The organism is Staphylococcus sp. ZWU0021 (genome assembly GCF_000798895.1).
In the GTDB taxonomy this organism is placed as follows: Bacteria; Bacillota; Bacilli; order Staphylococcales; family Staphylococcaceae; genus Staphylococcus; species Staphylococcus saprophyticus.
On the sequence record NZ_JTLN01000030.1, the window covers coordinates 115,343 to 173,013 of the forward strand.

Sequence of the window (57,671 nt, forward strand, 5' to 3'; positions counted from 1 at the left end):
CAGTCCAAATTGGAACACCATTTTTCATAACTTTACCAAAGAATTTAGGTAACATGCCTTTTTGAGATAAGTTCAATGTCATACGACTAGCACTGAATATACCTGAGTTACAACCTGACATTGCTGCAGTCAATACAACAAAGTTAATTAAACCAGCTGCAAAGGTAATACCTACTTTCGCAAATGTTGCTACAAAAGGACTACCTATGTTTCCTAATTCATCCCATGGATAAACAGTAACAATCACAAAAATTGCACCAATATAGAAAATTAATATACGCCAGATAACACCATTAACCGCACTTTTAATATTTTTCTGCGGATCTTTCGTCTCACCAGCTGTAATACCAATTAATTCCACACCTTGATATGAACCAATAACAATTGATAGCGCAAAGAAGAATCCAATCCAACCATTAGGCATGAAACCACCATGTGACCATAAATTAGATAAGCCGATCGCTTCTCCACCATTACCAAGTCCAAAGAAAATTAATCCAAAGCCAGCAACAATCATTAATATAATTGTTACAACTTTAATCATTGCAAACCAGAATTCAAATTCACCGAACGCCTTAACAGATACAAGGTTTGCACCTGCTAATAGTGCAACCACAATAACACCAGGAATCCACTGTGGTAAATCTGGGAACCAGTAGTTCATATATTCTCCAACGGCAATGACCTCACTCATTCCTACAACAACCCATTGGAATATATTACTCCAAGCTGTTAAGTACCCTGCCACTGGATGTATGTAATCACTTGCAAAGTTAGCAAAAGAACCAGAAGTTGGATGTAAGTAAACCATTTCTCCCATTGCTCTCATTACTAAGAATAAAAAGATACCTGCAATTAAATATGCGAATATCACAGAAGGACCTGTCCATTTTATAGTGCTGGTTGCCCCCATAAACAATCCAACACCGATTGTTCCGCCAAGAGCGATCATACGCATTTGACGAGCACCTAATCCCCTTTGTAATTCATTATTTTCTTCCATCATTCAAACCCCATCTCTTTCAAATATAAGTAAATTTCATTTCACTTATTATGTCGCTATTATACTATAAATTCAAAAAATTTAAACAATTATTTTGAATTATGTAAGGGTTTACATTTTCCGTCATTAATTGTATGCGATTTTAGTAAAAAAAGCAAAGTCTTTTTTTATTATTTTATTACTTCAATCCTACATTTTTTAAATATAGGTTTTAAACATCTATATAAATAAGTTTTAAAGAAAGCACCATATCACTATCCATCAGTACTTTGCGCATGATATTCAATGATTTAGGCTCATAAGGAAAATTCATTTTATTCAAACATCACTTAAATACTTTATAGCTTATCAAAATATATTTTGTGAAAATATTCACAATTTAATCACTTCGTAGTATACTATGCTTAATTAAAGAAAGTGAGGATAATAAAGTGAACGAAAAAAATGTTAAATGGGATAAAGTCTTTTACGGTAAATCTTGGATAAATCATGTAGTAGATACAATAAGAACAAAGGATATACTTCAAAGTTTTTATTTCAAACGTTATTTACTTCGCGCCATCATGGCTGGATTTATATTAGGTGTCATCACAGTATTTGTATTACTTATTAAAGCTTCTCTTGATACACATGTTCCCACAGGTGTTATCAATTTAGTGGCTGCTGTCGCATTTAGTTTTGCGCTTGTTTTAATACTATTTACAAATTCAGAGCTACTGACAAGCAACTTTATGTATTTTACTGTTGGTTTATATTATCGCGTTATCAGTCCAACTCGTGTTTTAAAAATCTTCATGCTTTGCTTTATTGGGAATGCCTTAGGTGGCCTAGTTTTCTTTCTTATATTAAAAGGCTCTGATGTTATGACAGTTGATATGTTTACGCAATTAGAGGCAACCATTGAACATAAAACATTATCTTCAAGTTTGATAGCGATATTAATTAAAGGTATTTTTGCAAATTTCTTCATTAATATTTCTTTAGTCATTGCGATGCAAATAGATGATATTTTAGCTAAAATGTTTGTCATGATGTTTGGTGTGTCAATTTTTGCATTTATGGGTTATGAACATGTCGTATACAATACTGTCCTTTTCGCAGGCGGTCTCATTTATCATAGTAACGTATTAGCTTTAACTCCTGCAGTTATCAATCTGATTGGTGCAGGTATTGGGAATTATATCGGGGGTGGTTTAATTATAGGTTTATTCTATGCATATTTAAATGATCACCATCAATATGATCACAAAGTATCAACTAAACCAGTGAAACATTAACTTAAATACATTGTATGGTATACTCTTTATTAGATTTGATTACAAAGGAGTTTTATATGAATCAACACTTACTGAAACGTACAATTACGATTTCCATCATTTTTGGTGTGTTATTTTTCGTATTAAATTATTTTAGTGGTTCCGATAGTTCCATTGGGCAACTCATATTAAAAAGTATACTTGTCATCGTTGTCTTTGGCATTTTATATTTTGTGCTTTTCTCTATAGTAAATTCACCTGAAAGAAAATATAAATTTGGAATAACCATTCCAATCGCATTACTTATTGCAATACTCATTAGTGCGATATTCTCCGCTCTGAAAGTAGGTATTGTCATTGGCTTAATTCTCGGGATTATTGCTGGTTATGTATGGGAATTTATTGCAAAAAATAAAAATGGTGGTGACAAATCATGAGTATTATCTTAGGCGTCGTTGTTATGATTTTGTTAATCGTAAGTTTGATACCCAACCTTAAAGCTGTTAAAAAATCAAAAGAAACAGGTGAAAAGAATCCTCGTTTTGCCATTATGGTGGGAATCGATGCGATTCTACTTATTCTTGTTATCGTAACACTTCTATTTAAATTTTTATCATAGAAACATAAAATGGCTGCCGTGTTTTAACACGACAGCCTTTTTTAATATCAAAATTGATTTTGTAAGACAAAATAATAAAGTGCTGCTGCGCCTAATAAATAAACTAAAGTACCCACCATAAACGAACGGAAATGAATATGAAACGGTATCTTTTTATTAAAAATAGGTCCTAGTACTAAATTACCAATCGCTAATATGATAGGTCCACCTAAGAAAAACAATATCAAATAACCATTCATAGTATTAACCCCTATTATTTTCAAAACATAATTTTATAATTTCTTCTGCAGATAAATCTTTTCCTATATAAGCAACCTCATTAAAATCTTGTAATTCTGTCATCTCGTTTGTATTAACAATGACATCTAATCCTGCGGTAACAGCAGCCGTGGCACCATTAACAGAGTCTTCTAACGCAAGACAATTCGTAGGATTGTAATTTAGTTTTTGCACTGCTGTTAAATATGGATCTGGATTCGGTTTAATTGCTGCAACATCCTCACGTCCTACAATAATATCTATATAAGCATCTAAACCTAAGTTTTTAAATGTTGGCAGAATATCTTCTCGATAACTACTTGTTGCGATTGCCATTGGTATATGGTGTTGTTTACAATAATCCATTAACTTTTGTACAGATTCAATAATCGGTAAATCCACACTTGTTTCATGATGCTCTTCATAAATTTTATTTTTATTGTCAATACCAAGTACTTCCTCTAAATAATTATGTAATGCGGTTGCAGCACCACCAATCGATTGTCGATAATAGTCTAAGCTAATTTCATTTTGCTTATGCTGTTTTAAATGTTTATTGATGATTTCAAATAGATGTTTTTCTGTATCAATCATCGTACCATCAAAATCAAATACCACTGCTTTATACATGAATATGCCTCCAATAATTGCTTCACAATTCAATAATTTAATCGTTTCTATTTAGTAATAGCTTATCATAATTTCAAGTGTAATTAATCTTCTTTATCTTATCAATTTCACACCAAAAAAAGTGGGTACCTAAATTCACTACTTAAAGTCGTAGTGTCATTTGTGTACCCACTGTTGATTAAGATTTTAACGTTTATTCCAGTATTTTGCTAAAATTGGTCCTGTAATATTATGTACTAAACTAAATACTGCACCCGGAACAGCTGCTAGCGGACTAAAATGCACAGTCGCTAACGATACTGCCAGACCAGAATTTTGCATTCCAACTTCAATAGATACTGCTTTCTTGTCTGCTCTCTCTAGTTTAAATATACGTGCTAGCGTATAACCAAGTGTATAACCTACTATATTATGCAAGATAACAACAGCAAAGATTAATAAACCAGTTTCAAGAATCTGTGATTTACTCCCTCCAACGACTGATGCTAAAATTAATGAAATAGCAACTACAGATACAATTGGCAATGCCGTAGCAGATTTGGCCGCAAAATTTTTGAATACCTTTTGTAATATAAAACCAATCAATATCGGTATCAATATAACTTGAATGACTGACCAAAACATACTCATGAATGAAACTTGTAGCCATTCATGCGCAAATAAATATATTAATGCTGGTGTCATAATTGGCGCAAGTAAAGTTGAAACACTTGTGATGGCAACTGATAGCGCAACATTCGCATTAGCTAAGTAACTCATAACGTTACTTGATGTCCCTCCTGGACAACAGCCTACTAATATAACACCAATTGCAACTTCTGGTGGTAAATGAAATAATTTTGCTATTAAAAATGCCGTTAATGGCATAATCGTATATTGTAAAATGACGCCAATAATAACTGAACGTGGCGACTGAAATACAATTTTAAAGTCTTTGGGATCAATTGTTAACCCCATCCCCAACATCACAATACCCAATAAATATGGTACCCATCCGCTCAATGTAGCTAACTGTGCTGGAAAAATAAATCCAATAATTGCAGCAATTAACATCCATACTAAGAATGTGTTGGTGGCAAATCTACTAACTTTTGATAACATCTTAAACACTTCCCTCTATGTATTAACAAAGAAAAATGTATCATACTTTAAGCCCTCAAACAACTGAATTTTCTAAATATTCTAATTTTTTAAATACTAGTGTTTAAATTTTTTTCAACTTCATTCTATAGACCTAGTGCTTACTGTAAAAAAGAGTGGTACAATCTAATAGAAATATAAATATGTAAAAATTTAAGTGTAATAGAATATTATGATTAATAACGATAAAACACTTTATATAGATATTGGGGGTATAATATGTTTTTAGATAAAACTGAAACGTTTGTGTTAAATATTGAAGGTCTTGGTAAGCGCGCGACGAGAAAGCACTTAACAAAACTTTTAAAACAAATTCACTTTTGTAATTCTTTTAAATTCACTATTTTCAAGAAAAATAATTTATATGCTTTAGAGATAAATTTACCGAAACAACAGCTACCATATTTGATTAGCTTTTTAAGTTTTCATAATTATGCCATCTATCAAATACTAGAAAGTGCACATTCAGATGAACTGTTAGCATTAGATCACTTATTATTATCATCGAAACGTTTTGAATTAGTCGTAGATGGTCTACATGATGCATTTATAAAAGATAAAGTCATCGACATCATGAATTTAATCAATCAAACTGACTATATCTCTTATACCTTCAATAGAAACAAGATAAATGTTTCATGTTCACCTTCTATATTTGCAAAATTAATATATTTAGTTGCAACACATAATATAGATGTACTCGGAGCAGTATACCAACCAAGACTGATGCATAAAGTAAGAATTTCATAAACTTCACATAAATTTGGAATAAGCATGACATATCGTTTTTCCTAAAATAGCGTTGACATGAACTAATTCCAATATAACTAAGTAGAGTCTGAGACAAAAATAGATGTCTCAGACCCTTTTTCATTTAGGCAGTAGATGACTGAAGTGAAAATGCGCTTATATCAAGCTATTTTCAATCCTAGTCATCCTTGCCGGGGTGGGACCACGAAATCTCTATTAGAAAATTTGATTTCTGTCCCACTCCCTAAAATCCACTATACTTTACTGCGATTCATTCACTATATTTTCAAAAGCCTCTCTTACTTGTGGCACAGACATACCTACAACGACTTGTACGTTCTTACCACTCTTAACTAATCCATGCGACATTTGGTTATGCGTAAAATACCCACTATCTTCTACTTTCTCTGGATCATTAACAGTCAATCTCAAACGTGTCGTACAATTAGTAACATCTTTAATATTTTCCTTACCACCTAAGCCCTCTAAATAATAAATTGCTTTATCTTCATACTCATTTCCAGTAGATGCAGTTGTTTTTGTTTCTCCTTTTTTATCTTTATAATCATGTTTACTATACAATTTCACATCTTCTTCATCTTTTTTACGACCAGGAAGTGGAATATTGAATTTTAAAATTAAAAATCTAAATAAGAAGTAATATATTGCTGTAAATACAAGACCAATAATTATTTGGAATACGTATGTTAGCCAATGGTTTTGTGCTAAAGGAATCCAGTTTGTTGCGAAGAAGTCTAAAAGTCCCCCGCCAAAATTACCGACAAGACCAAATCCATACATTAATGTATCCATTGTAGCAGCTAATAATGCATGTAATACAAATAAATAAGGTGCAATAAATAAGAATGTAAATTCTAATGGTTCCGTAATACCTACAACGACTGCAGTTAATGTTGCTGGTATAAGTAATGCTGCAATTTTCTTTTTATTCTCTTTAGGTGTCGTAGAGTACATTGCTAAAGCAATACCAATAGCACCAAATACTTTACCATTACCTTGTAGCATAAAGCCATAAGGAAATTGTTCTTTTAATGGTTTCGTACTCTTAGCAAACTCATTGACATGTTCGAACCATTCGGCTTTCAAACCGTGATTAACTACTACTGGGCCGACTTCAATTGGTGCATAAATGAAATGATGTAGGCCAGTTGGAATGAGCACTCTCTCTAAGAAATGGTACAACCATACACCAATATAACCTGAACCTATGATAAATCCTTGTAATGATGAAATGCCTCCTTGTACAGTTGGCCAAATAATACAAGTAATTAATGCAACTGGCAACATAACAAAGAATGAAATCGTAACAACAAAGGTCAATCCTTGGAATACCCCTAACATTTCAGGAAGACGTTTACTGTAATAGCGATTATGTATCCAAGTTATGATACTGGAGATGATAATACCGCCTAATATGTTTGTATCGAGCGTTTCTATACCAGCAATCGCTTTAAGGCCTGTTACATTTTCAACGCCTTTTTCCAAATTTGCGCCAAATGTATGTGGCCATTGCGTAAGTATTGCATTGATAAATGTATTAAACATTAAGTAACCCATTAAGGCAGCTAAGGCAGCGTGTCCCGGTGCTTTCTTAGCTAATGATAAAGGTAAACCTACTACAAAGACGATTTCCATGTGATTAAATATCGTCCAACCACCTGATTCAATCACAGACCAAATCTTAAACCAATTCGTTCCTTCTTCTGCAATACTCCCCATAATTGATGGATTTTTAAATAGTGTTGCAAACCCAAGTACAATACCAAAGAAAGCAAACATTAATACAGGTACGATCATTGCACTACCAAACCTTTTAATTGCGTTCATAACTGTGTTCCCTCATTTCCTATCAGTTCAATTTTCAAAATTTTAAACATCTATACTTTTTTATTATATTCAATCGTATTCATTGCTTATGCTTAATATTAAAGGAAACGCTTACATAAAAACAATAGTTTGACGTCATTTGGAATAATTTTGTATAATCAGATTATATTTTCAAAAGTTGAAAATATTTCCATTAAGTGTGAGGTGATTACCATTGTTTTTAGATGAACGCGTCAATAATAACTTTAATAAATTAAACGAAAATGATTTACATATAGCACATTTTATTAATACACATATTAATCAATGTAAAACGATGAAAATACAAGAATTAGCTGCGAATACCCATGCATCCAATGCGACGATCCATCGTTTTACACGTAAGCTTGGGTTTGACGGATACAGTGATTTTAAATCTTATTTAAAATTTGAAACAGAACAATCACATCAGCTGCCTTCCGACTCTATTGAAGGATTTAAACAAGAAATTGAAAATACGTTCACTTATTTAGAGCGCATTGATTATGAACTGATTACCGATAAAATTAACCAAGCCGAAACGGTCTATCTATACGGTACAGGTTTAGCTCAGATGAATGTTGCTCAAGAAGCACAACGGATTTTATTAACAATTCATAAGAATATTATTGTCCTACATGATGTTCATGAATTTAAAATGGTCTTAAATAAAGCAACACCGAAAGATATCTTTTTTATCATTTCGCTTTCCGGAGAAACAACGCAACTTTCAGATATCACTAATTTACTGCAACTGCGTCAAAAATACTTTTTCTCAGTAACTACATTGAAAGATAACACGCTAGCACAAAAAGCAAATTATAATATCTATGTTTCGAGTAATACGTTTTATCTCGTAGATGGTATAGATTACTCTAGCTTTATCAGTTATCATATCTTTTTCGAAACATTGCTACGGAAATATAATGAACGCCAAGAAAAAGGCGAACTCAACACACACTAAAAAAAGGACTTACAAGCAATCAATTCATTTTGTACTGAACCCCAAAAGTTGTACTTTGGTTTAGTGTAATATTTCAAAGGTTTGTTTCCTAAAATTTTTAGGAGACAAGCCTTTTAATTTTGATTTAATTCTTTCATCATTATAAAAAATAATATAGTTTTGAATAGCTAGCTCCAATTGATAAAAATGATCAAATTTTTTTCCATAAAACATTTCTTGCTTCAATAATCCAAAAAAGTTTTCCATAACTGAATTATCGAGACAATTTCCCTTTCTTGACATACTTTGAAACACTTTATTTTCTTTTAAAATATTTACGTATTTCGCATTTTGATAATGCCAACCTTGATCTGAATGTATAGTTAATCGATAATTAACATTTGGACATTTATTTAAAAGTTCTTTTAGTGGATTGATAGCCATATCTAGTGTTGGGTGACTTGAAATACTATAGCTCATAATTTCTGAACTATATAAATCAATATATGCAGATAAATATAATTTTGATCCATTATTTAACTTAAATTCTGTAATATCAGTCACTACTTTTTGATAAGGGCGATTCGTATTAAAACGTCGTTTTAATAAATGTTTTGCTATTTTGCCTACATTTCCTTTGTAAGATTTATACTTACGTCCTCTATGTGTAAATTTTGTACAAGTGAGTTTTAATTCTTTCATTAACTTTCTTACCTTTTTATGATTCACTTTAATACCTTTATTTGATAAGGATTGAGTAACTCTTCTATAGCCATAGATATATCCACATTCTTCACATATCGCTTTAATAGTTTCAATTAATTCTTTATCTTTATTTGGTTGTTTAAAACGTTCTAGCCAATAGTAATAAACAGATTTAGCTACTTTTGAAACTTTAAATAATAGACTGAGCCCAAAATTTAATGTTTCATGTAATACTTTTATGATTTTTACTTTTTCGAATGTTTTGTTTCGTAATTTTGAGTCAAGGCTTGTAACTTTTTTTGATAAGCTATACCTGCTTTTAATATCTCATTTTCATTTCTTAGTCTTTCTAATTCCTCGCGTTCACTTTCTTTTAATTCGGTTGATTTAGACTTTACTTTCGAATGTTTTTTATCCATTTTATTTGGACGTCCTTTCCGATTGTTGTCTAGTCCGAGGATACCTTTCTCTTCAAATATACGTTGCCAAGCACATATCATGGCGCTATTACTTATTTTAAAATGGCTTGCTGTTTCTCGATAAGACAACATGTTTTCTTGTCTAAATCTTAAAACATATAGCTTAAATTCTCTAGTATAAACTTTATTTTCAATCGTTTACTTAACCCTTCGGGTCCAAATTCTTTATATTGTGTAACCCACCTTTCGATTAAACTTTTATTCGATATTTCATATTTCTTTGTTAATGCTCTATAACCTAATAAACTATTCAAATATTCTTGAACTACCTTTAATTTAAATTCATATTTGTAATGTTTGCCCATAAAAAATACACCCCTAAAAGTTAGATTTTTAGTCCAACTTTTGGGGTGCACATCATTCATTTAGCATGCTTGTAAGTCCTTTTTTTATTTGTATTAAAATGATATTTTGTCGTTTTTTATAATTATAATTCCGCTTCAAATGTTTCTAATGCAATTTGTAGTTTATCAAATAACATTTCAAAACCATGTGCAGTAGAATCATGGTATTCTTTTTTCTTTTGCTTATATTCTAATGTTGTAAGTCTACGTTCTCTAGGAACATACGCAGTATAATTGAAAATCATTTGTGTGATGCCAGGTTCTCTTTCGAATATTTCAACTTCTATCGTATCTTCAGAATCACTTAGCTCTGGCATACCTATGGTCATTACAATATATTCAAAAGGCGTTAACGTACGATATGATCCTTGAATTTTATTTTCTTTGCCTTTTCTTACATCAATAATCGTATAGTTTCCATTTTGTTCAGCATCTACTTGGATTGATTTATTTGTTCTTTCTGTTGTCATAAACCATTGTTTAAGAAAACGTTCATCTGTCCACGCTTGATATAACAATTCTGGTTCAACTTTAAATAATCGTTCAAGACGTATCTCAACATTTTCATTCTCTACATTATATTTAGCCACGATGGATTGTTCACCTACTTTCACTCTTATTTCTATTCTAACGCATTATACAAGACTTCTAAACTATAATCATGCGAAATATGAGTGGTTTGTATGATTTTATCAAACTTTCAACAACTTTATTTTATCGTTAATAGTCAGTAAACGTCAAAATTTTGCATTCTTAAATCTTTAACAATTAGGATTAAACTTAATAAAGCATCGTGTACTACGCCGTTAGTCTATACTTAAAAAAGAGAGTCAGAAATCAAATGATACATAAGATTCCGCACTCTCTCAATTTATATTAAACTTAACAATTTTGCATGACGACTGTTAATCATCCATACATATGAAATATTCACTTCACATGATTGTTAGGGTTTATTTCTTGTCCAATCTCGGCAATCTAAAGGCGATAGCAATCAGACCACAAATCCCTAATATCATCGGATAAATCGCATACGGTACCAATTCAAACGGTGATATAGATGCCACACCTGCTGCTGCAATAAGCTGTGGACTATACGGTAATAGTCCTTGGAAACAGCTTGCAAACATATCTAGAATACTTGCTGATTTACGCGGATCTACACCATATTCATCTGAAATGTCTTTAGCTAATGGCCCTGCCATTAATATAGAAATCGTATTATTAGCAGTTGAAATATCGGCCACACTCACTAAGCCAGCAATTCCTAGTTCTGCGCCACGCTTAGATTTCACTCTATTACGCACAAAATTAAGTAACCATGTAATACCACCATTGTGTTGTATCAATGCCACTAGACCACCAATTAATAGTGCAATAATGGCAATATCCTCCATGCCAATAATCCCTTTAGAAATAGAGCTTAATAACCCAATCCAATCAAAGGTACCATAAAATAAACCTATAATTGCTGAAAGTATAATACCGCCAATAAGTACAATAATAACGTTGACGCCGAATAATGCGAGTATGAGTACAAATAAATAAGGTACTACTTTTATAAGATCATAATCGTAGCTCTTAGATGCATCAATTTGTGCTCCATTTGTTAAAAACCAAAGTACAATGACAGTAAATATGGCACCAGGTAACACGATTTTGATATTCACCTTAAACTTATCACTCATTTTTGTTTTTTGAGTTCTTACCGCAGCTATCGTTGTATCTGAAATCATTGATAAATTATCACCAAACATCGCCCCACCTACGACCGTCGCCATAGTGATGGCTGCAGAGACATCCGCCTGTTGGCTTAGTCCAAAGCCAACAGGCGCTATAGCTGCTACAGTGCCCACGGATGTACCCATAGAAAGTGACACGAACATACATATCACGAATAAACCTACAATGATTAAATTCTCAGGAATCAAAGATAGTCCCAAATTCACTGTAGATTTTACGCCACCCATATCTTCAGTTGTTTGCGAAAACGCTCCTGCTAATAAGAAAATGAGCATCATTAGTATAATATTGGAATGTCCTGCACCCTTAGTAAAAATTTCAACTTTCTTTTGAAATGATTCTTTTCTATTTAATACAAGTCCCACAATTGTCGCTACTAGTATCGCAACATTTAGGGGCATTGTAGTGAAATCGCCGGTAATGATACCAACACCTAAAAACATACCCACAAAAATAATTAAAGGTATCAGTGCCCATGCATTACCTTTCTTTGTCTCCTCCATACAAAACCAACTTTCCTTTAAGTTCAAACAGAACATCAATTTTTCTACCATTAAATAAACTTACTCAAATAAAAAACTCTTTCCAATTGAAGAAAGAGTAAACTTTGTACATTTATTCTTATCTTCTAGCATAAATGATGCTACTGGAATTGGCACACGCATAATCATGTTGCCGAAGTATCCACAGGCCAGTCCCTCCACTTCTCTTGATAAGTTATTTAATTTATTTTTCACAGTACAATATTAAATTAGTTTCGTCAATTACTGTTTTAAATTCTTGCTTAAACTTTAACAAATCTTAACAATTAGCTGATGAGCTAATGACTTCAGTCTTATCATTTATAAATTACTCTGTTGGTCGATTAATCGTAAATGATTGTCCTAATGCAGCATAATCATTTCCAGCTAAACGTGCCACAGGCGCTAATGCTTGTGCATCTATTTTACTATCATCAAAGTAAACTGCCTCATCAATGTGATACATCACAACCTCACCAATGATTAAATCTGATCCTTCTTGAGCATCGCCTAATGTAACGATTTGATTTAGTTTGCATTCCATTCGAATTTTGGCTTGTTCCACACCTGGTACAGGCACGACTTCTGATTTCACACATGTCAACTGCGTTCTTTCTAATTCATTTAGTGTTCTGTCTATAGGTGCAGCCGTTTTATTTATTTGTTCTACAGTCATTTCATCTGTAATATGAACTACAAATGAGCCTGTTTCTTCAATATTTAACGATGTATCTTTGCGCTTTCCTTGTGAACGTGCAGTAGAAATCATAATCATAGGAGGTGCGCTGCATACAACATTAAAAAAACTGAACGGTGCAGCATTTAAATTCCCATCTTTATCCTGTGTTGTCACAAATGCAACTGGTCTTGGAATAACACTACCACTTAATAATTTATAATTCTGTTGTTTCGTTAATGTGTTTGCGTTATATTGTTTCATCCACATTTATACTCCTTTTAAAAATAATAAAAAAGCGAGACAGAAACCAAACATTGAATTTGATTTCTCAATCTCGCCCATATAACGTCGGCTATATGACTCATTGTAATATTCGCTTATCAATCTAGAAGTCACAGGGTTTAGATGATACAACTTTAATGTGATTGAATCATCTCCACATTAGCTGTGACGTTTCATATAACCTAGTCTAACTGAGTACCACCTGTCACACCATATACTTGACCTGTTGTATAACTGGATTCTTCAGCTGCCAAGTGTACATATGTGCCTGATAATTCTACAGGTTGACCTGCTCTGCCCAAGACTTCCTTTTGTCCAAAGCTCGGAATTTTAGATTGCGGTTGACCGCCAGAAATTTGTAATGGTGACCAAAATGGTCCTGGCGCAACACAATTCACACGAATGCCTTTCGCACCGAGTTCTTCGGATAGACTTTTCGTTAATGAAATAATCGCAGCTTTTGAAGCAGCATAATCATGTAAAATTGGGCTTGGATTGTAACCTTGAACTGAAGAGGTCAGCGTAATGGTTGCACCAGCTTGTAAATAATCTACTGCTTTTTGAACTGTCCAAAATATTGGATAAACATTCGTCTCAAATGTTTCTGAAAACGAAGCTGTGTCAAAACCTTTTATGCTTTCTCTATATTGTTGATGACCGGCGACGATGGTTACATTGTCTAACCCGCCAAGTTCGTTGTAAGCTGTTTCAACTAAATCGTAATTAAATTGTTCATCTCTAATGTCACCTGGAATTAAGACAGCTTTTCTTCCTGCTGCTTCAATGACTTGTTGTACTTCTTCTGCATCTTGTTGTTCTGCTGGAAGATAATTAATTGCTACATCAGCGCCTTCCTTAGCGTAAGCAATAGCTGCTGCTCTGCCTATAGCTGAGTCTCCACCAGTAACTAACATTTTATAATCATTTAAACGACCATAACCAGTATAGGATGTTTCACCGCAATCAGGCTTTGGATCTAACTTACTTTGTAAACCTGGAACTGGTTGTTCTTGTTTTGGAAAATCTTTATTTGAAAATTTAGTTCTTGGATCTTGACCTGCCATTATGAACACTCCTTAAATTATGAACTAGTTATTAAATACCCAACATTTCTATTGTCTAATACATAATTTAAGTATATTGCCTTAATTTTCATTCAATAATTTTTGTACAAAAGTAACAAAATAGTCAGGTACTTTTTCTAAAATACGTTCATCTGGGTCATATTTTGGATGGTGCAAATCATATTCACTATTAGAACCAATAAAGACAAATACACTTGGATACTTATTAGAAAAACCAGAAAAATCTTCGCCAATCGTCAACGGTTTATCCATAACACTGACATTGTATCCAACTTCTTTGGCAATTGCTATTGCATCATTTGTTAATTGCTCATCATTAACCACAGCACCAGGCAAGCGGTGATAAGACGTTTCAATGTCTACGCCAAATACTTCAGCAAGTCCGCTTCCAATGGCTCTTAATCTTTCTTCAATCAGTACACGTTTATCTTCATCAAAACTTCTCACAGTACCTTGCACATAGGCTTCGTCTGCAATAACATTCCATGTATTCCCACATGATACTTCTCCAATTGTAACAACTGCATTATCAAATGCTGATAAATTTCTACTCACAATAGACTGAACACTATTAATCAACTGTCCCAATACAATCATTGGGTCGTTACCTTGTTCTGGTTTAGCAGCATGCGCACCTTTACCATTAATTTTAAATTCGAAACGGTCTACAGAAGATGTGATAACCCCCGATTTAACCGCAAATTCTCCAATATCTAACGTTGGATAATTATGATAACCTAACACGGCTTTCGCACCGTCAATTGCACCTGTATTAGCAACTTTCACTGCGCCATAGCCCAATTCTTCTGCAGCTTGAAAAATAATGCGCACGCGTCCGTTGAGTTGATTTTCTATTTCTTTTAATCTCACTGCGACCCCTAGCACACTAGCCATGTGAATATCATGTCCACATGCATGCATCGCACCTTCATTGGTCGAAGTGAATTCATGTTTCACTTGCTCATCTATTGGTAGTGCATCAATATCTGTTCTAACTGCAACGAATTGATCACCTTGTCCAACCTCTGCAACTAGTCCTGTTTCTAATGGTAAATCTAAAACTTTAATATCATATGATGCTAAGATGCGTTTGATACGTTTTGTTGTTTCATATTCTGCATCTGATAGCTCTGGATATTGATGAAATGTTCTTCTCCAATTTATGTAGTCTTCGTATTGTGGCATTATATGTCACGTCCTTTCCTTTTATTAAACCCTTGAATCAAATAGTATAGTAAACTAACAAGCACAACCCCGGCCGCTAGGTTATTCGTACTTAAAATAATCAACATTGTAAGTACAACGATCGCCCCATGCTTTATTGGAGATACCTTAATAAATGAAATCGTTCTCCTATCAAATGTATTAAGGGAAATCGTTATTAATACAGTTGCTAGCACTGCCATTGGTATTTGACCGATAATATCTCCAAAAACGAATAAGCTAATGAGTAAAAAAGCACCCGTGATCAATGTTGATACCCTCGATGTAGCTCCCATCGTTGCATTAAATCGCGATTGACCCACAAGTGCGCTACCACCATAGCCACCAAATAAAGCGACAATTGTATTGGCAACACCTTGCCCTATCGTTTCTTTATTTTTATCACTTTTAGTGGCAGTAACTGCATCCATCATCCGCGCTGTTAATGTCGTTTGTACAACAGCAACAATTGCCATTGTCACTCCATACATGCTTGAAATACCAACGATATGCATATCATAAATTGCATCTGGAAATGACAGCATCGGTACATGAATATGCAATGATGCTAAATGGTGTACATAGACAATATCTGGTTTAAGCCACCATGCACATATCGTTAAAATAATAATCGCAATCAATGGTGCCGGCATAAATCTGATATATCTTTGTGCTAACCAAATAATTAAAAAAGATGCCACCGCTATGACATAGGTCGCATTTGAAATATTTAGTATATTTTTTAGTTGCGATGTAAATAACAATACACCTAATGCATTCATAAAACCTATAACAACACCTGTGGGAATATAATCTAATAATTTATTGATTCGGCAAATACCCATCAAAATTTGTATTATTCCCATAATTAACGTAGCCAATATTACAGCGGGCATACCGTGGCTAGACATAAGCGGTGCGACAACTAAAGAAACACCACTACTTGGTGCTGACACCATTAATGTTCGATTGCCGGTCAAACTTATAACTAACATCATAAGTCCAGTACTTAGCATACCTATGGTTGGACTTACACCTGCAATAAAGGAAAAAGCAATTGCACCGGGTAGTAACGCGAGTGCCAACAAAACACCTGCAAGCATATTGGTGACTAATGCCCCGTGCCACTGATTAAAATAACTTATGTGACGCACATTCATTGTCACCTCCAAATTGCTTTAACCATATGGTATCATAATTGTCGAAATATTTAATCAACTCTGCCTAAAATAATACAAAAAAAGCCAAGTCAATTTGACTCAGCTTTAACTATTCAAATTATTGTTCTAATTTGATACGATTATCAATCAACACTTTACCATCTTTAATGACTTTTTCAGCGTGGTTAATACCATAGTGATATGGAATATATTCATGGTTAGGCGCATCCCAAATAACAATATTAGCTTTATCTCCTTGATTAATGGTACCAGCATCAATGTCAATGGCTTTAGCCGCATTAACAGTCACTGCGTTCCAAATTTCATTTGGAGATAATTTCAATTTCAAGGCAGCAATCGACATCACAAGTTGTAAGTTGTTTGTGACACAACTACCTGGGTTAAAATCTGTCGCAATCGCGATTGCGCCATCATTGTCTAACATACCTCGCGCATCTGCATAAGATTCCTTGCCTAAATAGAAAGTCGTACCAGGCAATAACACCGCGACAGTGTCACTATTTTTTAGTTTTTCTTTACCTTCTGTACTTGATGCTACAAGATGATCTGCAGAGATTGCATTTTCGTCGATAGCTAACTCTAACCCCCCCAATGGATCAATTTCATCTGCATGGATTTTCACATCAAAACCTAATGCTTTTGCCGCTTCCATATATTTTTTCGATTCTTCAACCGTAAACACACCAGTTTCACAGAATATATCTGCAAAATCAGCATACGGCTTAACTTCTGGTAATAAATCAATCATCTCTTGAAGAAAAGCTTGATTAGACTCAGCATCTTTAGGTACGGCATGCGGACCAAGGAATGTGTGTTTCATGTCTAAGTTATATTTTTCAGCCAAACGATTAGATACACGTAATTGTTTTAGTTCATTTTCTTTATCTAGACCATAGCCACTTTTACTCTCAACAGCTAAAACGCCATGTTCCATCATCGTCAACAAATTCTTTTCTGCCTTTTTAAATAATGCTTCTTCAGTAGCTTTACGTGTAGCTTCAACTGTAGATAAAATGCCGCCACCTTGTTCAAGAATTTCTAAATAAGAAACACCTTGTCTTTTAAGTGACATTTCATGTTCACGTGAACCACCATGAACAAGATGTGTATGTGCTTCAACCAAAGCTGGTGAAACCACTTTATCTGTTGCATCAATTGTTTCAGTTGCTTCATAGGCATCTGAGTGCTCTCCTGCGTAGACAATTTTGCCGTTTTTAACGACAACCGTTCCATTTTCAATAATGTTAAGTTCGTCTAACTCTTTTCCTTTTAATGGACGTTCAGTAGATTTTGGTAAAATTAGTTCTTTAATGTTTTGAATAATTAAATCGTTCATTATTTGTCTCCTTTACCTGTAATCATTGGGATTTTGATACCTTTTTCTTTTGCAACTTTAATCGCAGATTCATATCCAGCATCCGCATGTCTCACAACACCCATACCCGGATCTGTCGTTAATACACGTCCTAATCTTCTATCAGCACGTTCTGATCCATCTGCTACAACAACCATACCTGCATGTAAAGAGTAACCCATACCAACGCCGCCGCCATGGTGGAATGAAATCCATGAACCGCCTGCTGCTGTATTAATTAATGCGTTTAAGATTGCCCAATCGCCAACAGCATCAGAACCATCTTTCATACCTTCAGTTTCACGGTTTGGACTAGCGACAGAACCAGAATCAAGATGATCACGACCAATGACAATTGGTGCAGAAATTTCACCATCTCTTACTAATTTATTCAATGCTAAGCCCATTTTCGCACGCTCTTCATAACCTAACCACGCAATACGTGACGGTAAACCTTGGAAGGCGATTTTTTCTTGCGCTAAATCTAACCAACGAATTAATTTTTCATTATCTGGGAAAATCTTTCTCATTTCTTCATCTGCACGCTCAATATCTTTCGGATTTCCACTTAATGCTGCAAAACGGAATGGGCCTTTACCTTCACAGAACAATGGACGAATATAAGCAGGCACAAATCCAGGGAAATCAAATGCATTTTCTAATCCATCATTAAATGCAACCTGTCTGATATTATTACCATAATCAAATGCAACAGCACCATTTTTTTGAAATTCAAGCATGAGTTCTACATGTTTTCTCATAGAAGTTTGTGCTTCTTTAACATATTGTTTCGGATCTTTTTGGCGTATTGCTTTCGCTTCTTCTAATGAATACCCTTGAGGTACATAACCATTTAGCGGATCATGTGCACTTGTTTGGTCTGTCACAATATCAATTTTAAAACCTTTATCTAAGATTGCTTTATGTGTGTCAACCGCATTACCGACTAAACCAATTGATAATGGTTCACCCTTTTCACGAGCTTCATCAGCTAAACGTAACGCTTCGTCTAAGTCGTGTGTTTTAACGTCACAATAACGCGTCTCAATACGTTTATCTATGCGTGTTTCATCGACGTCTACGCCGATAACAACGCCACCGTTCATTGTAACGGCTAGTGGTTGCGCACCACCCATACCGCCTAGACCAGCTGTCAAAGTGACCGTGCCATTTAATTTGCCATTAAAATGTTGATTCGCAAGTTCTCCAAATGTTTCATAAGTACCTTGAACAATACCTTGTGAACCAATATAGATCCAACTACCAGCTGTCATTTGACCATACATCATTAAACCTTTTTTATCTAATTCATTGAAATGATCCCAATTTGCCCATTCTGGAACTAATACTGAATTAGATATTAATACACGTGGCGCTTCTTCATGTGTTTTAAATACAGCAACGGGTTTACCAGACTGCACTAACATTGTTTCATCTGCTTCTAATGAACGTAATGTATCTTCAATGGCTTCAAATGCTTCCCAATTACGTGCAGCTTTACCTATACCTCCATAAACAACTAAGTCTTCAGGGCGTTCAGCTACTTCCGGGTCAAGGTTGTTATATAACATTCTCAGTACCGCTTCTTGTTCCCAACCTTTACATTCAATGTCTAACCCTCTTTTTGCTTCTATTTTTCTCATGAAAAATCACTCCTTGTTTTTAATAAACATATCCTTTGTTTAACAATAACTAAAAAAACCATAGTACAAATGGTATGGTAATAAGCAATGTAAGCACGATACTTACACAAAAGCACACCTTTCTCTATATGAACCAGTATAATGTGTTATTATATAGACTACCAATATAAATAAACTAATTATTGATAGCTTTAAACTATAAATAACTAATTAAAGGAGCTTTCCTTATGAAAATCATACAATTAGAATACTTTGTTGCTGTTGTTAAATATAATAGCTTTACTAAAGCCGCTAACTTTTTACATATTAGTCAACCTTCTCTGACGACAACAATTAAAAAAATGGAAGCTGATCTAGGTTATGATCTATTTATGCGTACGACTAAAGATATTAAAATTACTGAAAAAGGCATTCATTTTTACAATTACGCACGACAACTGATACATCAATATCATCAAACTATCGAAAAAATGTACGATCTCAATATGGGACATGTACCTAAAATTAAAATATCTATTTTAGAATCGACAAACCAATGGCTTTCTCAAGTATTATCGACACATGCTAAACAATTTCCAGATCAAACTTACCTTGTATCTGAAATTCATGATCAAAATAAAATTTTTGAATTGCTCGTTAACTTTGAGAATCATGTTGCTTTCACTAACGAACAAATGAAGCATGATGATATTGAATCTATACCGCTCTATGAGGAGTCCTATGTGTTGATCACTCCTAAAAATGCTTTTCCACATTCACATACTACTTCTATTGCATCCTTGCCATTAATATTGCCAACCAAAGGATCCCAAGTTCGTAAACATCTAGATGACTACTTTAACCGTATGAACTTGCATCCTAATATCATTATTGAAGCGGATCGATTTGAAGCTGCCACGAACTTTGTGCATAGAGGTTTGGGATATGCTGTGATACCTAGAGTTTATTATCAATCATTTAATGCTAAGGATTTAGATGTCTTAGATATTCAACCTAAGTTAGGTCGTTCTATATATATTAACTACCTAAAAAAAAGAAAGCACTCATCACGTGTGCTTTCTTTCATCGAACAATGTGTTAACTATTGGAATTTTAAAGAATAAAATGATATAAGAAATTAGCTGATAATTTTGCAGTTCTGTTATCTACATCATACTTAGGATTTGTTTCAGCAATGCTAATTGTTGGGACTTTTTCATTCGGAATGATGCGTTTAGCTAATTCAAGTACGATGTGTGGTGATAATCCAAGCACACCATTAGCACTCACACCTGGTGCAAACGCGCTGTCAATAACATCCATACATATTGTAAACATGATGACATCATGATCATGTACAAAACGTTCCACCTTATCTTTGATTGGAGGAGAAATTTGGTGAAGCAATTCTTCTGAATAAACATAACCGATGCCTTTAGTTTCTGCATAGTCAAAAAGTGCTCGAGTATTGCCACCCTGTTGTATACCTAATACAAGATAATCTGTGTTTTCATCTTCTTCTAGTATTTGTCTAAAACTCGTGCCAGATGTTGAACCTGATTCTTCTCGTGTATCAAAGTGTGCATCAATATTAATGACACCAATAGAAGCGTCAGGATATGCCTCTCTCGTGCCTAGATATTGTGCATATGCAATATCGTGACCACCACCAAGTAAGAATGTTTGATTATGTTTTTTTATAGATTTGGCAACGTAATGCGCAAATTCTTGTTGCGTTTCTTCTAATCTATCATGATTGTGTTCAACGTTGCCATAGTCATATACATTACATTGTCTAATAACTGGTAAATTGGCAAACGTTTTTTTAATTGCATTCGGGCCTTCTTTTGCACCAATACGCCCTTTATTCAATTCAACACCTTTATCTACCGCGTACCCTAGTATACCTACACCATGACGTGATTCATTGTCATCATCTTCAATATTGCGAAAATTTATAGTTTGAAAGTGCCTAAATTGTGATTCATCTGTTTCACTATCAATTCTTCCAGTCCAAAGATCACGTTGTGCTAATTTATACATAATTCTCCTCCTTTAAATACTTACGGTCATTTAAAAGTATACGCTTACATTTTCCTCAATTCAATTTATAATAATATTTACCCAATTCGCATCATTATAAATTTAAAAATTCGTAATAAATATTTCAATTTCATGTTAGATTAACTCAAACTATTACATTTCAATGATAAATCGGGAATTTAATTTATTTCTATCTCATAAATATGTATAATTAGGTACAAATGATTTTTTTGAACCCTATTGGAGGTTACATAAATGAATACAAAACGTATACCAGGTTTTCAATGGGCAATGATGATTTTTATCTTCTTTATTGTTGCTTATGCATTACCTATTATACTTAAAGATTTACAGAGTTCCGTTCCATTTAAAGATTTCGTCTTTGATATGAGTACACTTGCACCATTCATAGCAGCTTTTATCTGTATTGCTATATTTTCACACAGAGGTACTCAATTAGCTAGTTTAAAATTGACTATTAGCTTAAAAGTGATTGAGCGTGCAATTTTAGCGCTTATTTTACCATTAATTATTTTTATTATAGCTATGGTATGCTTTAATATTTTTTCTGATAGTTTTGTTCTTTTACAAACAAAAGATTTATCTGTTTCAATTTCATCTATTATTATAGGACAAATTGTCATGGCTTTTTTAGTAGAACTCGGTTTCCGTTCTTATCTACAACATATTGTTGAAACTAAGATGAACACGTTCTTCGCGTCTATTATTGTTGGTTTTATGTATGCAATATGGAATGTAAACATCGCCTTTAGTTTTGACTTTGCAATATATAGTTTCCTATATTCATTTGCTTTTTCAATGATTATTGGGGAATTAATACGTGTAACGAAAGGCCGTACAATATACATTGCAACTTTATTCCATTTCGCAATGTCATTTGGACTTGTATTCTTATTTAATGAAGAATTAGGCGAAGTATTTGCTATGAAAGTCATCGCCTTATCAACTGCAGCCGTTGCTATACTTTATATTTTAATTAGTTTAATTATTCGTACAATCCTTTATTTCTTTACAAAACGTAATTTAGACGAAGTAGAGGAAAATAATTATCTTGATCACGTTAATGACACCGATGAAGATCTTACTGATGTTGGTGATGAATATAACGTGTCAGAAACCGACGAAACGCATCATTCAGCGAATGTAAATGCCGCTACAGCTGAGACATCTTCAGAAGTTCAAGATAAGGAAGATCCAACTGATCGTCATCACGAATCAAATGCATCAGACCAAGATAATCAATACAATTCGACAGAAGATACTGCACATGAGGACGACAGTCGAGCGAATATAATCTCAGAGAATACACCAAGTCCCTCATCAAATGATTCAACGAAAGTGGACGCTAAACACTCAGATTCACGTGCGAATAGTGCAGTAGAAGCATCTACTGAGAAGGCACATCCAGAATCAGACCAAGATGAAGTGAAAGTAAATTCTCGCTATACTTCAAATCGACAGTCATCTGTCGTATCTGATGCACGTACAACAATCGATGAAGAAAGTGATGAATCTTCAAGACATTTGAGTTCAGAAAGTGACGATGTAACGCAACAAGATAATCAACCTTTAGATACAGCTGATTCATCTAATGCTGATTACGAACGCTCACCTTTTGATTTGAAAAGTAAACGTGGACACCGTAGCTAATCATACTCAATATAAAATGATTCAACTGATTTTATGAATTTTAAAAACCAATGCTAAGCTATGTTTCATGACTGATAGCTTTAGTATTTGTTTTTTGTTTAATTACTGTAGCATGTAGCGATATGATATTTTCAAACGATACAAAAAGACATTGTGCTCGAATGAATAAGCACAATGTCTTTTTTAATCTATCAATGATGCTTTATTTTTAATCTTTACTCCATTCGTTGTACCAATAATGGCTTGGTCTGCAACATTTAAAAAATAACCTGTTTCTAGTACACCGATAAGGTGAATCAAAAATTCATGCATACCTGCTGCGTTGATACCTTCATTTAATACAACATCTAAGATATAATTACCGTTATCTGTAATAAATGGCACATCATCAACCATTCTACGTGTTACTTTTAATTCATCATATGCTTTAATTCGTTTAGCTACAAGTAACCAATTAAATTTGTCCACTTCAACAGGCAACTTAAACGTTTGTCCAAGATAGTCTACACATTTACTATCGTCAGCTAAGACAACAAATCTTTCGGCCATGGCATCTATTACTTTTTCTCTAAATAGCGCGCCTCCACCGCCTTTAATTAAGTTTAAGTCGTTATCAATTTCATCTGCGCCATCTATTGCAATATCGATATGATCCACATCATTCACATCAATGATATGGATACCTAACTCTTTGGCTATAAATGCCGTTTTATTAGAGGTACAGACACCTGTGATTTTTATTTGTTCTTGTTCCAGTTTCTCTGCTATTTTTGGGACAAGCAATTCAATCGTTGATCCAGAGCCAATACCAACAATCATACCATCTTTAATCTGGTCTAATGCATCATTAAATGTACTCATTTTTAACTGTTTCTTATCCATCATGCTTCCCCTTTTATACTGTACTTTTATCTTTATTGTACATGAGATTTATTAAAATACCTAGACAGAAAACTGATTTTCAAAATAAATTTATACATATACTTGCATAATTAACACATTGTTTTAAAATAATAATCAATCTATTGTTGGAGGTACAAAAATATGATTTATAAATTAGAAGCCATTTCTACTGGCAAAATACAAGATTTACCATATAGTACCAAAAGACCTATGCGTTCTGCATTAAATAAAGAAAAATATTCAGGAAAAATGTGGCTTACACATACTGGATTTGCTGAAGATGAACAAGAATATAAAGGACATGGCGGGCCAAATAAAGCCGTTTGCCTGTACAGTAAGAAAAATTATGAACTTTGGAAACATGACCTACCAGCGTTACCACCCTATGCGATGTTTGGTGAAAATTTAACAGCAACTGATTTAGATGAAGCGCATGTCTATTTTGGTGATCAATTCCAGCTTGGTGAAGCTATTTTAGAAGTTTCAGAAATCAGAGAACCTTGTTGGAAAATACAAGAAAAGTATAAAATCCCTGATTTGATTAAGAGAATGTCATCTTCTTGTAAAACTGGCTTCTATTTTCGTGTGTTACAAGAAGGCTACGTACACGACTCCGATCATTTAAAACTTATCAAATCTGCGGATGCATCAACACGTCTTTCTGTGTATGAGCTCAATGACATCTATTACAATGATAATAAAAATATTAATCGCTTAACCTATGTTTTAAAAAATCCATATTTAACAAGCGACAGGATTAGCAAATTTGAACGCTTCTTAAAACGTGCTCAAAAATAATAGCGTTTGCTGTAATTAAATTAAAATGAAATGAAAGGCGGGTATCTCATTTAAGATACCCGCCTTTCATATAGTCTATACTTAATGATTAACCACTCTCCCAAATGGTGTCATAAGTATTGACTCGTTCATTTTTATAGTTGCTTTTCAGAAATTTTATATGACGTTTTAGAGTAAAAAGGCTCATTAGCTTCTAAAATGGATGGTGCTTGATCGCCTAATAAATTAATATCGTTTGGAATACATTGCGTTTCTAGTGTAAAACCTGAGTGCGCTTTATAAATATTAAAATCACTATTCCAACCAGTTGTATCATTAAATGTGTAAATGACAATGTTTGGCATATCTGTGTTTACTTTTAATATAAAATGTTTATTTTCCACAGTCATTTCATTACCACCAATATCAAATGGATGATCAATACCACCAAAGCGTTGCATTTGTTCTTTAACAATTGCGTCTTCACTATCAAAAATATCTTTGAACTGGATATTTTGTTCTTGGAAGGTATTTACCAAACTTAAAGGTTCCATACTTTTCACGATATTGTCTTCCCCTAATAAATACATATCCAATTTTGAACTTGAAATGCTGTGATTATCAATCACATTGTTGTCTCTGTTCAAGTTAAAATATACATGATTCATCGGATTAAACAATGTTTTTTCAGTTGATTTCGCTTTATATTCTATCGTCCACTTATGGTCGACATTATAAGTGTGAATCACTTCTAAATCAATATCACCTGGAAAGTGATCATCTGCACTTTGAATTGTAGTAGTAAAAATAACCTTCACTTGTCCGACTTGTTCTTCAATTTTATAATCAAAGAAACGTTTGTCTATACCATTGGGTCCACCATGAATATTATGTACACCATTATTGGCATCTAACTCATATTTTTTACTATCTAACTCAAATGTTGCATTTGCAATTCTTCCGCCATATCGACCTACGGTTGCACCAAAATTATAAGGATTCGATTCATAAAACTCATCTGCTTCAACGACATTACCCAGTACAATATTATTATCGTCGTATTTCCACGATACAATTCTCGCACCATAATTTGTAAAAACAATTTTTGTTTCTTCATTATCAATTTTAATCAAATCGATACCATTGCTTTGACTTTCTACTTTTGCAAACATCATTAATGACTCCCTTTCAAACCTACACTTTAATAATAGGTTTTTCCATGAATAAAATTCAATCATAAATGTCGCCTTCGTTATACTTGATTCAAGGGGTTTTGAACAAGTATGAAGGCAATTATCTAATATAGATTTCGTTTACGAATATAAGATAATCATAATTTCATCATTAAAACACTGAATTGGTGCACACAAATGATCTCTAAAACATATATTTATGGTCCCTCAATCATAAAATATGCTTAGATGTTTAATTAAAAATAATTATGTAACATTTGAATACATTCAATCATTTTTTATATCTTCATATTACTCACTTATATTGTAACAATTTATTCAAATATTTATCTATACTAATCATAAATTCTATCAAACTATATAGAAAATTGTTATACATTTTTCTATTTTTACCTAATTCCCAACAAATTCATCATCTTCCAATCAATAATTATATGAATTAATAACAAAAAAACGAGCTAAGACGTCTATCATGCCTCAGCCCATTTCACAATCTAGTCATGTTATCTAGAGATCACGCAACGCCATTTGCTTAGAAAAAATAATTTTCTATCTCACTCTATTAGGTATTCATGCGTTTAACTTCTTTTAAAAATACGTTTCATTGCATTCATAAAGCCTTTATCAAAACTCAAAATCGTATTTTTGTAACTTCTTACAGCAATCCATAATAAAATAAAAATGGTAATAATGGATAAAATAACACTCACAACAATCTCCCAAACTGCAACATCAGGTGACGCTGAACGTACAAACATTACGAACGGAGACAATAGCGGGATAAAACTAGTGATTTTTGTAAGCATTGTATCTGGATTCATCACACTGAATAACGAGATATAAAATGCAATCATACTGAATAGTGTCATCGGCATCAACGCTTGGTTGATATCTTCAATACGTGCCGTAATGGATCCCAAAATAGCTGCTAATATAATATATGAAAGGATACCAATAATTAGTGAAACGATACCTACAATAGATATTTGCATCGTTAACTCGTTTGGTTCAATTTTAAATCCTTTCAACATATCACTTATATCAAATACGAAGAAACATATTAAGCCTGCCGCTACAAATATGATAATCTGTGTAAATGCCACAGCAATCACACCGGAAATCTTAGCTAAAATATGTGTGACTGGACTCACACTCGTAATAATCATTTCGATAACGCGTGACGTTTTTTCTGTAGCAATTTCCATCGCTACTTGACTTGCATAATTAAAGACAATAAAGAATATCAACATCAGTCCTGCGTATACCATTATTGTGTTAAAGCCTTTTTGCGCTTCACTTAAATTTGAATTGCTTGCTTTATCAGCAATGACTTCTGACGTAACTTTACTTTGTGATTGCAATTGTTTCAGTTCCCCTTGGGACAAATTCAAGTTCGCTGCGACGAGTTGTGTTTGAATTGTTGATAAAGAAGCTTTTAATTTTTGTTTTTGTTGTTCTGAAACTGTATCTTTACTTAAAATTTTTCCAGAAAGTTTATTATCATCTGTCATTTTGATAATGTATGCTTTATCTAATTTTTCGTTTTGAACTTGCGTTTTAGCTTGCTTCTCTGAAACTTTTTTAAATGTAGCCCCCTCGTCCAGTTGATCACCTTGACTTTTTATTACTTTATAAATTTCATTGTCAGATGAAACAACACCGACTTTATCAGGACCATCATCAAACAAATCAATAATCTTATTCATATTAGATGCTAAGAGCATTAAGACAATAACCAATCCAGTAAAAATCATAAATGATTTCGTCTTGACTTTGTTCTTGTACGTCAGTGAAAATGTTGCTAAAAATTTATCCATTAACGTCACCTACTTTGTCTATAAATATTTCATTTAGTGAAGGTTCTACTACCTGGAATCGTTTCACAAAGCCATATTGTTTCACTATGTCATAAATTTGTTCTGCGACGGATTCTGTCTCTATCATTACTTTAATCTCTCTCTTATTTCTGTCTACCTCTAGGACGCCATCTACTTTATCAATTTCTGGCATTTCGTGATCTGTTTCAATGACTACACGTTTGTTGCCATGATTCGTTTTCACTTCATCAATTGGACCCGATACAACAAGCTCTCCCTTATTTAAAATACATACGTTATCGCATAGTTCCTCAACATGTTCCATTCTATGAGAGCTATATATAATTGTCGTACCTGCATTGTTTAAGTCTTGAACCGCCGACTTTAGCAATTCAACATTCACTGGATCCAAACCACTAAATGGTTCATCAAGAATAAGCAACTCAGGATCATGTAGCATACTTGCTAGTAATTGAATTTTCTGTTGATTCCCTTTAGAAAGTGATTCGATTTTCTTTTCTCTATTTTCTGTAATATCAAATCGTTTTAACCAGTAATCAATTGCTTTTGTAATATCTTTAGATGCCATGCCTTTTAATGTAGCTAAATAACGTAATTCGTCTTCTACTTTCATCTTAGGATGTAAGCCACGTTCTTCTGGTAAATAACCAATACGATTATATAACGAGCGATCGATTACTTTATCATTATATGTGATGCTTCCCTTTGTAATGGGTGTCAATCCTAATATCATTCTAAATGTGGTTGTTTTCCCAGCGCCATTTCTTCCTAAAAATCCTAGCATCTTTCCTTTTTCTAAGGAAAGTGACATATCGTTTACAGCAGTAAAATTTTTATACTTTTTTGTTACATGGTCAATTATTAATGACATACGATTTCGCCACCCTTCTTATATAAATCCTCTACTCTGATGATACCATTTGTCTTTTGAAATATACATTTTTAAATAAATCACACATATTTATATTAATAAGACTGTATTTCTCAATAATCCAATATCACAATGATCTTAACTTTACATTATAATATGTAAGCACTATCATAAAGATAAATGAAGTCTCTAGGCTTATTCCACAAACTGATTAGGGGGCAATGCAATCATGACATATAGTATCGGCATCGACTATGGTACCGCTTCAGGGCGCGTATTTTTAGTAGATACAACAAATGGTGAAATTATTTCTACATATATAAAAGAATATCCACATGGCACCATTTCAGAATCATTAAATGGTACCGAATTACCGCACAATTATTTTTTACAACATGCAGCAGACTACACTTCTATATTGGAGGAAGGCGTTCAGTACGTCTTAAAAGATAGTCAAGTTGATCCTAAGTCCATCATTGGCATTGGTATAGATTTCACCAGTTGTACCATCGTGTTCTTAGATGATGACTTCAAACCTTTACATTTACATCCAGATTTAGAAGATCAACCGCATGCTTATGTGAAACTGTGGAAGCATCATGGCGCTCAAGATGAAGCAACCTACATGAAACAAGTAAGTGATAAGGTAAACCCATCCTGGTTAAATTTTTATGGTCATAACGTAAACAGTGAATGGATGATTCCTAAAATATTAGAAGTTAAAAACAAAGCACCAGAAGTTTTAGAACGTAGTGCCTATATCATGGAAGCTGGAGATTATTTAGTCAGTTTATTAACTGATAAAAATATTCGCTCTAATTGTGGCATTGGATTTAAAGGCTTTTATAACGAAACAGATGGCTTCAATTATTCCTTTTTTGAAGCTATCGATCAGGAATTACCAGAAATTGTTAAAACAAAATGCGAAGCACCCGTAGTCAATATCGGTGAAAGCGCTGGTAGTTTGAGCCCATATTATCAAAATCTATGGGGCCTTACAGAACAAGTACAAATTTCTCCGTATATCATTGATGCGCACTCCGGTGTACTCGGTGTCGGCGCAATTGAACAAGGTGAATTCACGCCTGTTATCGGTACAAGTACATGCCATCTGATGCTCGATCCAAAACAAGAACCCATACCTGCAATTACTGGTTCAGTTAAAGATGCTATCATTCCAGGTCTTTATGCATATGAAGCTGGACAAGCTGCTGTTGGTGATTTATTTAATTATTCTGCCAGCCTCGCACCAAAATCTTATGTAGACCAAGCTGAAAAACAAGGCCTTTCTATCCTTGGATACTTAGAGAAACTGGCTGCTGATATATCAATAGATAAACAGCATGTAACCGTACTCGATTGGCATAATGGTAACCGTAGTATCTTAAGTGATAGTAAGCTAACAGGTAGTATCTTTGGTTTAACACTGCAAACACCATTTGAAATGATACACAAAGCTTATTTAGAGTCTACAGCGTTCGGAACAAAAATGATTATGCAACAATTTGAAAACAACCACATTCCCGTAGAAACAGTATATGCTGCCGGTGGTATTCCTATAAAAAGTGAACTTTTAGTTGATATTTATGCTAATGTGCTAAATAAAGAAGTGGTCGTTATTGATTCAAGTAACGCTACAGCGCTTGGTGCAGCTATGTTGGGTGCAAATGTTGGTGGCGCTTATCCAACCTTAAAAGAAACTGTCAAACATATGAAGCAACCTGTTTATTATCGTAAACAACCAGAAGCTAAAAAAGTTAAACAGTATGCGCTTTTATTTGATCGTTATAAAGCCTTGCATGATTTGCTTGGTAAAGAATATCCACAATTATCTTATATTAATTAAATTATAAAGAGGGCTGTTTCAATTATATGAAACAACCCTCTTTATAATTTATGGCATTTAATATTTAAAATTATCGTCTTTTTTAGTAGCGTTCTCATCACTAGTGTTAACTTCTTCACTGAAAGCATTCTCTTCACTATTCACGTGTTTCACATTTGTGTCTTCGTGTATAGGTGCGTCTTGATTTGCATATGTGTTAGTAGATGATTTAATATGATTGCCATATTTATGACTAGCACCATATTTATTCGTTTTTCTTTCACTATCAAGACAACAAATCACTAGCATGTAGATGCCAAGTGCTATATAGACAAGGAAAATAATAGCAAAAAATATGATATATACTGGATTATTATATTCAGGATCTTGAATATTCACTACAAATAGCACCGGATAACTTATAACAATAACACCTAGATATATTAATGGCATGAGCATGGTTCTTCCCGTATCATGAAATCTTCTGATTAAAAGTGCCCATCCTGGAATTAATGTTGCCAAACTGTATATTAATGCGTAACAAATCGATAAGAATAATAATATAACTCCTATAGCAACCAATTCTTCAGAACTTGATGCTGCGCCTGATACAGTCATTATTAAACCGATGATATACAAAATCAATGCTGGCATCATAAAGATGATGTTCCATAATGCCATGAACCAGTACTCGCTACGACGTGAACGGCCTTTGAAATTAACATAGTTTTTCCAAAATAATTTGAGTGCCTGACCAAATCCAATGCTTCGTTCCATACTTTCCCCTCATTTCATATTCATTTTGTTTTCAATAAGTTTTGTCATATACTAGACTTTAACCAAAAGCATATGCTAATTCCTATTAATCTTATAATAATTAGTGTAACAAATAATCATGTACATAGTAACACAATTTTACAAATATTTTAAAAACATCTAAAAAAATTTAATTTCATATAATTAAAAGTGGAGGGCATCTAATGGATTTTTTACAACGCGATACCGTAACAATTGCTAAAGACTTACTCGGCGTAAGAATCATCTACCACGATGAACTACAAACCTTTACAGGTTATATTGTAGAAACAGAGGCATATATAGGAACAAAAGATCGTGCTGCCCATGGTTATAACGGAAAGAGAACACCTAAAGTTGAATCATTGTATAAACAAGGCGGCACTATTTATGCCCATGTCATGCATACACATCTACTCATTAATTTCGTTACCCAATTGGAAGGCCAACCTGAAGGGGTATTAATTAGGGCAATAGAACCCGAAGAAGGTATAGAGTTAATGGCTATTAATCGAGGAAAGAACGGTTTCGAACTGACTAATGGCCCAGGTAAATGGACTAAGGCGTTTAACATACCTAGACATTTAGACGGATCCAAATTGAATGAAGGTCGGCTAAAAATTGATACAAAAAATCGTAAGTATCCTAAAGAAATTGAAGCAAGTGGCCGTATTGGCATACCTAACAAAGGGGAATGGACACACAAGCCATTAAGATTCACTGTAAAAGGAAACCCATATATTTCACGAATGAAGAAATCAGACATGCGACAACCAGAATATACTTGGCGCATATAAAAAAATAAAGGACATTCAGAATATGTTTTTAAAACGCATATTGAATGTCCTTTACTTATATAGTTCTTTTCCAAAACATAAAGTAAGTGTCTAATGAGAGACAGATATATTTATGCTATTTTTGCTTTTTATCTCGATCCAATAGTCCAAATTGAATTGTAATGATTGTACAAATTACAAAAATCACAGGATAAAATGAATATTTTAAAACTTCTAAGTAAGATACATCACCGTATTGTTCTACCATTAACATCCCTGAGTCATGAGGTAATACCATTAATGCACAACACGCGAAAATATCTAGTAAACTTGCCATACGTTTTGGTGGTACTTTATACTCGTCACCGATTTCTTTTGCAATTGGCGCAGAAATAATAATAGCCAATGTATTGTGTGATAAAGCTGCTGAAAGCACCCCAGACATTAAACTGATAACATACTCAGCACTCTTGCGCCCTTTTGCTTTTGTCTTCATAGCTGTAATAATCCAATCTATACCACCGTAGTAACGAATTAATGCCACAAGACCTGATACTAAGAAAGCAACGAGGAAAATAGTGAACATACTTTCCATACCATCACCTATTGCTTTTGTAAATTGAAATACGCCCATTTGACCTTGCACCATGCCAAGTACGCCAGCCATAACGATACCAATAATTAATACAAGTATTACATCAAGACCAGCAATCGCTGCTATCAAGACGAAAATATAAGGCAAAATATTGATAAAATTAAAACTTAAATCTCCTTCTACTTTACCTGTTCCTCCTACAACAGCATAAAAAATAGCTGTAATAATAGCTGCCGGTAAAGCAATTAAGACATTCATCTTAAATTTATCTTTCATTTTCGCACCGACACCATTTGTTGCTGCGATCGTCGTATCAGATATAATAGATAAATTATCTCCAAAATATGCACCTGCGATCACCGCTGCACCCGCCGCTGCAACACTTAAATCTGCAGCTTGTGCGACTGCAACACCAACAGGAATGAATGCTGCCTGTGCACCAGTTGAAGTCCCTAATGTTAAGGCCGCAAAACCACTCATGATAAATATGCCGGGGATGAGTAAACTTGGTGGAATAACAGACAGACCCATATTAACCATCGCAGCCTTGCCACCCATTTCTGAAGTTACAGTAGAAAATGCACCCGCGAGTAGTAAGATTAATCCTAAATTTACTATGCCTGAATTACCAGCATGTTCAGTAAAAATTTGTACTTTTTTTGTGAATGCTGTTTTCCTATCATAGCAAGTCCACGCAATCACAATACCTATCATGATTGCCACATGTCTCGGTAACTGATCGAACGCATCCTCTTTACCCATTATCGTGAAAGTAATCCCTACGCCAATATATAAAATTAAGAATATCAGCAACGGCAATAAGGCTAACGCCCCATATTGTTTTTCACTTCGTAACGACTGTTCCATATATATACTCCTTATAACCTAGTATTTTCATACGATATATAGTAAATCAAAAAAGGAACAATGTCATTGAATTGACGTTATCCCTTTAAAATAAGCATATTATTTATTTAATTAACGCATCACCCGTATCTGTCTTAATCATGATCACATGATGGCCGTTACCGACTTTTTTATTTTCAAATTGTTTGTCTTCAATATTTAAATTACCAGTATCACTACTATACTCAATTTGACTGTTTTTAGGTTTATCCGCTGGTGTATCTTTCATTAAAATATCACCGGTATCCGTTTTGAAATCACCGTGTTGAAATTGCGTTTTGTTCAGTTTAATGTCTGATGTATCACCAGACGCAACCAATTGATTGAACTTACTATCATTGATGGTCAAATCCATTACATCTGTATTCAACTGTGCTTTATCCGCATTGATATCATTTAAAGTTGTACTACCATCATCTGAATGTACCTTTAAATTTTCTAAATCTTGAGGAACATATATAGTCATATCATTATATCGCATGTCTAAAAACGAAATATCCACATTTGATTGTCCTTTGTGGTCACTTACCATTAAGTTGCCATTTTTAACTTTTGCATGAATCTTGATTTTTTCATTAGAACCTTTTGATAATACCTTAAACGTTTTACCTTCTTTTATTTTCACATTACTATGTTTTAAATCTAAATCTAATCCTTTAATACTTTTATTATTATAAGTTTCATTAAAATTCGTTGTAATTTGATTTGCTTTTTTATGTTCAATTTTAAATTGTTGAACTGCACCTACTGCACAAATCACTGTTATGACTAAACCAATATCAAATATCCATATCAATGATTTTTTCATCTCGTAGCACTTCCTTTCACTACATGGATATTCCATTTTAGATATTTAACACAAAGTACATAAAATCCTTTTGTAATAAGATAAGTAATGACGAATAGTATGAGTCCTAAACCAAACATCGTGCCTGTCACAAAAACATCTAATAAGACAACTGCTTCAAACCCTTCTATAGCACCTTTAATTATAATACCTATCGGTGAGAGTATGAGAGATATCGTCGTAATGATTAATGAAATAACCACACTTAATAATATGATAAAAGGAATCGTTATAATGAAAAAGTTTAATATACTTAAACCCATAACAGCTAATGTAGCATGACCCACATCCCCTAATTTATTACTTTTTTCAGCCTTGACTATCGCAGCATTTGCATTTAATTCTTTCGCTAATTGTCTCGGATTACCTAATTCATCAGCGATTTGTTCTTCGGTTTTTCCTTCTTGTAATCCACTATAAAAATGCGTGTCATATTCATTAATAATATCTTGTCGTTCTGTATCATCTAAATTTTTCAGTAGTTTACGCTAAAAATATAACACACTACTGTACATTGCAAGGTACTGATCAATGTTTTTTCTCCTTTACTATATAGGTTGTTTAAATTGGCAACTATTGTTTTATTATAGGTCAAACTATCATTCTAGTTTTAAAGAATGTATAATGATGCTTGTATATTTTTGTAAACGTTTACTTAATATGAAATCATATTTAAATAATTACATAAAGTTAATGAAATAAAGGGGGTCTATTAATGCTAGAGTTAGATGCAATTACCACTTTAGCACTTGCAAGTATTTTATACTTACTTGGTGTATACATCGTCAATCATGTAAATATTTTGAAAAGATTATGTATACCAGCGCCGGTAATCGGAGGACTATTATTTGCAATTGTTGTCGCAATTTTGAAGTCAGCAAGTTTGTTAACAATCAAATTAGATTCAGAATTTATACAGAATTTCTTTATGCTCGCATTTTTCACAACGATTGGCTTAGGCGCTTCGCTTAAACTACTAAAATTGGGTGGTAAAATACTTATATTTTACTTTATCTTCTGTGGCATATTAGCAATTTGTCAGAATTTAATAAGTGTTTCGTTAGCAAAAGTACTCAATATTTCGCCATTACTTGGCTTAACTGCGGGTTCTATGTCAATGGAAGGCGGTCATGGCAATGCAGCTGCATATGGACAAACGTTACAAGGCATAGGTGTCGATTCAGCATTAACGGCAGCATTAGCCGCAGCAACACTGGGTCTTGTCGCAGGTGGGTTAATTGGTGGCCCTGTAGTGAAATTTTTAATTAATAAATATAACTTAAAGCCTGAACAAGCAGAAGAAACTACGCAAGATTATTCTGAAAGTGATAGAAACGAATACTTACACAATCGAATGGCGCCTACTACCGTATTTTTACTACAATTTACAATTGTAGCTATTTGTATGGCCATTGGATCCTATTTAGGAAACACATTTACCGATTTAACAGGTATCAATATCCCTATTTATGTTGGTGCAATGTTTGTCGCTGTCATAATCAGAAATATCTCAGAATACAATAATCTAAAAATAATTGATATGAAAATCATTGATCGTATCAGTGATGTATCACTTAGCCTATTCTTATCCATTGCTTTAATGAGTATTCAACTTACTGAAATATATCAATTAGCAATACCGTTAATCATCATCGTACTAGTTCAAGTTTTATTTATTATTCTGTTCTCGGTCATCGTATTATTCCGTGGCTTAGGCAAGAATTACGATGCTGCAGTTATGGTAGGCGGTTTTATTGGTCATGGTTTAGGTGCAACTCCAAATGCTATGGCAAACTTAGATGTTATCACTAAAAAATATGGCGCATCTCCTAAAGCATATCTCGTAGTACCAATTGTCGGCGCATTCTTAATTGACCTACTTGGTGTACCAATAGTGACTATATTTATCAATGCCTTTAAATAGATAACTTACAAATAAATTTTAGTAGCACTTATTAAGCTTTTTTGAAATATTTTTAGAAATGACAATTATTTTGTATTGAGCGCTTTTATTATTTGCTTTATTTAATACAATAAATACCAATCATGTTTATTTTATATACTATTACATTGATAGTGATTTATGCCGAAATTGTGAGTATAGTACTTGTTGAAGATTATATGCTAAGACAGTATCCGTGAAAATTATGGGTAAAAAAACTGCCAACAAAATCAAAGATTTTGTCGACAGTTTGTAGCAAGTAATTTAAGTGTTTGTATAAGTACTTGTCATTTATACTCCAATCTCTTATCACACATTTAAGCAAGCCGAGCATTTTTGCCGTGGCTTGCTTAATTTCGTTTTATTCTATTATTTTGAACTTTTCAAATTATCTGATGTCTAAACCTCTTTGTTCAATCCATGACTGTAATTTAGGACTAAATACCATTTGCGTTTGTTTTAAATCTTTTATTGTTTTGACATCAAGCATGGTCATAATCTTCTTCATATGATCTGTAAATTGTTCAGTATAATTAAGTGTTTCAGTAATACCATAGTTTTCAACTTGATTTAAAAATGGGCGTGACATCCCGACTGCGCTTGCACCCAATGCCAAACATTTAACTGCATCTAAAGGTGTTCTTACACCACCACTGGCTAAAATATCCATATCTTGTTGATATGAAGCACTTTCTAACAGTGATTCAACTGTTGTTTGTCCCCATAATCCTAAATAATCCATATCTTTGTATGTGCGTCTTTCATTCTCAATATCCACGAAATTTGTGCCACCTCTACCGCTAACATCGACGTAGCGTACACCGATTTCATTGAGGCTCTTAATAGTTTCCTTACTCATACCAAATCCTACTTCTTTTACAATCACTGGCACGTCTACGCGTGAGACGATTTGTGCTAAGTTTTCCATCCAAGTAGAAAACGTTCTATTACCTTCTGGCATTACAAGTTCTTGTGGAGCGTTCACATGAACCTGCAGTGCTTGAGCATCGAGTAATTTTACAGATTCAACCGCTTTATCTACAGGGACATCTGCACCAACATTACTGAAAATAATACCATTCGGATTCGTATCTCTGACAATACTGAAAGATGATGCCATTTTACTATTTCTTAATGCAGCATGTGTAGAACCAACTGCCATAGCGATACCAGTTTCACGTGCTATTACAGCCAATTTTTCATTGATTTGCTTCGTCCATTCACTACCACCAGTCATAGCATTGATATATAAAGGTTGATCTAGTGTGAAGTCTTTTAACTGACTTGTTAAATCAATATCATCGACATCGACACTAGGAATTGAATGATGTACAAATCGTATTTCGTCAAAATCAGAAATCGTGGCATCTCCTTGTGCCATCGCAATTTCTACATGTTCATTTTTTCTTTGTTCTCTTTTATTATCGCTCATCTTTTGCTCCTACTTTCAATCATTTTATAATGCTTTGATATATTAAATAATGTCTTAAATTACATACTAAAACCATTTTTCTTTTTTAAAATAATAAATACATCCTGCACTGATCGCCAACATAATACCTAATACAATATAGTAACCATAATGCCACTTTAACTCAGGCATATTGATAAAGTTCATGCCATATATACCTGTAATTAACGTTAATGGTAAGAATATCACAGATACTAGGGTCAGTATTTGCATCACACTATTCATTTTAAATGAGGTATAGGACGAATAATTATCTCTTATTTCAGTTGTCACTTCTTGTGCAGTTTTTAAAATACTTTGTTGTTTAATAATATGATCCTCTATATGTTGAATATACATATGATTTTTACTATCTACAAGTAATAGCTTACTTTCTTTAATATTATCTATTAATTCGTTCATAGGGTATATAATGCGTTTCAATTTAATAATGTCACCACGAATTTTAAATACATCTTCCATGATACCTTTAATGGATTGACTGTTTAAATTTTGGTCTTCGAATTCAAACACTTTATCTTCGATGTCATAAATGTGTTTAAAATAATCATCTACCAATTTATCTAAAATATACAGTGCCACATCAGACGTATCTAAATCTTTATTAAATTGATGTTTAATCATTTGTTCTACATCTTCTAATATTGAAAATGGTTTGTGATGGTATGTAATCAAAATATTATCTTTGATAAACAAATTTAACGCTTTATCCCTATTAAAAGGGGTATCCATACTATGAAAGACGAGATATTGATATGTTTCATAGGCCTTATATTTTGCTCTCGGTGTCCCTTTTATCGTATCTTCAATTTCAAGTTTATTAAATTTAAATTGTGATTGTAATACTTCGTTTTCAATTTCCGTTGGGTCATTAAAATCATACCAAATCAGCGTAGCTTCTTTTGGTATTTCATTATAGTGAGCTACCTGAACGAAAGGTTGTTCAGAAGTTTGATATTTAATCGTTATACTCATTATTCCCCTCCCGAAATCGTTTCCTTTATTTTACCATGAAATAGTATGTGTGTATGTTTTAGATTTATTTCGTTAAGCATACTTTAAAACATGTTAAACTTTAATTATATATTTTCAAACTTTGAGGAGTTGTATTCATGAAAAATCCTTTCACAGTGATTCAGCAAGTGAACGAAGATATGATTGATCACAATGGTCACATGCATGATGCTCATTATAATATGGTCTTTAGCGATGCCATTAACCAATTCAATTATCAACACGGATTATCCTTGGAAGAGCGTGAAGCCTTAAACTATACACTATTTACAGTTGAAGAACACACGGCCTACCTTTCTGAATTAAAGAAAAACGAACGCTATCACATTACCATCTATTTATATGATTATAATGAAAAAAGCGTCCATTTCTTTTCCATAATGACAAATGAACATGGTTCAAAAGTTGCTACGAATGAAGCACTCATGTTAGGTATTAATCGTGCAACTAATAAAACTGCACCTTTCCCAGAACAATTTGCACAAGCAATTATCAATTATTATGATAATCAACAATTAATTGAATGGCCAAAACAATTAGGCCATCGTATTCGGATTTCAAGAAAAGGAGTTTAGATATTACTATGACAAATCATATACATTCAGCAGTAGCATCACAATTGTATGATTTATTCGATGATACTAAATATGAATTAAGCGAATTAAATCAAAGTAAGCAACTTGTATTAAACGGACCAGACAATAAATTAATTAAACGTGGTTTAGATATCAGTTATTTACAAGGTCAGAAGAAAGCGATTGATGCCATAGATTCAATATTAAAAAATGATTCTGACGATGCAGCTTTCAAGCTTAATTTTACGGAATTTAGCACTCAAGTCATCAAATCATTCGAATCATCTGCAGCTAAGTTTAAAAGCCTTGCGCTACCCACCGAAGACTATGATGTAGTACTTGCACATCATTATTCATTAATGGGTCAAAAATTAATTATCGACACAGTTCACACAACGATATTAAACCAAACATTTTAATGACATGTGCAACAAACCTAATGTAGCGTAAAGCTATAAAACTATAATCACAACCTAATCACAGGTCGTTGTATGACAACCATATATGCATTTAGATTCGCTATTTCTAGCCATATAGCATTTTATTAATGATTATAAAAAAACAAGCTTTGACATCCATGTTTCAGCTTGTTTTAAAATATTTAGTTATCTGTTCATTCATCTTTTAACGTTTCTACGATTTGCTTAACCACTTTATGAGACTCTCTTATAGGTAATAAGGGGAAAGCATGAATCATTCTTTTATATTCATAAAAATGTATTTCTTGTGATTTATCTGCTAAAATATGTGCAAATCTTTGCATGTCTGGGAGGTAAATTTCGTATGCACCGCCAAACATATATATCGGTGGCAAATCTGTCAGTTCTCCATAAATTGGTGACACACGTGCATCGTCTAATGGCAGATTATGAGACCATACGTTTAAAATGCGTTGTACGCCATCTTTATCAACGATGACATCTTTTTTATCTAGTGATTCCGTGATACCTTCATTATCCAATTGGGCATCTAGTAACGGTGAAAACAAATATAATTTACTTGGTAAAGGGCGTTGTTTTTCCTTCAGTTGTTGCACAAAACTTAGTGCTAAAGCAGCACCAGTGCCATCTCCCATAATGACAATAGCATCACTATCCACTTCAGTTAGCAATTTATTGTACATCTCAAATATAGCATTATAAGTATCATCTATATGAAACTCAGGTGTCTTTGGATAGATTGGCATGACAACTTCACTTAATGTACTTAATGAAAGCTTATCCATAAATCTCCAATGAAAAGCAGATGGCTGCAATGTATTATAACCACCGTGTATATAGAGTAATTTTCTTTCGTGGCTATGTCTAAAACGAAATCTAAAGACTTGAATATCCCCTAGCATTTGTTTATCTAAATCAGATTTAACATTCAATGTTTCAGGTTGTTTATGTTTTTTTTCATTAATTTTCTCGCGATCATTTAAAAATTGCTCAAAAGCTTCATCTGAACTAAAAATAATAGATCTATGAGGTAAGAGGTACTTATTCACAAATTTAGTTGTCAGTCTTGATTTCATTTATAATCCATCCAATCTAAGTTTATTCTCCAAGTATTTAGAATGTTTCATTTTACTTACTAATCAAAATTCATAGTATGGTAAAATTAATACAATGACAAAAAAATACAGTTATAATATAATTTGAGTTCCCTAATAATCGAATCTATCAATAACTAGTTATCACAGTTATTGCATATTATAACAAAATAGAAACAAAAGTCATAAAATATTTAGATGTAGCATTCTACAGTAATGAAAGGAGTATCCTATGGCAGAACAGAACCATCAATTTAAAGATTTTGAACATACCCTAACAAGTGAACCCATGCAACGTGGGATGCGTTTTGAAAAAAAGAAAAAGTCTTGGGTAAGTATGCTTATCCAGATTATTGTCCTTATTTTAATGGCCATAACGGGTTATAGCATGTTTAAGGAACCTATTTTTAATTTAGTCTTCGCGCAAGAGACAATCAATTTTCATAAACTCACTAATTTCCAAACTACTATAAATGATATTTCTAACTTAAATATTAATGTCGCCTCAATCGATAATTTACAAACGAGTATCGATCGATTAATCCTAGTATTTTACGTGTTCTTTATCGCCTGTATTTTAAGTTTAGTCTTAACTTTCTTTACTTTACTATTTAACAGAACCGTATTAAAAGTAGTAAATATGTTTGTCATCGCGATTATGTTAGTCATTACATTTGGTTTTTCTTATCTAATTAAAAATATTGCTTCTAGAATTTCAGACTCAATGAATCAATATTATATTTCAGTTAAACCTACCCAAATCTTAACTGAAGCTGATGCAATTCATAATGCTTTTACATTGTTAGGATGTAGTATCGCGCTCGTATTAATTAGCATGTTTTTCAGAAATCGTATAGTGCGTAAATAAGCTTATCGTCATCTATTTAAAAACATACTGTAAAAGAAAAAGCCGCTTCCAACATTTAAGTTGGAGGCGGCTTTTATGTTAATCAAAAAATATGATTTAATTTTCTTTAGACATATAGTGATCTTTACCTTTTAAGAATAAACTTAAAATAAATGCAAGTGCACTTAGCGCTGTTGCAATTAAGAATGCACTATTGACACCATTGATAGAAGCTAGTTTTTGAACAAATTCTAGCACTTGTGAAGTTGCCATTTGTTCGCCGCCTAACGCTTGCGCCATTTCTTGTAAACGATCTTTAATAAATGGGTTCGTTTTATCTAAATCTTGTGCGTAACCTGCAGCATATTGCGTTGTTTGTGTAGACATCACTGTCACTAATAACGCCGTACCAATTGAACCTGCAAGTTGTCTTAATGTATTTGATAAGGCATTACCATGTGCAATTAATCTCTGTGGTAATGCATTCATACCAGCTGTCATAATTGGCATCATAATAAAACTCATACCAAAAGAACGAATAATATAAATAAGCATTAAATGACCATAAGTCGTATTCATATTTAATTTCGTTAATTCCCAAGTAGCATAAGTCATGATTGCAGTACCTACTAATGCCAATGGTTTGATACCAATTGTGTCTAATAATTTACCAGCAATTGGACCCATAACACCCATAATCAAGGCACCAGGTAGTAATAACAGACCTGATTGAATTGGGGTAAAGCCTCTTAAGTTTTGCAAGTAAAGTGGTAAAAGAATCATACCACCAAATAAACTCATTGTAACGATCATATTGATGACTGTTGTTAACGTAAATCCTGAGTATTTTAATACTTCCATACTTAACATAGGCACACGCATTGTAAGTTCTCTGATGACAAATGCAATAATAAAGATAACACCTAATATTAAGGAAATGACTACGATAGGTGAACTCCAACTATTGTTACCTGCTTCACTGAATCCGTAAAGTAACGCGCCGAAACCAATCGTACTAAAGATAATTCCTGGTACATCGGCTTTTGGATTTGTTGTTACTTGATATACTCTAAACCAAATATAAGCAATGGCTAAAGATACCAAACCAATGATGAACATACCATAGAACATAACATTCCAATGATAATTTTCAACAATATAACCAGATAATGTTGGACCAATCGCTGGTGCTAAAATCATAGCGATACCAAGCGTACCCATCGCTGCCCCACGTCTTTCAGGTGGGAAAATTGTCATAAATACATTTGTACCTAACGGCATTAATATACCGGCACCAATAGCTTGTAATACACGGCCTACCATCATGATTGTAAATGATTCAGACAGTCCACAGACTAAAGAACCAATCGTAAATAATGTCATCGCAACTAAGAATAGCTTACGATACGAATATTTATTAAATAAGTAGGCGCTGACTGGAATTAAGATACCATTTACTAGCATAAATCCTGTCATTAGCCATTGACCCGTATTAGCTGAAATATTGAAATCTGTGTTTATCATCGGTAACGCTACATTAAGTAAAGTTTGGTTTAATATAGCTATAAACATACCAAAGATCATCGCAATTAATACTTTGCCTTGGGTCGTACCTTTACCAAACATAAATGTACTATGCTTTTCTTTTAATTTTTCATTTACTTTAGCTTCTTCTGAATTAGGATTGATCGCTTCATGATCTGAATCATCTTGTTGTTCTACTTCTGTATCATTGGTATCAGTAGAAAATGTGTTTAATTCATCATTCTCATCTTTATTTTCACGATCATCTTCGTTCGTTGCTTTTGACTCCTTGGATGATTCCTGAGAATCTTCCGTATCGTTCACTTTAAATTTAGATTGATAAATTTCATTAGAAACATGACTTTCATGCTTTGTTTGTTCCACTTGTTGATTTACTTTATTATGTTTTCTTTTAGTTAGAAAAACATTAAGTAACCCAACTAAAATGAGCGCTATGACTACGTAAATTATAATGAAGGTCATTGTCATTTAAAGACCCCCCTTAATTTTTATGAATTTTAACTTCAGCGTTCATTCCTGGAACAACATTTTTAGATGGTTTTGAATCGAGTGAAATTTTCACAGGTACAACTTGAGATACTTTTGTATAATTACCATCAGTGTTTGATGAAGGCATCATTGAGAAACTTGAAGCTGTAGCTTTACCAACTTCTTCTACTTTACCTTTAAGTTCAGCGTCTTCGCCGTCAAGTTTTACATTTACATCTTTGCCTTCTTCAACATCTGCAATATCTTTTTCATCAACATTTGCAGTAATGTAAGAATCATCTAAATTATAAGCATAAGCAATTGGAGTCCCTGCTTGCGCCATTGAACCTTCCATACCATCTGTTTTTACGATTGTACCATCTTGTGGCATTTTAACGTCCATGTTTTGTGATTGGCCATCTTCACCTTTAGCTGCAATTTCTGCAACTTTATCACCTTTATTTAATTTTTCATTGTTTTTTACATCGAATGATTTGATTTCACCTGATGCTGGTGCAGATATTTTAATTTGTTCTCCATCTACTTTCGCATTATCAGTACTTACAAATCCTGTAGCTTGATTATAAAAATGGAAACCGACTACTCCTATAATCACAAGAACTACAATGGTAACGATGTTGATTAATACCATTTTTTTCATTACTCTTTCCTCCTATTTGCTTTTAAAATTCACTTTATATATTATAGATACATAACATTTAAAAAAACACCGACACTTCTATAAAATGTGTCGGGTAAGTTATTGTATGCAATTTTTGAAGGAGATAAAATGAAACAGAAAGCTAAAGAAAAAATTATTCGAAATATGATTACTTTGCTAGAAGAACATCCTTTTGAAGACATTACTATTAAAATGATCTGTGCTTATAGTGGCATTAATCGAACGACCTTCTACGATTACTTTGTAGATAAGTATAATCTTTTATCTACGATTCAAACATATCATCTTCAAAAATATAAAAAATTATTAAATGCACTATACTTCAGTTTCGATAAAAATGAAATTAATCATTTTAAACTCTATCAATTTTTCAAAGTCATATTAACTTATATTAAACGTCACTATGGATTTTTCCATGCCATATTTGTCTCACACCCTAATCGAGATTTATTTACGGATTATGTAAAAATCACTAAAGAGACGTATACGAATATGCTTGTCGATTACACGACAGTATTGAAGAAAAAACAATTTGTCACGTATGCTATTGGCGGACAAATTGGTATTATATACTTTTGGATACGTGAAGAGTGTATCGAAACACCTGATGAACTGGCACAAATTTTACTAGCAAACGCTATAAAACTTAGACGCTAATATCATATGAGTCATTGCGCATAAGCATAACATTTTAAAATAATTAAAGCGGTCGAGACATGATACGTGTCTCGACCGCTTTAATTATTCAATACTATTTTTAGATGGTACATACTTAAACACAAAATAATTGATACATTGCAAAATAATGAGCAAAATACCAGCTATCATAATAATCGTAATATATGGTATATAACTGTCTTCACCCATCATGCCGACTAAAGGCGAAACAAGTCCACCTAATAAGGATTGAACTAATCCTAATAAACTAGATGCACTGCCGTTACCACCAGTGCGTTCATCCATTGCAATTGAAAAGCCTAATGTCGCCACACCAGTAACTGGTGCTACGAGAATAACAAAACCAATAAATAACAACCACATTGATAAATGCATGACTAGCGTCATCGATACGACTGCTACACCAATAATTTGTATTATGGTTAAAATTCTTAACAAAGTTAGTCGATCTATATAATCAACCATTTTACCAGTCAATTGGCTAGAAATAATCAAACTGATACCTATGACTGCAAACATAATACTAAATTGTTGCGCCGACATTTGATAAATACTTTGCGTAATAAATGGCGAAGCAGATATGTAACTAAACAACATAATAAATGTTACACCTTGAATCAACATCGGTAATACAAATCTAGGTGTAATTAATAATTGCTTGAAATTTTTAAATATACTACCAAGATGTGGACTGTCTCGTTCTTCTAATTCCAAAGATTCTGGTACTTTAAATAGTGAGCCAATGACCATTGAAACACCGAACAACGTTAAAATAACAAAGACCATACGCCAAGTAGCGAACGATAATATAACGCCACCTAGAGCAGGTGCTATGACCGGCGCCACACCATTCACTAGCATAAGTAAAGCTAAGAATTTTGTTAATTGCTTTCCACTATATAAATCACTAGATATCGCGCGTGATATGACTGCACCTGCACCGCCACAGAAACCTTGAACAAATCTTAGAGCAATCATGAGCCAAATATTATCGACGAAAATAATACCTATACTTGCCAATGTAAATAATGACATGGCTACAACAAGTGGCGTTTTTCTACCTATCGCATCAGAGATTGGACCAACAAATAAATTACCTAAAGCGAGACCAATCATAAATAGAGATAATGTTAATTGTGAATTTGAAGTTGTTGTACTAAAATCTGATTGTATTTGAGGTAAGCCAGGCAAGAACATATCAATAGATAAAGCGCCGATTGCTGTTAAAGCCCCTAAAATAATGACAAACAGTAATGATTGTTTGTGCTGCGTTTGTTTATTAGTCATTTAAGTTCTCCTAAAAATAATTCTATTCTTATCATTTTATACATATTAACACCATTATAGCTTTAACCTTACCACTTTTAAATACTTGCTTGTATATTCATTTCTCTATACAAAAAGAACGAGGTTAAAAGCACCTCGTTCTTCCTCATTCCAATTATTTAATATTATATGGTCTTACAATAATATAGACCAATTAAATACCTTTATTAATTACTCTGAATATTTAACTACTTTTAAATTATCTGCATCTCCATCACCTTGTAATTGATAGTCAACTTCTCCATATTGACCATTCTCTTTCAAAGCTTGTCCAGTTACATAAAATGTATTACCTTGTTTAATGATTTCTGTTATTTGTGGTTGTTGTATAAAGAATAAACGGTTTGAATTCACATCACTTTTAGTCGACTTATAGTTATCTGTGTTTTTCTTCAAATAAGATGATACTAAAGAAAAATCACTTTGACTATGTGCACTATTCATCGCTGTAGTGAAATTACCGAAAAAATTAGTCACCTTATTTCTAAAGCTATTCTCTTCTTTTTCTTTTTTATCTACATAGGATTGTATTTCATCATCATCAAAATTTAATGTTACTTTTGTTTTATCTTTTAGATTATCTGTTTTCACTGTCGTTTCAGCTGACTTAAATGTTTTCTTCTTAGCTTCGCCTTCAGCAGAAACAGTAATATCATTTGTTTTTGGATATGGACCAATCTCTTTTGCTTTAGCATAATCGTAAGTTTTATCGTTGATTTTTACTTTTACAGTGTCTTTATCTATTTCTGATGCGCCACTTAATTCAACTTGAATATATGCCTCGTTAAAATCTTCGCTGACATCTATCGTTTCATTATTACTATTATTAAAATTAAACTTTAACTGACCATCAAATTGGCCATTAGCCGTTTCTTTTTTAGTTTCTAGTAAGTAATCACCTGGAATAAATTTACCTATTGCTGTCGTTTTATTTTTTTCAGCAGTGACTGTTTTTTGTTTATCATCAGATTTAAATTTATATGTCGCATCATATTTAGGTTTGACGATAGCTTCTTTAGTAGGAGCCGTAAAACTCATGTTATCAAAAATTAAATAACGTCTTCCATTTTTACTAACTCTCAATACATTTTCTCCATTTTTAGCAGTGACAAAATCCGCTTCTTTGGTCTCGCTCTCATTTAACTTCTTGATTTTTTGATTCACATCTTTTACAAAGTTGTCCATCCCAACCTCATTTTTTATATATTTAATATAAGCGGTTGCTTCTGTCTCATCCACACTATTGTTTTGTGTACTTAGGATTGTAGAAAGCTTTTGTGTATCATTATTATCGACTGCATTTATAAGCAACTCTGATTGTGCTTCAGGCGAATTGAAGTTTTTTAATAAGAAGAAAATAATAATAAGTAAGATAATGATAAAGAATGCAATTCCCCAGGGGATAATTTTACGTGCTTTTATATTTGCGCTTTTTTTATTATCTTTTAATGAACGCGTGAGTTGTTCTGAGTGATTGTCAGTGACTTCATAACCACAATGGCCACACTTACTTTGTTTATCTCTCATATTCCCCCCACATTTAGGACATTTTCGCATTTTATCACCTCTTTATCTCTAAATTCATACATCATCACATTATTTTAACACACATTAAAATGAAACCATATGTAAGCTTGCTGTTGCTACTTTAATTAATCCAATATGCAAACATAAATTGCCTATTTTATTCTACTTACCTTATTATATGTAACGCATGCTAAAAATGATATACATCGTTAGTCCAATAACACGATTAAACTAGCATTGACGCAATAACGTCAATGATCAATATTTAAGATTGCTTTTTACTCATCGTATGTTACGTCAACTAAATTTATGTGTGGTTTTTTAAATTAAAATTCTTTAGTCGACGATCAATAATCTCGAGCACATATCTCGCCTGTTCGATTTCTTCATCTGATAAATCATGCAACATGTCACTTACGATATCGTTGATGATAGATTTACTTTCTCGATTGAATTGCTTACCTTTTTCCGTTAACTTAATATATTTTAAACGCTGATCTGTATGCGCTTCGGCTTTATCCCATTCTACAACTTCAGCTTGTATCAATTTTTTTATTCTTCGACTAACTGCTGCTTTATTAACCCCTTGTTTCTCTGTAATTGCTGTCAAAGTCATTGCTTTTTCATTTTCTAACATCAAAATCACGTTAGCTTGTTCTTTTGAAATTTTATATTCTTCTCTCAATGCTTTCAGTAACTTCGCCATCAATGTATTCACATCATCAATGAATTCTCCCATAAACTCAATATGATTACCTAAATTTTTTACCATACCTGCCACCTCAATGTTCCATTAAAAATCATTTAATTTTGTTTTTTTTATATTATGTTAATGATATCAATATTTTATTATGTATAAAAGTTAAAACTCGCAACTTATACTTATATTAATTCATGTTTTTACTTGGTTACCTTAGTATTAATAATTAAATTTGCTTATTTCGAAAGATTACACTACATTTAATATACTATAAAAATCGGAAGTGAGGCATGGGTATGTTAACTTTGGCTTTATGTATTATGATATTATTTACATATTTGTGTATGTTTTTTAACTTCAAATATTCGGCACATCTCTCAATCTATATTTCCCAGGTAATATTAGGTTATGTTGTCATTATTATACATATTGGTGAGCATACGCTACCTATAGATATTCTTGTTGTCATGTCCTTAGGCGCTCTATTATTACACATCAAACATAAGCATTTAATGCAAAATCGCATGAGTGCCCTTTTCTTAAAACGTCTCTATTATGTGGCTTTTAAGCTCGTTGTTTTCACGCTTGCATGCTTTTACATTAGTTTGATTCCTATTGGTATTAACGTTATCTTTCTATGGATTTCAGCTATATCTTTTAGCGCGCTTTTCACTTTTATTTGCTACATGATGTGTTCGTCGAACTTTTTAAATCTGAATAATAAACCTGACTTCGATGTCATACTTGTCCTAGGTGCTGGTATATTTACAGAAAATGTAACGCCTATGTTAGCTAGCCGTTTGGATCGTGCTTTAACTTTATATGTGCAACAACCAAATGCTAAGTTTATTGTGAGCGGCGGACAAGGGCCCGATGAACCCATCTCCGAAGCGCTAGCCATGAAGCGCTATTTAATACATCATGGGGTTGAATCAAATCATATTATGTTAGAAGATCAATCCACAAGTACGTCAGAGAATATCCAATTCTCTAAATCACTCATTGAGAGCCACTTCGAATGTGTCCCTAAAATTGTCTGTGTCACAAGTCAATTTCATATTATGCGTGCTTTACGCTTTGGACAAAAATTCAATTTAAAATTAACTGGAGTTGGAAGTCATACACCTTATCATTTTTTTGAAATTGCATTAATTCGTGATTTCTTAGCATTAATGTATCAATATAAATTATTATTAACGGTTTATTTTGCAGCTTTATTTTTCATATGCATAATCGCATATTGGTTTATTCCAAGTATCCCTTTATAACATATTTTAAATATGTCCACTGTATCGCTACGCGTCATTGAGTGAATAAAAAAATCTGAGACATCACTAAATGTCTCAGATTTTTATTTATACTATTTGCGGATGTAATAAATTAAATACTTTAAGTATACATTCCGTTTTATCTTAACGCCCTATTGCATTGTATCTAAAATAACACATCTATCATTTAGGCATTGGTAATAACGCCATCATCTAATTCAATGACTTTGTCAGCATATTCAAATAAACGTTTATCATGAGTAATCATGATGCCAATCATTTTTTTACTTTTAATTTGATTTTTGATCATTTCAATAACTTCCGTCGCACGTTCCGCATCTAAACTTGCAGTCGGTTCATCAGCTAAGATAATTTTAGGATGATTCATTAGTGCTCTCACAATTGCCACACGTTGTTTCTCCCCACCAGACAGCATATGAGGAAAGGCAGTCAAGCGATGGTTTAGTCCTATTTGTTTTAGTAAAGTTTCTGCCCTTTGATTAGCTTCTTGCATAGTCATTCCTGCCTCTTTACCAATCGTTGTCAATTGTGCTTTTACTTTTAAATATGGTACTAAGTGAGACGATTGAAAGATAAAGCCAATCTCATTTAACCTTAATTCTGAAGCCTTTCTATCTCTAGTAAATAAAGGTTGATTATTATACAAAATATCTCCACTACTTTGTGAAAGTAAACCACCTAAAATAGTTAATAATGTCGTTTTACCAGATCCAGATGCACCATTAAGAATAACAAATTCGCCTTCATTCACATTGAAATTGATACCTTTTAATACAGGGGTTTCTGATTGGCCATTACCAAATGATTTTTTAATATCTTTAACTTGTAAACTCATTATTCTCCACCTCCAATTGCTTCGATAGGATCTACTTTAAATAATTTGATAAATGATAATATTGCTCCAATTATAGCAACAATAATAAATACACCTACAACTAACAGTAGATTTGATGTTGTAACATGGAATGGCATAGATACTGGCATTAAGAATGACAATCCCGTAATAATAGCAACTGATATAATCACGCCTATCATCGTCGTAATTAATATTTGAATAATTAATGCGCTTAATAAGTGTTTTGTTTTCATACCAATCGCTTTTAATATTCCAATTTCTGGTATTTTTTGAATTGTCATAACATAGAAGAATGCACTAAGTACAATCGCTGAAATAACAAACAAACTTACAATCATCATATTTAATGGCGCTTGTTCTGCTTGATAACTTGGAATTTCACTTGTTATGTCATTTTCTGTAAATACTTTCACGCCAGAAATATCATTCACTTTCTCTTGCTCTGATTTTGATAAATCTTTAACTGGATAAATAGTGCTAGCTTGTTTATTCAATGTGTTAAATCCATTATCACTCATCATCACAACTGAACTATGTGAATACATCGTATCATTGAGTACACCTGATACTTTTAATGCTTTACCATCTTTAAGTTTAATTTTATCTCCTACGTTAATACCATCAGCAGTAAGTTTATTATTAATTGCCACTTCATTGTCTTTAGTAGGATAATGCCCTGCTTTTAATTCAGGTTTTTCGTTTTTAACCGTATTGATCATTAAGACGTCTTCTTCATTTTTATCAATCTTTAATGTTTGAGGTGCCATTTTTAATGGTTCTTGACCTGTAATATCTTCAATTTTATTTTGTTGTTCTGGTTTAATAATCGACTTCTCAATTTGTGGTTGCTTATTATCTTGTAAAACATACTTTTCGGATTTCATGTTGTCTAACATTGAGATATTTTCTCTTGCTAATCCTTGAGCTAATCCACTTATAAATAACACCATAATACCTAACAATAATATGATGAGCATGATTAAAATATAGCGAAACTTATAATATTTGATTTCTTGCCATGCTAATTTCATCATTTTCAACTCCTTCTTTAAAACTTATATTTGGAGTTTATGCTATCAATGTGAACTCAATATGAACGCATCTAAATTATTTCATTATTATAAATTGTATCGTCGAAGTGTTACATTTATAATAATCATAATACTTAATAAGGAGACCTTGCGTATGACAACCTGTCTAATTGTCGATGATGACCCAAAAATATTAGAATATGTTTCGAAATATATTGAACGAGAGCATTTCGAAACAATTGTCCAATCTAGTGCAGAAAATGCTTTATCTTATCTTGAAACACATCAAGTTGATATTGCAATTGTAGATGTGATGATGGGAAAAATGAGTGGATTTGAATTATGTAAAATACTTAAAGAAGATTTCGATATCCCGGTCATTATGTTAACTGCACGGGATGCTTTAAGTGATAAAGAACAAGCTTATTTAACAGGTACAGACGATTATGTTACAAAACCTTTTGAAGTTAAGGAATTGATGTTCAGAATTAAAGCGGTACTTAAACGTTATAATGTTAATATAAATAACGAAGTTTCAATCGGTAATCTGACATTAAACCAATCCTATTTAGAAATTCAATCTTCATCAAAATCAATGAATTTACCTAATAAAGAATTTCAGTTACTTTTTTTACTTGCTTCTAATCCAAGACAAGTCTTTAATCGTGATGCATTAATTGAAAAAATATGGGGCTTTGATTATGAAGGTGATGAACGTACAGTGGATGTTCATATTAAGCGTTTGAGAAAACGACTTGAAAAAATAGATGCTTCTGTAACGATTCATACTGTAAGAGGATTGGGCTATAAGGTGGATGATCATGTTTAAATCACTCTATACACGAATAGCCATTTACACAATCACTGTTATGATATTCTCTGCAGTTGCTAGTTTTCTCTGTACTAATATTATTTATCATAACTACTTAAAAGAAAATAACGACGCTAAAATCATGCGCACATTAAAGGATTCAATTCAATATCAAAAAGAATCAAGGATTGAAGCATCTGCACCCTTTTTCAAACACTTGGGAGAGATGAATTATCAAGTGATGACAATTTCTGAAGATGGCCATCGTACATATTATGGCACTGAATTCAGAAAAGATAATATTAGCAAAAAAACAGCTGAATCTGTATTACATGGTAAGGATTATCATGGTATTAAAAATTTACCCTATAACCCTATTATCACTGGTTTTTTTGAGAATACAACGAAAAATACCGTTGGTATAGCTTATCAATCTAAAGGACATACATATGCTGTTTTTATGCGTCCTGACATTGGCAAAACCTTTAGTGAATTTAGAATATTTCTTGCGATTCTAATCACATTATTACTACTTTTCTCAATTATATTGGTTATTTCATCTACTTATGCGATTATCAAACCGATACAACAGTTGAAACGTGCTACAGAACGATTGATGCATGGTAACTTTGATGAGGTCATTCATGTAACACGTAAAGATGAATTTGGTACATTACAATATCGTTTTGATAAAATGCGCCTATCTCTCAAACAATTAGACGATATGAGACAACATTTTGTTCAAAATGTATCGCATGAAATTAAAACACCGCTAACTCATATTCATCATCTACTTGATTTATTAAAGTTTGCTAAAACGGATAATGCACGTGAGCAATATATTGAAGAAATATATGAAGTCACAACACAACTTAGTGAATTAACAAAAGCATTGTTACTGTTATCAGAAATAGATAATGGCGCGCATTTAGACTTTGATGATGATATTCAATTAAATCAGTTGATTAAAAAAATAATTAGACATGAGCAATTTTCTGCCAATGAAAAAGATTTAATTATAATGTCAGACTTAGAAACAATTAGTATGAATGGTAACGAACGTTTATTACATCAAGCCTTTCAAAATTTGATTACCAATGCGATAAAATACTCAACAACGGGTGGCATGGTTGACGTCACACTTTCACAAAACTTAGAGACAATTACATGTACAATTACAGATGACGGCCAAGGCATGTCAGCCGAAACACAAGCTCGTATATTTGAACGATTCTACAAGTCAAGTAATCATGATAATAGTAATGGCCTCGGTTTAGCGATAGCAAAAGCAATATTTGAACTGCACCATGGCACAATAACGGTAGATAGTGAAAAAAATGCTGGAACGACCTTTACAATCACATTCAAAAAGGTGCCTAAGACAATAAGTTAATTCGATAAAACGATGCCCTACATTTACAACCCATACAATGAATTAGGCCGAGACACATTTTGATGTCTCGGCCTAATTTAACATGAATAAAAGATATACAATGCACAATTTCTACTTCATTAGTTCACGGCTTATTTATTTGTCGTCCTTAATCACCAATAACTCTAGTTAATTTTAAGATATTTCGTAATCTCTTTGTTTAATTGCGTATAAAGTGCTTCATTCTCAGATAATTTCATACCGAAAGAAGGAACCATTTCTTTAATTTTTTCTTCCCAACCTTCAAATTCATCTTTATAGCAACGTTTCAATAAATCTAACATAATATCTACCGCCGTAGAAGCGCCAGGTGAAGCACCAAGTAATGCAGATAATGAGCCATCTTCAGAAGTGATGACTTCTGTACCGAATTGTAAGGTACCTTTACCTTGATCAGTATCTTTGATTACTTGTACTCTTTGTCCTGCAACAACAACTTCCCAATCCTCACTCTTTGCGTTCGGTACAAATTGACGTAAATCTTCCATACGTTCTTCGTTGGATAAGGTAAGTTGTGAAATAAGATATTTCGTTAAATTCATCTCTTTAATTCCCGCAGAAAGCATGGTAATTATGTTATTAGGTTTAACAGACTTGATTAAATCCATATTTGAACCTGTTTTTAAAAACTTCGGTGAAAAACCAGCAAAAGGTCCAAATAAAATTGTGCGTTTACCATCTATATAGCGTGTATCTAAATGTGGTACAGACATTGGCGGCGCGCCGACTGGTGCCTTACCGTATACTTTAGCTAAATGTTTTTTGGTAATCGCTTCATCTCTACACACTAAGAAGAGCCCACTAACTGGGAATCCTCCTATATGTTTAGATTCTTTGATACCTGTTTTTTGTAATAATGGTAAACTTGCGCCACCTGCACCGATAAATACAAAGTCGCTTTCTACAATTTCTATAGTGTTTGTATCAAGATTTTTAACTTTCACTTCCCAAACACCGTCTTTACGCTGTTTAATGTCTTCAACTTCGTGTTTATAATTTAATGCTACATCTTTATCTTCTAAATTTTCAAATAATTTTTTAGTCAATGCACTGAAGTTAACGTCTGTACCTGTTTTATCATAACTAATCGCCATGGGGATATTAGAGGTACGTCCTTCCATAATTAAAGGCGTCCATTCAGTTATCTTATCTTTATTGTCCGTGATTTCCATATTACTAAATAAAATGTTTTTATTTAGTTTTTCTACACGTCTTTTCAAAAAGTCTACATTTTTAATCCCTTGAACAAAGCTCATGTGAGGCACTGGTTTAATAAATGCTTCTGGATGATCGAGTTGCCCTTGTTTCACTAGATAGCTCCAAAACTGTTTGGAAACTTGAAATTGTTCATTGATTTTAACCGCTTTTTTGATATCAATTGTGCCGTCTTTATTTTCGCTCGTATAATTTAATTCACATAATGCAGAGTGCCCTGTGCCCGCATTATTCCACGCATTCGAACTTTCTTCAGCAGGTGTTGATAACCTTTCATACATCTTAATTTCTTTCTCAGGAGCGATTTCTTTTAAAATCGTCCCTAGTGTTGCGCTCATGATACCGCCACCAATTAAGATGACATCTGTTTTGCTATGTTGTGTACTCATAACAAATACAGTCCCCCTTTTATATGTGTTTAATAGAAACGTTATCTTTACTTTTATAATACGTTCACTAATTTAGTAAAGCGTTTTCTATAACTTAAAAATAAAAAATTCGTCTTATTGCCATTTATGTATTTAACGCAATAACACAATTACTTCATACCTCTCTAATTATATACGTAATTATCGCATGAAAAAAGGGGTTTCAGTAATTTTACACAAATTTTGTTAATAAGTGTTAACTAGAATATATCATATTTTGATGATTATACTTATTAAAACGAGGTATACTTTATTTATCACAACGTTTTATAAACAAAGAAAATATAGAAATCCACCACACATTTCGTGATATAATGGATTTCAATTTAAGTAAAGTACGCTTGGAGGTTTTTATGAAATCAATCACTTTTTTTATGCATAATTTTTATGCGATGGGTGGAACGGTAAAATCGATTTCCCAAATCGCTAATGTTCTAGCTGAAAAAGGACATCACGTGGAAATTATTTCCGTTTTTAAAGGAGACACATCACCTTATTTTGATATCAATCCATCCATTAAAGTTAAGCCCTTAGTTAACTACCAATTACATCCCTTTAATTTTAAAGATATCTTATTTAATCGTATTACTAAATGGACATCCTTATCGAAACCCAAGTATATTTCCCAACACGAACCTGGTCTTAATCAATTTTCACATTATATAGAAAAGAAAATGATTAAAGCAATTAAACATGTTAATACCGATGTCCTAATTGGGACACGCGCAAGTTTTAATATACTTATCGCTCAACATGCGCCTATGAAATGTGAAAAAATTGGTATGGAGCACATGAATTTTGATGCGCATCCAGAAGCATATCAACAAGAAATCATTAATGCCTATAAAAATCTAGACAAATTAACAACATTAACTGAAACTGATAAAGTAAAATATCAAGATTACATACACATCCCTACTTTTGTAATCCCAAATATTATCAATGAAACACGCTTACAAGAACAAAAAGTTAAAAATATTAGTGCCGCCGGACGTTTAGAATACGAAAAAGGCTTTGATTTACTGATTGACAGTATTAATCTAATTCAAGAAAATATGAGACAATTTGGATATCAGGTCCACATATATGGTGATGGTAAAGAACGAAACAACTTATCCAAGTTGATCCGTAAAAATAACTTAGAGGATATTGTTTTTCTTCAAGGCGCAACACATCAATTAAATGAAAAATTAGCTAAAAGTGAACTGACAGTTATTCCATCCCGCAATGAAGGGTTTGGCATGGTTATATTAGAAGCAATGAATCAAGGCAGTGTCGTAGTAAGCTTTGACGGAAATGCTGGTCCTGAATCAATTATTCAAAATAATGTAAATGGCTATTTAATTGAACATGGCAATGTAGACGCTTTAGCAAACAAACTACGCCGTCTCATTAACCAAGAATTTAAAGATCAAGTTATTATCGAAAATGGTTATCAAACGGTTGAGAATTATGAGCCAAATGCAATCTATCTTTCTTTTAGACATATGCTTGATACTTAGACATTAGATAAACCGACAATCATAGGATTTTCACCTTACACAATGCAAAAACGCCTACAAAGTAGACATACATATGACTACTTTGTAGGCGTTTG

Annotated in this window: 55 protein-coding genes, 1 pseudogene and 1 riboswitch (1 of these 57 cut by a window edge); of the genes and pseudogenes, 19 read left to right on the top strand and 37 right to left on the bottom strand. The window is 33.0% G+C overall.

Annotated features, from left to right (window positions below; translation table 11 throughout):
• Positions 1 to 1,003: the 5' portion of an amino acid permease gene (locus L987_RS09665; protein ID WP_047504436.1), read on the bottom strand. 386 nt of this gene lie to the left of the window's left edge; only the first 1,003 of its 1,389 coding nucleotides appear in the window; its start codon is at positions 1,001 to 1,003; its stop codon lies off the left edge, out of view.
• Positions 1,004 to 1,434: 431 nt separating this feature from the next.
• On the opposite strand from L987_RS09665, the gene L987_RS09670 reads away from it, so the two are divergent.
• The 3 genes from L987_RS09670 to L987_RS09680 are packed head-to-tail and all read left to right on the top strand — an operon-like array spanning position 1,435 to position 2,878.
• Positions 1,435 to 2,280: a formate/nitrite transporter family protein gene (locus L987_RS09670; RefSeq protein WP_011302535.1), complete on the top strand. Its 846-nt coding sequence runs from the start codon at positions 1,435 to 1,437 to the stop codon at positions 2,278 to 2,280.
• A 56-nt stretch (positions 2,281 to 2,336) separates the two neighbouring features.
• Entirely contained in the window at positions 2,337 to 2,696 is a 360-nt protein-coding gene (locus tag L987_RS09675) for a hypothetical protein (RefSeq protein ID WP_002482541.1), read from the top strand.
• A complete protein-coding gene (locus L987_RS09680; protein ID WP_002482540.1) occupies positions 2,693 to 2,878 on the top strand; it encodes a hypothetical protein in 186 nt (61 codons plus the stop codon). Before L987_RS09675 ends, L987_RS09680 begins: the two co-directional genes overlap by 4 nt.
• Before the next feature lie 47 nt (positions 2,879 to 2,925).
• On the opposite strand, the gene L987_RS09685 is transcribed toward L987_RS09680, so the two are convergent.
• From L987_RS09685 to L987_RS09695, 3 genes are all read right to left on the bottom strand, one after another.
• Positions 2,926 to 3,117: a hypothetical protein gene (locus L987_RS09685; protein ID WP_011302534.1), complete on the bottom strand. Its 192-nt coding sequence runs from the start codon at positions 3,115 to 3,117 to the stop codon at positions 2,926 to 2,928.
• A 4-nt stretch (positions 3,118 to 3,121) separates the two neighbouring features.
• On the bottom strand, positions 3,122 to 3,766 hold the full coding sequence (locus L987_RS09690) for an HAD family hydrolase (protein WP_047504439.1): 645 nt from the start codon (positions 3,764 to 3,766) through the stop codon (positions 3,122 to 3,124).
• A 186-nt stretch (positions 3,767 to 3,952) separates the two neighbouring features.
• Positions 3,953 to 4,867: a bile acid:sodium symporter family protein gene (locus tag L987_RS09695; protein ID WP_011302532.1), complete on the bottom strand. Its 915-nt coding sequence runs from the start codon at positions 4,865 to 4,867 to the stop codon at positions 3,953 to 3,955.
• Positions 4,868 to 5,125: 258 nt separating this feature from the next.
• On the opposite strand from L987_RS09695, the gene L987_RS09700 reads away from it, so the two are divergent.
• Positions 5,126 to 5,656 carry a hypothetical protein gene (locus L987_RS09700; protein ID WP_011302531.1) on the top strand — a complete coding sequence of 177 codons (531 nt, stop codon included), beginning with the start codon at positions 5,126 to 5,128 and terminating at the stop codon, positions 5,654 to 5,656.
• Between the two features lie 261 nt (positions 5,657 to 5,917).
• Here the strand turns inward: L987_RS09700 and L987_RS09705 are convergent, their stop codons facing one another.
• Positions 5,918 to 7,504, bottom strand: coding sequence for an alpha-glucoside-specific PTS transporter subunit IIBC (locus tag L987_RS09705; RefSeq protein ID WP_011302530.1), 1,587 nt, complete (start codon positions 7,502 to 7,504; stop codon positions 5,918 to 5,920).
• A gap of 214 nt (positions 7,505 to 7,718) precedes the next feature.
• Between L987_RS09705 and L987_RS09710 the strand changes: the two genes are divergently transcribed.
• Entirely contained in the window at positions 7,719 to 8,486 is a 768-nt protein-coding gene (locus tag L987_RS09710) for a MurR/RpiR family transcriptional regulator (RefSeq protein WP_002482534.1), read from the top strand.
• A gap of 60 nt (positions 8,487 to 8,546) precedes the next feature.
• On the opposite strand, the gene L987_RS09715 is transcribed toward L987_RS09710, so the two are convergent.
• From L987_RS09715 to hutU, 11 genes are all read right to left on the bottom strand, one after another.
• Positions 8,547 to 9,494, bottom strand: coding sequence for an IS3 family transposase (locus L987_RS09715; protein WP_107607738.1), 948 nt, complete (start codon positions 9,492 to 9,494; stop codon positions 8,547 to 8,549).
• Positions 9,416 to 9,721 (bottom strand): helix-turn-helix domain-containing protein, encoded by a 306-nt coding sequence (locus tag L987_RS13760; protein WP_064205823.1) that lies wholly within the window; start codon positions 9,719 to 9,721, stop codon positions 9,416 to 9,418. The genes L987_RS09715 and L987_RS13760 overlap by 79 nt, the downstream gene beginning before the upstream one ends.
• A gap of 17 nt (positions 9,722 to 9,738) precedes the next feature.
• Positions 9,739 to 9,954: a helix-turn-helix domain-containing protein gene (locus tag L987_RS13765; protein WP_103301910.1), complete on the bottom strand. Its 216-nt coding sequence runs from the start codon at positions 9,952 to 9,954 to the stop codon at positions 9,739 to 9,741.
• Between the two features lie 122 nt (positions 9,955 to 10,076).
• Positions 10,077 to 10,583 (bottom strand): SRPBCC family protein, encoded by a 507-nt coding sequence (locus L987_RS09725; RefSeq protein ID WP_011302526.1) that lies wholly within the window; start codon positions 10,581 to 10,583, stop codon positions 10,077 to 10,079.
• 363 nt (positions 10,584 to 10,946) lie between these two features.
• A complete protein-coding gene (locus tag L987_RS09730) occupies positions 10,947 to 12,239 on the bottom strand; it encodes a Na+/H+ antiporter NhaC family protein (RefSeq protein ID WP_041784777.1) in 1,293 nt (430 codons plus the stop codon).
• Between the two features lie 115 nt (positions 12,240 to 12,354).
• Positions 12,355 to 12,455: riboswitch (SAM riboswitch) on the bottom strand.
• Between the two features lie 130 nt (positions 12,456 to 12,585).
• The gene (locus L987_RS09735; protein ID WP_041079152.1) at positions 12,586 to 13,197 is read right to left on the bottom strand and encodes a flavin reductase family protein; all 612 of its coding nucleotides are present in this window, start codon (positions 13,195 to 13,197) and stop codon (positions 12,586 to 12,588) included.
• Positions 13,198 to 13,400: 203 nt separating this feature from the next.
• Positions 13,401 to 14,282, bottom strand: coding sequence for an SDR family oxidoreductase (locus L987_RS09740; protein ID WP_002482530.1), 882 nt, complete (start codon positions 14,280 to 14,282; stop codon positions 13,401 to 13,403).
• An 81-nt stretch (positions 14,283 to 14,363) separates the two neighbouring features.
• On the bottom strand, positions 14,364 to 15,488 hold the full coding sequence (locus L987_RS09745) for an amidohydrolase (RefSeq protein WP_047504448.1): 1,125 nt from the start codon (positions 15,486 to 15,488) through the stop codon (positions 14,364 to 14,366).
• Positions 15,488 to 16,666: a SulP family inorganic anion transporter gene (locus L987_RS09750; protein ID WP_047504449.1), complete on the bottom strand. Its 1,179-nt coding sequence runs from the start codon at positions 16,664 to 16,666 to the stop codon at positions 15,488 to 15,490. The genes L987_RS09745 and L987_RS09750 overlap by 1 nt, the downstream gene beginning before the upstream one ends.
• A 118-nt stretch (positions 16,667 to 16,784) precedes the next feature.
• Positions 16,785 to 18,023: an imidazolonepropionase gene (hutI, locus tag L987_RS09755; RefSeq protein ID WP_047504452.1), complete on the bottom strand. Its 1,239-nt coding sequence runs from the start codon at positions 18,021 to 18,023 to the stop codon at positions 16,785 to 16,787.
• Complete coding sequence (gene hutU, locus L987_RS09760; RefSeq protein WP_011302520.1) at positions 18,023 to 19,684, bottom strand: urocanate hydratase; 1,662 nt, start codon at positions 19,682 to 19,684, stop codon at positions 18,023 to 18,025. Before hutU ends, hutI begins: the two co-directional genes overlap by 1 nt.
• 227 nt (positions 19,685 to 19,911) lie before the next feature.
• Between hutU and L987_RS09765 the strand changes: the two genes are divergently transcribed.
• Positions 19,912 to 20,787 (top strand): LysR family transcriptional regulator, encoded by an 876-nt coding sequence (locus tag L987_RS09765; RefSeq protein WP_011302519.1) that lies wholly within the window; start codon positions 19,912 to 19,914, stop codon positions 20,785 to 20,787.
• Here the strand turns inward: L987_RS09765 and hutG are convergent.
• Positions 20,777 to 21,706 (bottom strand): formimidoylglutamase, encoded by a 930-nt coding sequence (hutG, locus tag L987_RS09770; protein ID WP_047504455.1) that lies wholly within the window; start codon positions 21,704 to 21,706, stop codon positions 20,777 to 20,779. The genes L987_RS09765 and hutG overlap by 11 nt on opposite strands.
• 255 nt (positions 21,707 to 21,961) lie before the next feature.
• Between hutG and L987_RS09775 the strand changes: the two genes are divergently transcribed.
• The gene (locus L987_RS09775; protein ID WP_047504457.1) at positions 21,962 to 23,377 is read left to right on the top strand and encodes a CPBP family intramembrane glutamic endopeptidase; all 1,416 of its coding nucleotides are present in this window, start codon (positions 21,962 to 21,964) and stop codon (positions 23,375 to 23,377) included.
• A gap of 183 nt (positions 23,378 to 23,560) precedes the next feature.
• Here the strand turns inward: L987_RS09775 and L987_RS09780 are convergent, their stop codons facing one another.
• Positions 23,561 to 24,262 carry a ribose 5-phosphate isomerase A gene (locus L987_RS09780; RefSeq protein ID WP_041784774.1) on the bottom strand — a complete coding sequence of 234 codons (702 nt, stop codon included), beginning with the start codon at positions 24,260 to 24,262 and terminating at the stop codon, positions 23,561 to 23,563.
• A 159-nt stretch (positions 24,263 to 24,421) separates the two neighbouring features.
• Here L987_RS09780 and L987_RS09785 point away from each other — a divergent pair, with 159 nt between their 5' ends.
• Positions 24,422 to 25,078, top strand: coding sequence for an MOSC domain-containing protein (locus tag L987_RS09785; RefSeq protein ID WP_011302515.1), 657 nt, complete (start codon positions 24,422 to 24,424; stop codon positions 25,076 to 25,078).
• Between the two features lie 134 nt (positions 25,079 to 25,212).
• Here L987_RS09785 and L987_RS09790 read toward each other — a convergent pair whose 3' ends face one another.
• From L987_RS09790 to L987_RS09800, 3 genes are all read right to left on the bottom strand, one after another.
• Positions 25,213 to 26,229, bottom strand: coding sequence for an aldose epimerase family protein (locus L987_RS09790; RefSeq protein WP_041784773.1), 1,017 nt, complete (start codon positions 26,227 to 26,229; stop codon positions 25,213 to 25,215).
• Between the two features lie 599 nt (positions 26,230 to 26,828).
• Complete coding sequence (locus L987_RS09795; RefSeq protein ID WP_011302513.1) at positions 26,829 to 28,067, bottom strand: ABC transporter permease; 1,239 nt, start codon at positions 28,065 to 28,067, stop codon at positions 26,829 to 26,831.
• On the bottom strand, positions 28,060 to 28,959 hold the full coding sequence (locus L987_RS09800) for an ABC transporter ATP-binding protein (protein WP_011302512.1): 900 nt from the start codon (positions 28,957 to 28,959) through the stop codon (positions 28,060 to 28,062). The genes L987_RS09795 and L987_RS09800 overlap by 8 nt, the downstream gene beginning before the upstream one ends.
• A 229-nt stretch (positions 28,960 to 29,188) precedes the next feature.
• On the opposite strand from L987_RS09800, the gene L987_RS09805 reads away from it, so the two are divergent.
• Positions 29,189 to 30,805 (top strand): ribulokinase, encoded by a 1,617-nt coding sequence (locus tag L987_RS09805; protein WP_047504460.1) that lies wholly within the window; start codon positions 29,189 to 29,191, stop codon positions 30,803 to 30,805.
• 57 nt (positions 30,806 to 30,862) lie between these two features.
• On the opposite strand, the gene L987_RS09810 is transcribed toward L987_RS09805, so the two are convergent.
• A complete protein-coding gene (locus L987_RS09810; RefSeq protein ID WP_011302510.1) occupies positions 30,863 to 31,561 on the bottom strand; it encodes a DUF805 domain-containing protein in 699 nt (232 codons plus the stop codon).
• Positions 31,562 to 31,764: 203 nt separating this feature from the next.
• Here L987_RS09810 and L987_RS09815 point away from each other — a divergent pair, with 203 nt between their 5' ends.
• Positions 31,765 to 32,376 (top strand): DNA-3-methyladenine glycosylase, encoded by a 612-nt coding sequence (locus tag L987_RS09815; RefSeq protein WP_002482515.1) that lies wholly within the window; start codon positions 31,765 to 31,767, stop codon positions 32,374 to 32,376.
• A 115-nt stretch (positions 32,377 to 32,491) separates the two neighbouring features.
• On the opposite strand, the gene L987_RS09820 is transcribed toward L987_RS09815, so the two are convergent.
• The 4 genes and pseudogenes from L987_RS09820 to L987_RS14410 all read right to left on the bottom strand — a co-directional run.
• Entirely contained in the window at positions 32,492 to 33,817 is a 1,326-nt protein-coding gene (locus L987_RS09820; RefSeq protein WP_011302509.1) for a Na+/H+ antiporter NhaC family protein, read from the bottom strand.
• A 103-nt stretch (positions 33,818 to 33,920) separates the two neighbouring features.
• A complete protein-coding gene (locus L987_RS09825; RefSeq protein WP_047504463.1) occupies positions 33,921 to 34,664 on the bottom strand; it encodes a DUF4097 family beta strand repeat-containing protein in 744 nt (247 codons plus the stop codon).
• A complete protein-coding gene (locus L987_RS14405) occupies positions 34,661 to 34,966 on the bottom strand; it encodes a hypothetical protein (RefSeq protein ID WP_373996376.1) in 306 nt (101 codons plus the stop codon). Before L987_RS14405 ends, L987_RS09825 begins: the two co-directional genes overlap by 4 nt.
• Positions 34,967 to 35,056: 90 nt before the next feature.
• Positions 35,057 to 35,182: pseudogene (locus tag L987_RS14410) on the bottom strand (HAAS signaling domain-containing protein); the annotation flags it as partial.
• 236 nt (positions 35,183 to 35,418) lie between these two features.
• Between L987_RS14410 and gltS the strand changes: the two are divergent.
• Positions 35,419 to 36,627: a sodium/glutamate symporter gene (gene gltS, locus L987_RS09835; RefSeq protein ID WP_011302506.1), complete on the top strand. Its 1,209-nt coding sequence runs from the start codon at positions 35,419 to 35,421 to the stop codon at positions 36,625 to 36,627.
• Between the two features lie 406 nt (positions 36,628 to 37,033).
• On the opposite strand, the gene fni is transcribed toward gltS, so the two are convergent.
• Positions 37,034 to 38,077, bottom strand: coding sequence for a type 2 isopentenyl-diphosphate Delta-isomerase (gene fni, locus L987_RS09840; protein ID WP_011302505.1), 1,044 nt, complete (start codon positions 38,075 to 38,077; stop codon positions 37,034 to 37,036).
• Between the two features lie 66 nt (positions 38,078 to 38,143).
• Positions 38,144 to 39,091: a magnesium/cobalt transporter CorA gene (corA, locus tag L987_RS09845; protein WP_011302504.1), complete on the bottom strand. Its 948-nt coding sequence runs from the start codon at positions 39,089 to 39,091 to the stop codon at positions 38,144 to 38,146.
• Between the two features lie 137 nt (positions 39,092 to 39,228).
• Between corA and L987_RS09850 the strand changes: the two genes are divergently transcribed.
• Both L987_RS09850 and L987_RS09855 read left to right on the top strand, forming a co-directional pair.
• On the top strand, positions 39,229 to 39,705 hold the full coding sequence (locus tag L987_RS09850) for a thioesterase family protein (protein WP_002482506.1): 477 nt from the start codon (positions 39,229 to 39,231) through the stop codon (positions 39,703 to 39,705).
• An 8-nt stretch (positions 39,706 to 39,713) separates the two neighbouring features.
• Positions 39,714 to 40,124 (top strand): hypothetical protein, encoded by a 411-nt coding sequence (locus L987_RS09855; protein WP_002482505.1) that lies wholly within the window; start codon positions 39,714 to 39,716, stop codon positions 40,122 to 40,124.
• 194 nt (positions 40,125 to 40,318) lie between these two features.
• On the opposite strand, the gene L987_RS09860 is transcribed toward L987_RS09855, so the two are convergent.
• Positions 40,319 to 41,221, bottom strand: a complete 903-nt coding sequence (locus tag L987_RS09860) for an alpha/beta hydrolase fold domain-containing protein (RefSeq protein WP_011302503.1) — start codon at positions 41,219 to 41,221, stop codon at positions 40,319 to 40,321.
• 250 nt (positions 41,222 to 41,471) lie between these two features.
• Here L987_RS09860 and L987_RS09865 point away from each other — a divergent pair, with 250 nt between their 5' ends.
• Positions 41,472 to 42,107: a hypothetical protein gene (locus L987_RS09865; RefSeq protein ID WP_002482503.1), complete on the top strand. Its 636-nt coding sequence runs from the start codon at positions 41,472 to 41,474 to the stop codon at positions 42,105 to 42,107.
• 96 nt (positions 42,108 to 42,203) lie between these two features.
• Here the strand turns inward: L987_RS09865 and L987_RS09870 are convergent, their stop codons facing one another.
• Both L987_RS09870 and L987_RS09875 read right to left on the bottom strand, forming a co-directional pair.
• Positions 42,204 to 44,099 (bottom strand): DHA2 family efflux MFS transporter permease subunit, encoded by a 1,896-nt coding sequence (locus tag L987_RS09870; RefSeq protein ID WP_011302501.1) that lies wholly within the window; start codon positions 44,097 to 44,099, stop codon positions 42,204 to 42,206.
• A gap of 13 nt (positions 44,100 to 44,112) precedes the next feature.
• Complete coding sequence (locus L987_RS09875) at positions 44,113 to 44,760, bottom strand: HlyD family secretion protein (RefSeq protein WP_011302500.1); 648 nt, start codon at positions 44,758 to 44,760, stop codon at positions 44,113 to 44,115.
• Positions 44,761 to 44,889: 129 nt separating this feature from the next.
• Between L987_RS09875 and L987_RS09880 the strand changes: the two genes are divergently transcribed.
• A complete protein-coding gene (locus L987_RS09880) occupies positions 44,890 to 45,438 on the top strand; it encodes a TetR/AcrR family transcriptional regulator (protein ID WP_011302499.1) in 549 nt (182 codons plus the stop codon).
• 84 nt (positions 45,439 to 45,522) lie between these two features.
• Here L987_RS09880 and L987_RS09885 read toward each other — a convergent pair whose 3' ends face one another.
• From L987_RS09885 to L987_RS09895, 3 genes are all read right to left on the bottom strand, one after another.
• Entirely contained in the window at positions 45,523 to 46,746 is a 1,224-nt protein-coding gene (locus tag L987_RS09885; protein WP_011302498.1) for a multidrug effflux MFS transporter, read from the bottom strand.
• A gap of 210 nt (positions 46,747 to 46,956) precedes the next feature.
• Positions 46,957 to 48,342, bottom strand: a complete 1,386-nt coding sequence (locus tag L987_RS09890) for a TcaA NTF2-like domain-containing protein (protein WP_011302497.1) — start codon at positions 48,340 to 48,342, stop codon at positions 46,957 to 46,959.
• A gap of 277 nt (positions 48,343 to 48,619) precedes the next feature.
• On the bottom strand, positions 48,620 to 49,084 hold the full coding sequence (locus tag L987_RS09895) for a MarR family winged helix-turn-helix transcriptional regulator (protein WP_011302496.1): 465 nt from the start codon (positions 49,082 to 49,084) through the stop codon (positions 48,620 to 48,622).
• Between the two features lie 218 nt (positions 49,085 to 49,302).
• Between L987_RS09895 and L987_RS09900 the strand changes: the two genes are divergently transcribed.
• The gene (locus L987_RS09900; RefSeq protein WP_052190993.1) at positions 49,303 to 50,280 is read left to right on the top strand and encodes a YdcF family protein; all 978 of its coding nucleotides are present in this window, start codon (positions 49,303 to 49,305) and stop codon (positions 50,278 to 50,280) included.
• 187 nt (positions 50,281 to 50,467) lie between these two features.
• On the opposite strand, the gene L987_RS09905 is transcribed toward L987_RS09900, so the two are convergent.
• Together L987_RS09905 and L987_RS09910 are read right to left on the bottom strand one after the other, a co-directional pair.
• Positions 50,468 to 51,136, bottom strand: a complete 669-nt coding sequence (locus L987_RS09905) for an ABC transporter ATP-binding protein (protein WP_011302494.1) — start codon at positions 51,134 to 51,136, stop codon at positions 50,468 to 50,470.
• Positions 51,136 to 52,188, bottom strand: a complete 1,053-nt coding sequence (locus tag L987_RS09910; protein WP_011302493.1) for an ABC transporter permease — start codon at positions 52,186 to 52,188, stop codon at positions 51,136 to 51,138. Before L987_RS09910 ends, L987_RS09905 begins: the two co-directional genes overlap by 1 nt.
• A 154-nt stretch (positions 52,189 to 52,342) precedes the next feature.
• On the opposite strand from L987_RS09910, the gene L987_RS09915 reads away from it, so the two are divergent.
• Positions 52,343 to 53,017 (top strand): response regulator transcription factor, encoded by a 675-nt coding sequence (locus tag L987_RS09915; protein ID WP_002482492.1) that lies wholly within the window; start codon positions 52,343 to 52,345, stop codon positions 53,015 to 53,017.
• Complete coding sequence (locus tag L987_RS09920; protein WP_011302492.1) at positions 53,010 to 54,392, top strand: HAMP domain-containing sensor histidine kinase; 1,383 nt, start codon at positions 53,010 to 53,012, stop codon at positions 54,390 to 54,392. Before L987_RS09915 ends, L987_RS09920 begins: the two co-directional genes overlap by 8 nt.
• A gap of 164 nt (positions 54,393 to 54,556) precedes the next feature.
• Here L987_RS09920 and mqo read toward each other — a convergent pair whose 3' ends face one another.
• The gene (mqo, locus tag L987_RS09925; RefSeq protein WP_011302491.1) at positions 54,557 to 56,035 is read right to left on the bottom strand and encodes a malate dehydrogenase (quinone); all 1,479 of its coding nucleotides are present in this window, start codon (positions 56,033 to 56,035) and stop codon (positions 54,557 to 54,559) included.
• Positions 56,036 to 56,427: 392 nt separating this feature from the next.
• Between mqo and L987_RS09930 the strand changes: the two genes are divergently transcribed.
• A complete protein-coding gene (locus tag L987_RS09930) occupies positions 56,428 to 57,576 on the top strand; it encodes a glycosyltransferase family 4 protein (RefSeq protein ID WP_011302490.1) in 1,149 nt (382 codons plus the stop codon).
• Positions 57,577 to 57,671 lie beyond the last annotated feature (95 nt).

Excerpts from the sequence above, each read along its gene's own strand:
- L987_RS09675 (WP_002482541.1), top strand. The coding sequence starts at position 2,337 with ATGAATCAACACTTACTGAAACGTACAATTACGATTTCCATCATTTTT.
- L987_RS09680 (WP_002482540.1), top strand. The coding sequence starts at position 2,693 with ATGAGTATTATCTTAGGCGTCGTTGTTATGATTTTGTTAATCGTAAGT.
- L987_RS09685 (WP_011302534.1), bottom strand. The coding sequence starts at position 3,117 with ATGAATGGTTATTTGATATTGTTTTTCTTAGGTGGACCTATCATATTA.
- L987_RS09690 (WP_047504439.1), bottom strand. The coding sequence starts at position 3,766 with ATGTATAAAGCAGTGGTATTTGATTTTGATGGTACGATGATTGATACA.
- L987_RS09695 (WP_011302532.1), bottom strand. The coding sequence starts at position 4,867 with ATGTTATCAAAAGTTAGTAGATTTGCCACCAACACATTCTTAGTATGG.
- L987_RS09700 (WP_011302531.1), top strand. The coding sequence starts at position 5,126 with ATGTTTTTAGATAAAACTGAAACGTTTGTGTTAAATATTGAAGGTCTT.
- L987_RS09705 (WP_011302530.1), bottom strand. The coding sequence starts at position 7,504 with ATGAACGCAATTAAAAGGTTTGGTAGTGCAATGATCGTACCTGTATTA.
- L987_RS13760 (WP_064205823.1), bottom strand. The coding sequence starts at position 9,721 with ATGTTGTCTTATCGAGAAACAGCAAGCCATTTTAAAATAAGTAATAGC.
- L987_RS13765 (WP_103301910.1), bottom strand. The coding sequence starts at position 9,954 with ATGGGCAAACATTACAAATATGAATTTAAATTAAAGGTAGTTCAAGAA.
- L987_RS09730 (WP_041784777.1), bottom strand. The coding sequence starts at position 12,239 with ATGGAGGAGACAAAGAAAGGTAATGCATGGGCACTGATACCTTTAATT.
- L987_RS09735 (WP_041079152.1), bottom strand. The coding sequence starts at position 13,197 with ATGAAACAATATAACGCAAACACATTAACGAAACAACAGAATTATAAA.
- L987_RS09740 (WP_002482530.1), bottom strand. The coding sequence starts at position 14,282 with ATGGCAGGTCAAGATCCAAGAACTAAATTTTCAAATAAAGATTTTCCA.
- L987_RS09745 (WP_047504448.1), bottom strand. The coding sequence starts at position 15,488 with ATGCCACAATACGAAGACTACATAAATTGGAGAAGAACATTTCATCAA.
- L987_RS09750 (WP_047504449.1), bottom strand. The coding sequence starts at position 16,666 with ATGAATGTGCGTCACATAAGTTATTTTAATCAGTGGCACGGGGCATTA.
- hutI (WP_047504452.1), bottom strand. The coding sequence starts at position 18,023 with ATGAACGATTTAATTATTCAAAACATTAAAGAACTAATTTTACCAAAA.
- hutU (WP_011302520.1), bottom strand. The coding sequence starts at position 19,684 with ATGAGAAAAATAGAAGCAAAAAGAGGGTTAGACATTGAATGTAAAGGT.
- L987_RS09765 (WP_011302519.1), top strand. The coding sequence starts at position 19,912 with ATGAAAATCATACAATTAGAATACTTTGTTGCTGTTGTTAAATATAAT.
- hutG (WP_047504455.1), bottom strand. The coding sequence starts at position 21,706 with ATGTATAAATTAGCACAACGTGATCTTTGGACTGGAAGAATTGATAGT.
- L987_RS09775 (WP_047504457.1), top strand. The coding sequence starts at position 21,962 with ATGAATACAAAACGTATACCAGGTTTTCAATGGGCAATGATGATTTTT.
- L987_RS09780 (WP_041784774.1), bottom strand. The coding sequence starts at position 24,262 with ATGATGGATAAGAAACAGTTAAAAATGAGTACATTTAATGATGCATTA.
- L987_RS09785 (WP_011302515.1), top strand. The coding sequence starts at position 24,422 with ATGATTTATAAATTAGAAGCCATTTCTACTGGCAAAATACAAGATTTA.
- L987_RS09790 (WP_041784773.1), bottom strand. The coding sequence starts at position 26,229 with ATGTTTGCAAAAGTAGAAAGTCAAAGCAATGGTATCGATTTGATTAAA.
- L987_RS09795 (WP_011302513.1), bottom strand. The coding sequence starts at position 28,067 with ATGGATAAATTTTTAGCAACATTTTCACTGACGTACAAGAACAAAGTC.
- L987_RS09800 (WP_011302512.1), bottom strand. The coding sequence starts at position 28,959 with ATGTCATTAATAATTGACCATGTAACAAAAAAGTATAAAAATTTTACT.
- L987_RS09805 (WP_047504460.1), top strand. The coding sequence starts at position 29,189 with ATGACATATAGTATCGGCATCGACTATGGTACCGCTTCAGGGCGCGTA.
- L987_RS09810 (WP_011302510.1), bottom strand. The coding sequence starts at position 31,561 with ATGGAACGAAGCATTGGATTTGGTCAGGCACTCAAATTATTTTGGAAA.
- L987_RS09815 (WP_002482515.1), top strand. The coding sequence starts at position 31,765 with ATGGATTTTTTACAACGCGATACCGTAACAATTGCTAAAGACTTACTC.
- L987_RS09820 (WP_011302509.1), bottom strand. The coding sequence starts at position 33,817 with ATGGAACAGTCGTTACGAAGTGAAAAACAATATGGGGCGTTAGCCTTA.
- L987_RS09825 (WP_047504463.1), bottom strand. The coding sequence starts at position 34,664 with ATGAAAAAATCATTGATATGGATATTTGATATTGGTTTAGTCATAACA.
- L987_RS14405 (WP_373996376.1), bottom strand. The coding sequence starts at position 34,966 with ATGGGTTTAAGTATATTAAACTTTTTCATTATAACGATTCCTTTTATC.
- gltS (WP_011302506.1), top strand. The coding sequence starts at position 35,419 with ATGCTAGAGTTAGATGCAATTACCACTTTAGCACTTGCAAGTATTTTA.
- fni (WP_011302505.1), bottom strand. The coding sequence starts at position 38,077 with ATGAGCGATAATAAAAGAGAACAAAGAAAAAATGAACATGTAGAAATT.
- corA (WP_011302504.1), bottom strand. The coding sequence starts at position 39,091 with ATGAGTATAACGATTAAATATCAAACTTCTGAACAACCTTTCGTTCAG.
- L987_RS09850 (WP_002482506.1), top strand. The coding sequence starts at position 39,229 with ATGAAAAATCCTTTCACAGTGATTCAGCAAGTGAACGAAGATATGATT.
- L987_RS09855 (WP_002482505.1), top strand. The coding sequence starts at position 39,714 with ATGACAAATCATATACATTCAGCAGTAGCATCACAATTGTATGATTTA.
- L987_RS09860 (WP_011302503.1), bottom strand. The coding sequence starts at position 41,221 with ATGAAATCAAGACTGACAACTAAATTTGTGAATAAGTACCTCTTACCT.
- L987_RS09865 (WP_002482503.1), top strand. The coding sequence starts at position 41,472 with ATGGCAGAACAGAACCATCAATTTAAAGATTTTGAACATACCCTAACA.
- L987_RS09870 (WP_011302501.1), bottom strand. The coding sequence starts at position 44,099 with ATGACAATGACCTTCATTATAATTTACGTAGTCATAGCGCTCATTTTA.
- L987_RS09875 (WP_011302500.1), bottom strand. The coding sequence starts at position 44,760 with ATGAAAAAAATGGTATTAATCAACATCGTTACCATTGTAGTTCTTGTG.
- L987_RS09880 (WP_011302499.1), top strand. The coding sequence starts at position 44,890 with ATGAAACAGAAAGCTAAAGAAAAAATTATTCGAAATATGATTACTTTG.
- L987_RS09885 (WP_011302498.1), bottom strand. The coding sequence starts at position 46,746 with ATGACTAATAAACAAACGCAGCACAAACAATCATTACTGTTTGTCATT.
- L987_RS09890 (WP_011302497.1), bottom strand. The coding sequence starts at position 48,342 with ATGCGAAAATGTCCTAAATGTGGGGGGAATATGAGAGATAAACAAAGT.
- L987_RS09895 (WP_011302496.1), bottom strand. The coding sequence starts at position 49,084 with ATGGTAAAAAATTTAGGTAATCATATTGAGTTTATGGGAGAATTCATT.
- L987_RS09900 (WP_052190993.1), top strand. The coding sequence starts at position 49,303 with ATGGGTATGTTAACTTTGGCTTTATGTATTATGATATTATTTACATAT.
- L987_RS09905 (WP_011302494.1), bottom strand. The coding sequence starts at position 51,136 with ATGAGTTTACAAGTTAAAGATATTAAAAAATCATTTGGTAATGGCCAA.
- L987_RS09910 (WP_011302493.1), bottom strand. The coding sequence starts at position 52,188 with ATGAAATTAGCATGGCAAGAAATCAAATATTATAAGTTTCGCTATATT.
- L987_RS09915 (WP_002482492.1), top strand. The coding sequence starts at position 52,343 with ATGACAACCTGTCTAATTGTCGATGATGACCCAAAAATATTAGAATAT.
- L987_RS09920 (WP_011302492.1), top strand. The coding sequence starts at position 53,010 with ATGTTTAAATCACTCTATACACGAATAGCCATTTACACAATCACTGTT.
- mqo (WP_011302491.1), bottom strand. The coding sequence starts at position 56,035 with ATGAGTACACAACATAGCAAAACAGATGTCATCTTAATTGGTGGCGGT.
- L987_RS09930 (WP_011302490.1), top strand. The coding sequence starts at position 56,428 with ATGAAATCAATCACTTTTTTTATGCATAATTTTTATGCGATGGGTGGA.